Raw genomic sequence first — 57,671 nt, forward strand, 5'->3', positions numbered from 1 at the left:
TTTTTTGGACTGAATCACAGCCATTGGACTATTTAGCAATATGCTTTCAGCTAGTTCTACACAGCTGCTCATGAGTTCATCATGTGGGACGATTTTGTTCACAATTCCTAGTTCTTTTGCTTCTTGGACAGGTATACGTCTTCCTGTAAAGACTAACTCTTTTGCTACACCCTTCCCTACTAATCTAACTAACCTTTGAGTTCCTCCCCATCCTGGGTAAAGTCCGATACAAACCTCAGGGAGACCCAATTGTGCCTTATCTGACGCGACGCGAATATCACACGCTAATGCTAATTCGGTTCCGCCACCTAATGCATAGCCATTAATTGCAGCAATCACTACTTTACTGCTGTTCTCTATTTTTCTTAAAACGTTTTGACCTCTATAAACAAAGCGCTCACCTTCAATGACGGTCATTTGTCTCATGGCATCGATATCTCCGCCAGCTACGAATGCTTTCTCACCGCCGCCTGTAATGATGACAACGCGAATCTTTTGATCTTTTTCGATTGTATTAAAAATAGTTTCTAATTCATCTAGGACCTCATCATTCATCGCATTTAACACTTCTGGACGATCAATCGTGATAGTAGCAATTCCCTCCCCGATTTGGGTACGAACATATTTTACTTTTTCCATGGATATCTCTCCCTTTATACATGAATTCCTTTGCCCATACTTTCTAAAGCAGCATCTAGTAAACCTTCAGATAAGGTAGGGTGCGGATGGATCGTTGCTGCTATTTCCTCTGGTGTCGCTTCAAGGTTGATAGCTAGTACTCCTTCTGAAATTAATTCAGACGCATTGTGTCCCACGATATGAATCCCAAGGATTTGATTATATTTTTTATCGCGAAGGACTTTAATGAATCCCTCTGCTTTTCCATTTGTGATAGCGCGGCCATTTCCGTTAAAATGGTACTTACCAATCTGGTAATCTAGATTTTTTGCGGATGCCTCTTTTTCTGTTAGACCAACAGAAGCGATTTCAGGTGAGGTGTAAATGCAACGTGGAACAGAATCGTATTTGATTTCTTTTGAATATCCCATACAATTCTCAGCTGCAACCATTCCCTGTGCTGAGGCAACATGTGCTAGATTTTCTTTTCCAGTTACATCTCCGATTGCGTAAATAGAAGGGATATTGGTTCGAAGGTGTTCATCGACCTTGATGCCTCTATTTACTACCTCAAGCCCTATTTTTTCTAGTGTTTCAATTCTCGCTTTCCTGCCGGTTGCAACAAGAATCTCTTTCACAACAATTTCTTGATAATGGTCTTTGTGCTCAATGTATAGAGTCTTTTCTCCATTTTCTACTTTAATTTCTTTTACTTTTGAAGAGGTGTGGATTTCGACTTCATCTTTTTGGAGTGACTTCTTTAGGAATTGTGCGACGTCATGATCTGCACCAGGCAGAATTTGGTTTTCGCTCTCAATCAGTACAACTTTCACACCTAATGGAGCATAGATACCAGCAAATTCACAACCGATGGCCCCTGCACCTATAATCGCAATACTCTCAGGTAATTCTGTAATGGAAAGAGCTTCTTTGCTTGTCAATGGATGGGCATTTCGTAAACCTGGAATGTTCGGAATATAGGCCTCGGAACCTGTAGCTAAAATAATATTCTTAGAAGTAATCCTTTCTATTTCACCAGTGCTCTTGGTAACATTCACCTTATTTGGAGAGACGACCTCACCTACCCCATTTATAACGGTGACCTTACTTTTCTTCAGTAAATGACGAACTCCATTTTGAAGCTGCTGAATGACCGCTTCCTTCTTCTGTAATAATTTCGAAAAATCTATTGAGGGCTCTGGATAATAGACTCCATATTCAGAGGATAGGGAGTGAAGTTTTGTCAGTTCTGCTCCTTTGAGCAATGTTTTGGTTGGAATACACCCTTCATTTAAACAAACGCCACCGAGCTCATTTCGCTCAATTAAAACTACTCTTCCTCCTAATTGAGCAATACGAATAGCTGCAACATACCCGCCGGGACCACCGCCAATGATAACAGCATCATAGCTGGGTAAAACGGTTTCATTAGAAGGATTCTTAAACACTTCCTCTGCTGAAGGAAGTACCGTATTTTCGTCTTGCTCCTTCTCTGACTGGGTCGTAAGCAGCGTCGCTAATGGTTCGCCAACGACAACTTCCTCTCCTTCTTGCTTTAAAATACTTCCAATAACGCCACTTTCTGGAGCTTCTACTTCCACTGTCAATTTCTCTGTCATTAATTCGGCAACGGTGTCATTTTTATTCACTTTATCACCTTCTGCCACTAACCACGTGGTGACAGTTGCCTCCGTCATCGTTAGACCTGCTTTAGGTACAATAATATCCATTTTCATTATTTTTCTCCTAATTTTGAAGTAACAGAATTTCATCTGGATTCTCAATGAAATGTTTAATTTTCCCCAAAAACTCTGCTGCCGGTGCCCCATCCATCACACGATGGTCAAAAGATAGGGAAAGGACCATTGTTTTTCCAATACGAATTTGACTGTTTTCTACAATAATGTCTTCTATCATTCTACCAACGCCAAGAATAGCACTTTCTGGTTGGTTGATCACCGGAGTAAAGGCATCCACGGCATACATCCCTAAATTACTAATGGTAAATCTACTGTTTTCCATATCGGACGGTTTTAACTTTCCAGTTCGTGCTTTGGTTACTTTATCCTTCAAGTCAACGGAGATTTGTTCAAGCGATTTTTGATCTGCTTGGTGAATGACTGGAACGATTAACCCTTCCTCCTGGGCCACAGCTACCCCAATATTAATATCGTTATGGTAGGTGAGCACTTCTTCCTCTAACGAAACATTTATCTTTGGATGTTGTTGTAGACTTGCAGCAACCATTTTGATAAGCAAATCGGTAAAACTAATTTTGAAAGAATGTATTTTCATATATTCGTTTCGATAGTTAACAAGGTTTGTTGCTTCAGTTTTAACTGTCAGGGTCACGTGAGGAGCATTTCTTTTACTTTCCGCCATCCTTGTGGCAATTACTTTTCGAACGCCCGCTAGTCGGATTTTCTTTTTGTCAGTATGGTTATGTAGAGGTTCGATTTGTTTTAAGATATCTGTACTGACAATTTTCCCGTCTTGACCGGTCCCTTGTATTTTTTCAATATCAATATTTTCAATTGTGGCTATATTTTTTGCGAGTGGAGTGATTTTTCTAGGTTGTTTCTTAGGTGGGGTTTGATCCGATATCGGATGATTCAAGTGTTGTGTATAGTAAATGACATCTTCTTCAATAATGCGTCCATTGGGACCACTTCCGTTATAGTGTGATAAATCCATTCCTAATTTCTTTGCTAGGGCTCTTGCTCGCGGAGAGGCAAAGGAAGTTTTCTCTATTAACAAGTTCAAGATTCCCTCCTCCTTTATGAATGACCGGCAATTGAGAATTGGCGCCCAACGCAGATTTTATTAACCGCTTGGATGATATCATTTTCATTTGGCAAATAATAGTTTTCGAGTGGTTTACTGTATGGCACAGGTGTAAATGGTGCAGCAACTCGTTGGATCGGTGCGTCTAGATAATCAAAGACTTCTTCTTGAACCATAGCAGCAATTTCCGCACCGACGCCGCCAATTTTAACCGCTTCGTGTACAATGATAAGTCTGCCAGTCTTTTTAACGGATTGTTTAATGGTTTCTGTGTCTAAAGGTGAAATCGTTCGTGGGTCAATAATCTCAGGAGATATTCCGTTATTTTCGAGCATTTGTGCCGCAGCCAAAGCTTTGTTAACCATTTGGCCTAGAGCAACAATGGTAACATCCTTTCCTTCTTTGACAATTTTTGCTTGCCCTAGTGGAATCGTATAATCTTCTTCTGGTACTTCCCCTTTCATCCCGTACAACGCTTTATTTTCAATGAATACTACAGGATTATTATCGCGAATCGAAGCTTTCAATAACCCTTTCGCATCATATGGATTTGACGGCATGACTACTTTTATCCCAGGGATATGAAATAGAAGCGCTTCCAAACTTTGCGAATGTTGAGGACCGGCATTTACTCCAGCTCCACTTTGAGTCCGAATGACTAATGGCAATGTCATTTGTCCCCCGGACATATATCTCATCTTGGCCGCTTGATTAATAATGGGATCGAAACATACCGCGATAAAGTCCATAAACATGATTTCAATGACCGGTCTCAACCCTGTAGAAGAGGCACCCACTGCCATTCCAACGATTGCAGACTCACTTATCGGTGTGTCGATGACACGTCCAGGACCAAATTCATCCAATAATCCACGTGTAATTCCAAATGAGCCACCTGCATTCGCCACATCTTCTCCGGCAATAAACACAGTCGGATCTTTCTGCATTTCTTCTTTTAGCGCATTATTAATCGCTTTGTTATATCGAATCAGCATAATTCCACCTCCAATTTAAGCGTATACATCTTCTAATGTTGACAATTCATCTGGTAAAGGACTTTCACGTGAAAACTTTTCTGCTTCATCTAGTTCGCTTCTGACAGCTTCTTCAATTGAAAGTAGTGAACTTTCCTGGATATGATATTCAGATAGTAGGAGAGAACGGAAATTTTTAATCGGATCGTTTTTCTTCCATTCATCAATCTCACCCTCTGGCCGGTACCGTTGTGGATCTCCTTCAAAATGACCACTCCAGCGATTGGTTACACATTCTACTAGGAAAGGTCCCTCTCCATTTCTAGTCCGATTTATGATGGTTTTCATAGTTTGATAGACTTCTAAAACATCATTTCCATTTATTAAAAAACTCTCAATGCCATAGGCTGCTCCTCTTTCAACGATTGTTTTAACAGGTAAATGCGTTTCCCGCGGGGTAAATTCTGCATACTGATTACTCTCACAAACAAAGATAATTGGTAGTTTAAGGACAGCGGCCATGTTAACTGCTTCGTGGAAATAGCCAATGCCGGTAGCACCTTCACCAAAGAAAGGAATTACGACTTGACCTTTGTTGTTCGTTTTGGCTGTAATCCCAGCCCCAACGGCAATCGGCATACCTGCTCCGACAATTCCATTGGCCCCGAGAATCCCTAAATCCACATCGACAACATGCATCGAACCGCCTTTTCCTTTACAATAGCCCGTTTCTTTCCCAAATAACTCGGCCATCATCTTTTTAACATCTGCACCCTTTGCAATACAATGTCCATGTCCTCGGTGCGTACTCGTAATATAATCTTCTTTTGATAAACTTTCACAAATACCAGACGCCACCGCTTCTTGACCTATGTATAGATGCAGAAAGCCTGGAATCAGTCCATCTGCGAACAAACTAGAAACTCTTTCTTCAAAGCCGCGGATCTTGACCATCGTTTGATAAAGGGACAACAACGTATCATTCGAAATTTGGCTCAACCCTTCTTCCCCCTTTTATAGAGTTAATCATTTAGAATTCCATGCTTGATAATGTTCAAGTAGATTTTTGCTATTTCATCCAGTGGTTTTTCGCCATTTGGATTGTACCAGTGATACATAAAGTTACTTGCACCTAAGATAAAGAAGCTAGCTATTCGGCTGTTTTCTACATTAAAAACGCCATTTATTCTTCCTTCTTCCAAAACGTTAATAAAGATGCCTTCATATTCATCTCGATTATTTAACACGATTTGATAATTCTCGGGTGATAGATTATTGTACTCTTTATAAAAAATGGTGATATCATCTTTAAAATCCTTAATAATTTCTAAGTGGACTTTTAATAATTTCACAAGCTTTTCTTCCGTTGGAAGTGTTTCTTCTGCAATTACTTTCAACTTCGAAAGACCTTCCGTTATAAATCGTTCGTGGAGCAAAAAGAGAATTTCTTCTTTTGATTTTAGATAATGATATAATCCACCTTTCGTGATCCCCGCAGCATCTGCAATATCTTGAATGGAAGTTCTATTAAACCCTTTCTTCACAAAAAGCGTTAATGCTTGATCCAAAATTTCTGCTTTTCGATCTTGGTTTTTGCTCTGTACTACATTCGTCATTTTTAAAACCACCTTAACTAGTATCACTACATATTTCAAAACCGACCGGCTGTCCGGTTTTTTTATCTGTTTTTAGCATACCGGCTGTCCGGTTTTTTGTCAACAACAAATTTTCAATCATTTGAATTTTTAGAAAATGGTTATCATTTTAAGTTTTTAGAGCTTATAGGTTCCATAAATCTTTATTGAATCTAAACATGAAGTTTACATTGCTTTAATAATGAATTGATATGATTGGATTATCAACGAATGAGGGGGCAACGGAAATGAATGTACGTGCAGTATTTATTGATATGGATGGTACACTACTTAAGGCCTCAAACGATATTTCCCACCGTAATAAAGAAGCTATCTATAAGCTCATTAACCAAGGAGTCAAAGTGTTTCTAGCCACGGGGCGACACTATGAAGTAACTGCTCCCTATCATAAAGAAATTGGATTACGAACTCCGATGATTTGTTTGAATGGTGCTTCTATTCACGAAGCTAACACAGGAAGAGCTATTCATATGAAAACAGTCAGCTTGAACGAAGATCGATTCCACCATCTGACATCTGAACAGCCTTGCAATGTTATCATCCATACGGTAAATGGACTATATTGCAAGAAGACGGATGAAGAAATTGATTATTGGACAAAAATTGGGCTTATTCCACCTCGCTATATTGGAGATTTAAGGCTGGCCAATTATCAAGACGTTCTAAAATTTAGTGTTCGAACGGGTGCCCCAAGCCCTGAATTATCTGCTTTTTTTAAACAAGAAGCAGAAGTCATTAATTGGAATGATGGGTTTGAGTTGCTCGCTCCAAATGTTTCTAAATGGTCAGCCATTAAGAGATTGCTTCGCGAATTACGAATGAGTCCAACGGAAGTTGTAACGATTGGAGACGGTCCAAATGATATCGAGATGCTTCGCAATGCCGGTACTGGAGTGGCCATGGGGAACGCGAGCGAAGAGATTAAAGCCGCTGCTGATTTTGTTACAGCACACCACGAACAGGATGGAGTAGCTGAGTTTATTGAGCGTTATCTTCTTAAGTCATATAACTCAATGGTGATTTAGGGTATTTTCATTTTGCTTCATAATGTAAAAATACTGCAGCCTAGGGGACTGCAGTATTTTTTATATCTGGTAAAGGGATTCATTGGCTATTACTTCTACTGCTGCCAAACTCTTAGGCGGAGATTTTCCGGCTATTGATACAGAGGAAGCTTAAGAAGTAGATATAAGCGGAGCTATTCCGATTAACTGCTCTAATAAAGACAATATCCACCGATTTGGATCCAATAACCGGAAAAACTCCTCTTATTTTTAAGGTTTTATACTAATTTTCCAATTTAGCCGGAATTTTTCCGGTTATTTTACAAATCATAGTGAAGTCAACACTCAGTTATAACGAAGGTTCGCAGTACCTTATTCATTTACTCTCATACGATCAATCTGAGACCTTACTCACTAAAAACGCTGAATTCTCCAATACTGAAAATCCATTTTTTTGATAAAAGTGATAAGCTGGGACGGTTTTTTCAGTAGCTAATGTTATATGCTGCACATCTTCAGCTCTCAATCTATCATTTATTAGAGATAGAAAAGTACTACCTGCACCTTGACGTTGATTATTTCTTGAAATAAAGAATTCCTTAATAAAATATTCTCGGCCTTCCCACCAGTTAAAAATATAACCTAATGAACAGCCAATTAGCTCTTCTTTTTCATCAAATAAAGCAATTGAGAGCGAGTTATTATTATCTGTTAAGTCCTTCATATATAAATCTAATTGTTCTTTATTCCACTTATCAAACCAAGGTTCATTTGAGAAAACATCTAAGAATAACTTTTTCATTTCCTCGTGATCGCTTGTTTTTAAAATTCTTACCTTCATTTAATTATCCTCCTATGTCCTTATCATGAATGTGTACTGTTCTTATTCTCTTTACAATAACCCACTTTTAAAGGGAATTATCATAGAGAAACCCTGCTACGCAAAAAATTAGCAGGGCACTTCATTTATTTTACTATCTGGATTATATTATTAATCTGTATACCCCATCAACAGACGCGCATAGGGAGAATCAGATGGAAGGACGATAACTGCCTTGTCATTGATTGTCTTTTTATATGATTCTAACGTACGGTACATGGAATAAAATTCTGGATCTTGAGAGAACGATTCATTATAGATTCTCGCTGCTTCCGCTTCCCCTTCAGCACGAATGGTTTCTGCCTCAGCTTTTGCCTTTGCAAGCAATTCCTGTACTTCTCGATCCGTATCTGCCTCAATTCTATTCTTTTCGGCATCACCCATTGATAAATATTCCTGTGCCTTCGATTCTCGTTCAGAAATCATTCTCGTGAATACGGACTGTTCATTCTCGGAAGGAAGGTCGGTTCGCTTCATCCTTACATCTGTAACGACGATACCATAGTTATCGTTTCCAAGAAGATCATTGACCTTCTCCGTAATCCTGTCATTTAAAGAACCACGTGAGGATTTTTCATCATTAATAATTTCATCATAGTTTAACTGCCCAAGCTCTGAACGAACGACGGAGTATATAAATTCCTCCATACGGGATTCCGCTTTTTCAACCGTTCTTGCATTGGTGATCATTTTTTTCGGATCTTCAATTCTCCAAATGGCATAGTTATCGATGAGCATCCGTTTCTTATCCTTTGTGTTGATCTCAGCTTCAGTAACATCATACGTCATTTGATATTTTGGCAGTGTCGTGACACTTTGAATGAACGGAACTTTATAGGTTAGTCCAGGGGTTTTCACAATCCTTACCACTTCCCCAAACTGCCGAATCACTTTATATTCGCCTTCTTTAACTACAATGAGATTGGAAATGAATACTGCTAAGAGGATGATGACGATGATGAAAAAGCCGCCAACTTTAGTGTAGTTTTTCCAGTTGAATCCTTTTGGTCCACGACCGTCCATATTTACTACATTACTCATTTTTTTCACTTCCTTCCCCAGTTGTCTTTGGCTGTTGGTTTTCCAAAGGTCTGATAGGGAAATACTTTAGCGTATCACCATTATCCTTCATAATATAGATTTCAGCATTAGGGAGAACCTGTTCAAGCGTTTCCAACATTAACCGCTGACGTGTAATGTCAGGATTTGTTCGGTATTCCTCATATAGCTTATTGAATACAGAAACATCCCCTCTAGCTGTTTCAATCCTTGCTGCTTGATCACCTTGGGCTTTTGACTTGAGAGCAGCCACTTCCCCTTTGGCTTCATTCGTCCGTTTGTTTCGATATTTCCCCGCTTCGTTAATCTTTGTGTTCATCGTTTCACGTGCATCTGTTACATTTGTAAAGGCTTTTCTTACCTCGTCATTTGGCAGTTCCACATCCTGAAGCTTAACGGCCAGAATGGAAATACCGATATCATATTTTTTAACCAAAGTGGATAAAAGGTCCCGGACATCGGCTTCGATCTCAGCCTTTCCAGAGGTTAAAGCATCATCAATTTTAGAACTGCCGATAATACTTCTTAAAGATGCAGAGGTAGAATTAAACAATATTTCTTCTGGATGCTCCGCATTAAACAAATATTTGGCAGGATCGGTTATTTTCCATTGGACAACTAAGTCCGCTAACACAATATTTTCATCACCTGTAATCATTTTGGTTTCCTCTGGAAACTCTTTTACTTTTCCATCTTTCTCTTCATAACCAAATTGCAGACTAAAGGTTTCCTTTGATAGCGTTTCAACCGATTGAATTGGCCATGGCATCTTAAAATGTAACCCAGGTTCGGTAACTCCTTCTTCAACCTTTCCAAAGGTAATAATTACGGCTTGCTCACTTTCATCAACCGTATACCATGTGGTAAAACCAACAATAATGAGGATAGCGCCTAAAATAATAAGTCCAACTGTTTTATAGATCCTATTTATATTTCCCATGCTGTCTCCCCCTCTTTCTATTAGGCTATAACTTTATTACGGCTATTTTACAAAAAAGTTTCAATATTTGGTAAATAAAAGGGCCAAAGTGCCGAAGGTTGCCAGAGGGACGGTTCTCATGGTTTCGAGGAGACGAAAAAGCTACTAAAAAATACATATAAAATATAAAAGAAGTCCATTAACTACTCATGTAGGTAACTTGACTTCTTTTTATGAGAGACATATTTCTTACTTACACTACAGTTATCACAACATTTCCTTTTTTGTGCCCCGTTTCAACGTAACGGTGAGCTTCGGCAAGCTGTTCCAGCGGGTATCGTTGATCGATGACACTTTTGATTTTTCCAGCTGTATAAAGTTCGGTTAGAAAATTTAGATTTGCTTGGTTCTGCAATAGACCCGCCGTCACAAAGATGGCTTTCTTTTTACCAAACACCATAGTTTTCATCATGTCAATAAGAATGGATAAAGAAAGTACTGTAGAAAGATAGATTCCTCTTTGCGTGAGCATGCCTTTACATTCTGCAAAGGACCTCTTGCCGACCGCATCGAAAATCACATCATAGATTTGACCATTTTTCGTAAAATCTTCCCGGGTATAGTCAATCACCTTATCTGCTCCGTGCGATTTTACCAACTCCACATTAGCACCGCTGCATACTCCTGTGACTTCGGCTCCCAAAAATTTCGCAATTTGAATGGCATAAATCCCGACCGCTCCAGATGCACCATTAATCAGAACACGTTGTCCGCGTTGAACCTTTGCTTGATCGCGAAGAAACGTCAATGCCGTAGGTGCACCATCACAGATGGCAACACCTTCTTCATGGGACATGGCTGCTGGTTTGATTGCCAGAGGGGTGTTTTCGTGCAAACATTTGTATTCAGCTTGAGCTCCAAACGTCTTAGCACTTAACCCAAATACCTGGTCGCCTACCTTATATCGGGTTACTTTTTTGCCAACGGCATCAATGACGCCTGACAGTTCAGCTCCAAATATCGGATTCTTCGGTCTTCTAAACCCGTATACAAGCTTAACAATGAGCGAACCCTTTCGAAAGGTACAGTCCGATGGTCCGACGGAAGCTGCGTGTATCTTAATCCGGACTTCATGATCTTTGGGGATTGGCGTTTCGACCTCTTGAAGCTGGAAAACATCCGGAGTTCCATAATCTGTGCATATCATGGCTCTCATATAGCTGCTTTCCTTTCACTTTTTGCAGAGAGGGTCGTAATCGCATTTTCATTAAATCCCTTTACGATCAGCCATACGGCTAAAATCATTTCATTCGCTGCTACAGGCACAGCCAAAACAGCACCCCAAAATGATATTTGAGGAAAGACACCAAACATTACGAACAAGGAACAAACGAAAACACAAGTGGCTCCTGTCATGCCTAGGATTGATATAAATCTGGGGACAAGCTTGGTTTTATAAAATATATAACTATACATCACCGTATTGATACCAAGCATGAAAAGCGGACCAAGCATAAATGTCCAGTCATGTATTGCTTTAAGGATTATTCCTGAAGAGTGAAAAGATGAAGGATCTGGGGCTCCTGCTGCTACGAATTCCCGGCTTAGGGTTAGGAGGGACAAGACACTGATGACACCAATTGTAATAATAATCGCTTCTAGAAACCTGAAGCAAACATGCCAAAGGGCGATTGTTTCATTATATTTTCTTAACAATGGGAACATGGTAGTGGCCGTTCCAATTGCTGAAACAACTAGAATTAATTCCATTACAGCTCCAAGTATTATTTGGTTGGCATGTTCGGAACCTTTTAGTAAATAATCGGGACCGTTTAAGATAGGATCGTATAAATTTAGACCTATCACTGCTGTAACAGCAGCAAGTATAAACAGGACTCCCACAATTTTTGCAGTTTTTCTGTTTGAATTCATTTTTCTATCCCCTCACGTAATAAATTCAAAAACGTTTAGCATTGATCGTTCTTACTGCTTTGTGTGATCCCCATAAAAGAATACTTCTTCCAATGGTAAGTTAAAGGCATGAGCGATGCGAAAAGCGAGTTCCAGTGATGGGGAGTAGTTTCCTTTTTCAAGAGCTACGATGGTTTGCCTCGTTACTCCCACCTTGTCAGCCAACTGCTGCTGTGTCATTTCATCATGGTTAAATCGTAATTTACGGATGTGATTGCCGACAAGATTTTTACCCATTCTTACACTCCTCTCCGATAATGATAAAGTTTAGTAACCGAACCAGTGACATCTGAGATGAAACCCGCAGAAATCAGAATAATAAACATCACATGTAACGGCTGATTAAAGACCAGCGATCCCATTGCAAAAAGAAAACCACCAACAAACACAAAAAATGAATTTCTGAACGCTTTCAGGTCGATTAACTTATCTAATTCATCCGCAAATGCTGGTTCTTTTTCATTGGTTGTCAGTCTAAATACAATGTTAAAAATAATGCTGATGATGATATGTGCGACGATAGAAAATAGTGTCAGATACAGGACAAAGGATCCCCAATAATGAAAAACCTCACTCGGCTCCACACCCTCTCCTCCTGGATACCGCGGGTACATGTACAAACAATACGAAACAAAAATGAGAATAGCACTAACTACCGAAACGATACTTTTCTTTTCTTGATACGTCATGATTCACCTCTCCATGTATGATTATTTTTACAAGAAGTTAAACTTGTTATACTAAATGTAAAGTAAACTATACATCAAGTCAAGTGTAATTTACAAAATAGGCAGAATACTCCATTTTGGGTAATCTGTCGCCTTGATGAAGAACAGTAATGTAATTATTTCTACGACAAACCAAAGCAAAACCCCTATGATGGATAAAATCAAAGGGGTTTACTTTTGCTGTTAATCTTTTTGAAACACCATCGAGCAAAAAATTAGGAAGTCTTGGCTGCTTACCTTCCCTCTCCGGTATTGTGTCACCTCGAAAATAAACAGGTGGTAACTGTTACCACCCGTTTTAAGTCAATCTATTTAACTACTTTTTCTTTCTTTTTGCTTTCATCGATTGGGCCTGGAGAAATGCTCTGGTCATTGGCTGTCAGATCGATACCATAGTCCTTTGCAAACACCATATGTGTTTCTACTAGCACATCTGCAGTATTTTCATCCAAATTAAAAACCCTTGCACCGCGTAATCTGTTTCGATCTACCCCCGGAAGACCATATGTACCAAACCCGGTATTTCCGGCATAACCAAGCAGGATGCCATAATAGTTACCCATGTAGGTGTTTACATGATCATGGCCGCAGAAAACCCCTTTTACATCTCCCCTCTCAAGCATAGCTGAGAACATACCGCTATTAACTGGCCCTGGACATTCTTCTTCATTTCTTTCTCCGACAATATTATGCTTGTTGACAGCATTAGCGTGGTTTTCGTCCGTTCTACTATCAACACTCGCAAACCACATATATCGATGTTCCCAAAGTGGAATATGAATAAATACAAGCGAAGGAACCTTGTGACCCCATTGCTGTTCTAATTTTTTAGAGGTTTCGTTATACCAGCTTACTTGGTTAAAACGTAGCCAGTCCCAAGTTGGATATCCCTTAAAGTCTTGACCAGCAATAGTAGTAGGAGCATATCTTCCACTGTCAAGCAACCAAAGATTAAAAGCTGCGTCCGTACCTTTGGAATTTTTGATAAGGAGATTCATATTTCCTGTACCCGTAATATCTTTTACACTCGGCTTGTTCAAATTGTATTTGTAAGACATGTAAATTTGGAGCATGTCCTCTTCATTAAGACCACTTTTTGGAGTAGAGTCCTCATCATGATTTCCATATGTAATCGCCCACTTTATCCCTCTCTGCTCCATCGGTTGTGCCACATTATTTATTGCTTGTTTCATCTCAAGAGGTGTATCACAGCCACCTGTAATGTTGTCGCCGTTTAGGACAACAAAATCTGGTTTTTCAGTATCAAGGACTTTTTCCATTAACTCGATCGTACGACGGTCAATGTTTTCATCATCTTGAGTATCGTTAAACTGAACAATTTTAAATTTTCCGTCTGGTTTGAATTGAAGCTTGAACTCCTCATTTGCTGCGGCATGTACCTTATCTGTGAACATATTAGCCGGAATACCCGCTGTCCCTAGTGTTAATGCCAATGTACTCAACCCGCCAATTTTGATAAAGCGTCGTCTGTCTAATCCCTTTTGCAAATCATAATTACTCATAATTAAATCTCCACATCCCTTTATAGAAATATAATAGCAAAGTAAATCTATAAAAAGAGTAACAGGGAAGTTTTAATTCCGTGTTTATGCAATGTAAATTATTAGTGTAAATTTGGTAAAGATTGCATATGTTGACATTTGATAAAGAAGGCTGAACTTGTATTCATCCCTTTTATAGCTAATTGAGCGCAAATTTATCATCATTCCTAGCATTTTTCCTTTCCGCATCTGTTATTAATATTCATGAGTGAATTTCTTTGTAACGATGACTATTCAAAGGCGGAGAATTTCCGGCTAATGTATAAAGTGGTGGCTTTTGAAGCTGATATAAGCGGAGAGATTCCCGTTAACTGCTCTAAATATGACTGAATCAAAGGATTTCAAGCAGTTAACCGGAAAACCTTCCTTTATTTATGAAGAAATATGGCATTTTTTCAATTTAGTCGGAAATCTTCCGTCTATATTAAAAACACAGTGAATCAAAAATCCGTTATGAAAATATAAAAAAACACCTACCCTCAAATAAAAATTCAAGGACAAGTGTTAACCTGCGGTACCAACTTGTTTGATATGTATCAACATACCCACTCAATTGAGTACTTACACACTCTTAGCCCTTTAACGCTGGCTCTGCATCTAAGCTACTAAATCAATGATCGTTTACTTCGCCCTCTGAGGCCCATTTGCTGTTATGTCATCTGTCCGGCTTCCACCATCCCGGATTCGCTGGGAGATCGTTTAACAGTTTTACTCCCTCGTCTTTGGTTTAGAAAAATGATATCATCCTAGAAATTTGTTCTCTTCACGGAATGTTCAAATCTTTTTGACGTGTTTGTGAACTGTTTCTGGAACGCTCCAAATTCAAAATAAACAAATTATAATAGCCATGTAAACAAGTTGATTATATCGTTAATTTCTTATGATACTTATTCAAAAATTCAAACTAACGAAGATAAAGTGTTTGTTGTAGAAGAATTAGAAATTGAAAATCACCACTGGAGGAAAAATAAATGAGTATGTTTTGTTTTCAATGTCAAGAAACTGCAAAAGGCACAGGTTGTACGGTTGTTGGAGTATGTGGAAAAAAAGATGATTTAGCAAATATGCAAGATTTATTGATTTACACGATTAAGGGAGTAGCGATTGTAAATACAATCGCTCGTGAAATCGGAATTAATCAAAAGAAAACAAATCAGTTTATCGTAAATGGTCTTTTTATGACCATTACAAATGCAAATTGGGATAAACATGAATTTTTGAATACAGTAAGAGAAGGATTAATGCTTCGCGAAGAAATTAAAACGGCAATCATAAATGCAGGGTACACGTTAGACAACCATAGCGATTTTGTCACTTGGAATGGTGAAACTAATTTTCAGCTTGAAATGAAATCTGCTTCTCAAGAAGTTAGTATTTTAGCTACAAGAGATGAAGATATTCGTTCATTAAGAGAGTTAGTGACTTACGGGTTGAAAGGTATGGCTGCCTATTTAAAACATGCGGCAAATCTTAGCTATGAAAATGATGAGCTAGACGCGTTTATGCAAAAAGCACTTGTAATGATCACAGATGATTCAGTGAGTATGGAACAATTGATTGACCTTGCAATGGAATGTGGAAAGTACGGCGTTCATGCTATGGAGCTTTTAGATACAGCCAATACATCAACGTATGGCCATCCTGAAATGACGAAAGTAAACATTGGTGTACGTCAAAATCCAGGGATTTTAATCAGTGGTCATGACCTGAAAGATATGGAAGAGTTATTAAAGCAAACGGAAGGGACCGGAGTAGATGTGTATACACATAGTGAAATGCTTTCGGCAAACTATTATCCAGCCTTCAAAAAATATGATCACTTTGTCGGTAATTACGGAAATGCATGGTGGGAACAAACGCGTGAATTCGAGAGCTTTAACGGTCCGATTTTAATGACGACGAACTGTATCGTGCCACCAAAGGAATCTTATAAAGGAAGAATGTATACAACTGGGGCTACTGCTGTTGAAGGTGTAACCTATATTCCTAAAAATGAAGATGGTATAAAAGATTTCTCCGTTATGATTGAGCATGCAAAGAAGTGCCAACCACCAGTAGAAATTGAAAAAGGTGAAATTGTTGGTGGATTTGCGCATAATCAAGTGGCTCAAGTAGCTGATCAAGTTGTAGAAGCTGTGAAACAGGGTGATATTAAACGATTCTTTGTCATGGCTGGCTGTGATGGCCGCCATAAGAGCAGAACGTATTATAAAGAGTTTGCTGAAGAGCTTCCAAAAGATACGATCATTTTAACAGCCGGTTGTGCAAAATATCGATACAATAAGCTAGATTTAGGTGATATCAACGGAATCCCAAGAGTCCTTGATGCCGGTCAATGTAACGATTCTTACTCTCTAGTCATGACTGCATTAAAATTGAAAGATGCATTCGGATTAGAAAGTGTAAATGAATTACCGTTATCTTACAATATTGCATGGTATGAGCAAAAAGCGGTTATCGTTTTCTTATCTTTACTTTACTTGGGTGTGAAAAATATTCACGTTGGACCAACATTACCAGCTTTCTTATCACCAAACGTCACGAACTTCTTAATTGAGAATTTTGGTGTAGGCGGCATTTCAAATACTAAAGATGACTTGGAACTGTTCATGAACAGCTCAATTGAAATTCAGGAAAGTGCATTAGTTTAATAATTGGCCCCTTCCCGATGGGGGTGAAGGAAAAAAATCCAGGAAAAGTCATTGGCTTTCCCTGGATTTTTTTTGCTTATATATTAAACAAATGCACCAGATAAGATGCTGTGATTCCCCTTTACATTACAGCACTTTGGTTTGTAGGTTCTTGCTTATTGCTAACAGGTTTCCCTTCTGCGCCTTCAAATTGGCGGCCCCACCCCGTTATGATCGAGAACAAAAGAACTAAAAACAGCATCATACAATAAATCATACCGCTGCTGACTTGTGTTAGGGTTAGCGGCTTTATAAAATCATACCCATCTGACAATAATGCACCGAGGAAGACAAAAACACTTAAGAACGGGATGACGAGCACGATAGCATTTGCAAAACCGTCAAGTAGATTGGCACGGCGATAAGGATGGAGACCGACACGTTTGCCAATTTCATTCTGAACTTTTCCGAATGTAGTCATGGATGCACTGGTCACACCACCGAAAATCAACGTAGTAAACGAGATTCCTAACATCATAGCAAACTCAGCACCGCGTACGGTTTGACCCATTTTGCTGTTAAGGATGCCATTTGTGACTTTTTCAAGCACACCCGCACCGTTAAGCACACCCATGATACCGTAAACGGAAATAACCAGCGTGACCGTTGCCATCATCGAGCTGATACCGCCTGTTAGGAAACCTGCAGGTGCACCATCTTTAACGGAAATGACATGGTCAAACGTTAAAAGGTTAAATGCTAGACCCGTGATGGTTCCTAAAAGGATTCCTACCGTAATCGCTTTATAGATATTGCGGGTTTTAATGGCCACTATTAACATGACAGCTACTGGAACCAGCATGACCAATGTCGTTGGATTCATGTTCTTCTCGAGGATTTCCGCTGCACCCGTGCCTGCCGTGCCGCCACCGCCGAAAATCCAGAACAAGACAAACGAGATTACACCTGCAACCAAGGAATACTTTAGTCGGGTGGCAACACAGCCGCCGATGTCAGCAAAGCCTTGTTTTTTTGTATATTCTTGCGTTCCTGCCGAGATGATGGTGGTATCGGATATCGGTGCCAAGTTATCTCCAAAAATAGAAGCACTCACGATAGCTCCCGCTAAAATGGCAGGGTCACATCCCAACAATACTCCTGCTGGATAGAATATAGGGAAGCATGTAAACATGGTTCCGATTGATGATCCCGTAGCAGTAGAAATCACACAAACAGCTAAAAAAGTAAACGCGGTGAATAATCCTCCATCCACGCCTAGCGAATCAGCAAGCCATACGAAACCTGCAGAAATGTTCGTCGCTTTGATCAGCGCCGAGAACATCCCGATCACAAACAGCAGAATGGTAATCGGTACAGCTTCCTTTACGCCTTCATAGACGGAATCCCAGAAACGATCGTAGTTGCCCTTTTTCACCAACACGGAACCTACCATCAATGCGACGAAAGCACCCATGGCAAGTGCATACATTTCAAATGCTTTAAACACGATAAAATACAAGATGCAGAAAAACAAAAATATCATGACTGGAATAAACGCAGTCCCCCAGCCACCTCTAAACTCTAGTCTTTTATTCATACCAGAACTCTCCTCTTCTATACTAAACTTTCTAATCTAAACTCAACATGCACTTTTATCTATTCTTCATTTAAATTCATCTTCATAATATTGCGATATTTCGAATCAACCGTACGCTCTAATTCAAACGGTTCGCCGTCTACGATTGGATAGTTGTCTAAGAATTGTTTGATTTCTTCGATATCGGTTCGTTCCAGTTCGAAAGAAAATATTTGCGTATTGGATTCAACATGTCTGCTATTTCTAACGCCAATAATAGATGCTCCGACACCTTGTTGACTCAATATATATTTTGTAGCAATCTGAGAAACCTTAACAGAATACTTTTTAGCGATTCTTTGCAGCAATACCAACAATTCCTGATAGCCATCCCAGCCCAGAGTATCTTCAATCACCTGTAAATATTTAACGTGAGAGCGCGTTTCGGGTTGAATCGAAGTTTGGCCAATCCATTTTTCCGCTAACAATCCGCCAGATAATGTACCGTAGCACAGCAGGGAAATTCCTTTACTAATACAATAATCAAGTAATTCTTTTTCTGGACGTCTATCAAAAACCGAGTATTGATTTTGACAAGACACAACAGGGATACCTGCATCAACAATTTCGCGCAAATGCTTCGTATCAAAGTTTGTAACCGCAATATTACGGATTTTTCCTTTTTCTTTCAGTCTCAACAGATCCCCAGCTGTCTCTAAATATCCAGGCACACTGTAATCCCACCAATGAAACTGAACAAGATCTAATACATCTCGTTTTTGACGTTTAAGGCTTCTATCAATGATCTTTTCTGTGTAGCTGTAATCGACTTCACTAAGCAAATTGATATCCGGTACATACTTGGTATGAATTTGTATATCATGCGGTGAAAGGGTGCTCCCTTCTTTTAATTCCGTTAAAAATTCACCGAGGAGTTCTTCTGTACCCGTATAGATATCTGCACAATCAAATGTGGTGAATCCTCTTTCGGCCAGCATATGGAAGGCCTTCATGACATCTTGCATATCTAACTTTGCTTGTAAACTATGGCCTTCGGATAACTGCCAACACCCGTTGATCACTCTGCTAATACTATAATCTTTTGCTAATTGTAATCGTTCTGCCATGATGGTTACTCTCCTTTATGTATGGGTTCAATTGTACATTCTGCATGACTAAAGTCTTGTGTTTCGGTACGAGTTATCTTAAATCTTGCCCCACAGTTTGGATCAGGGCAGGCTATCAAACTATCAGACAACATCCAGTCATTTCTATGTAATGGTCGCTGCTTTGCAGGCAGTAATGGCAAAAGAGCGCTTAAGGCATACATGGAAAATGAATTTGTTTCCGGGAAGATCAGGTTTTCCCCCACCACCAAGAAATAGTCACCTTCCTTATGACTGCATACCATTGGTTTATCTGTACCTATCACCTCTACCTTTAAGTTATAGAGTGTAAATTTATCATCCATTGGACCTTTTCCTCTCTGCATTTGCTATTTAAACTTTATGAGTGAGTTTCGCTGTAACGATGAACATTTATAGGCGGAGGATTTCCGGCTAATGTATGTAATGGAAGCTTTGAAACAGATATAAGCGGAGAGATTCCGGTTAACTGCCCTTAATACGACTAAATCAAGCGATTTCAATCATATAACCGGAAAACCTTCCCTTATTATTGAAGAAATAAGGCTTTTTTTCGATTTAGTCGGAAATCTTCCGTCTATTTCCAAACACAGTGAAATCAACCATCAGTTATGAAAATATAAAAAAAACACCTGCCCTCAAATAAAATTCAAGGACAAGTGTTAGCCTGCGGTACCACCTTGTTTGATATGTATCAACATACCCACTCTAGTAGAGTGCTTACACACTCTTAGCCCTATAACGCTGGCTTTTGCGTCTAAGCTACTAAATCAACGATTTTTCACTTCGCCCTCTGAGGCCCATTTGCTGTTACGTCATCTGTCCGGCTTACACCATCCCGGATTCGCTGAGAGACCGTTTAACAGTTTTACTCCCTCGTCTTTGGTTTAGAAAAATGATAACATCCTAGATTTTTACTGTCAAGAATAATTCCAATTTTAAGATAATTTAACAATAAACCTGTATAGGTGAATCCAGAAATATGAATCTAGTCTATTTAGGTTAAGGTACTGAGCAATTTTTGTAGAATTCCCCATTACGAAGCCAATGAATCTCGTTATAAAACATCAGCATTTCCACTCCTGTAAAATCTCGTCACTTCTTATAAATTGATTTAAATATATAGAAGGTCAATTTATTACATGTAATAATAAAGATTTCTTACCCTATTTTTTATTCATTTCTATTAATTCTTTGGCATATTCCTTTTCCATGATTGCAAGCTTCTCAACTCTTCTTCTAAATTCTACAGCGGTGCTGAATTCTGCCGTTAGAAACGACTCTACTAATTCTCTCACTAATGCTGGGCCAATAATTTGAGCACCAATGCACATTACATTTACATCATCATGCTCTACACATTGGTGTGAGGAATAGATATCATGGCACACAGAGGCACGGATCCCAGGAATTTTATTAGCAGCGATGCTTGCGCCTACTCCCGTTCCGCACACAAGAATTCCTCTTTCCACTTCATTCCTTCGAATCTTTTCACAAACAAGCTTTGTAATATCCGGGAAGTCAACCGGATTTGGATCATAACTGCCACAATCCGTTACTTCATGCCCTAACTCTTTTAATACGTCCATAACATACCCTTTCAATGGAAAACCAGCATGATCTCCTCCAACTGCAATCTTCATTTGTTTACCCACCCTTATCATTTTTATAAAAAATATAGTATTTCGTTTAACTAGAATGTATTTCCTTAAAAGATAATTGTCAATAATATTCTGACTATTGACAAAAAATAATATGAGCAATCAAAATATGATTCTAATTCTTAGAGATACCATCGCACTAAAGAAATTAAATTTCTGTGTCGTCATACTTTTACTAAGATAGTAAATGTTAATCGGGGTAAAATAGTACCGTGAGCGTCCGTATAAACATATCTCCTCCCTAACTAAAAAAAACAATGCCAATTCTTAGAATAATGGCATTGCTCTGGTTAACATGAATACTATAAATATGAAGTTATATGAAAAGTTATACAGCTATAGTCGATCAATTATTTAATAGATTATTACCAACCTATTTCAGCTGCTTGCCATCTTCCTTTGTCTGCGGCTTTTTCCTTGTTCCGCGCGATACTTGTCCACTTTCTGCTTTACGAGTGCAGGGTCCTGTTTTTTTGATATCATTTTAATAAACATGTCTTCTACTTTATAACTGATTGTTCGGTAAATGCCCATATTATCCGCCTCCCTTTTAACGAATCATTTTTCTTGCTATATAAAATCTTCTGCCCAACCACACTAATGATAGACCCCCAAGGCCGCCAACAGCCGCTTTTTGGGTATCACTCTTTTTTTCTTCATATTCTTTAAATCCCAGCTGATAATTATGTTTAAAAATAACTTCACTGTTTTTGTATTGCGATGGAAGTTTGTAAGGTTCCCCTTCTTTTCCTAAAGCTAATCCATCCGCTTTGATTTGTTGGATTTCAGTATTGGATTCAAACCCTTCTTTATACCAATCTATAAATTTTTCATTGGTTAAATTAGGTTTAGTGTATTTCAACATCATAAAAGCCGCTTCATAACCTTGCTTTATGTACTCTTCTTTCAATTCTTTTTGAGCCATATTATACCCTGTATGATAAGCTGCAACATATATCTCTTCCATATCTTTTGGTACGTGAAGAACATCTTTCTTCCCATCCGCATAGCCTAAGTCTTTAGTATCTTTTTTCTTAGCCTCTACGCGCTCTGTAACAGCTTTATTAAAAGCAGCTACAAAAGCTTGTTTTAGACCAGCATGGTTCGCATAATCAGTCGGAAGGGAAATAGTATCTTGTTTTTGTCCAAGTGCATATCCATCATCGGTCGCTTTTGTTTTTTCAGCTGTGACCTTGGCTTTTCCTTCTTCGTAACCTTTGTTATAACCAGTTGCATAGCCAACTTTAAAAGCCTCTGAACTACTTGTTGAAACATTATTGCTTGCTGCCTCTTGGTAACCATCACTCAATCCTTGTGAATATCCTTCCCTTTCACCGCTAGCTATGTCTTTTTCATCTTGAATGTGCTGCGCTTGTTCCGCACTATTATTTATCTTCGTTCTATCATACCCACTGGGGACTTCACAGGGTATCCCGTCATCCACTTGACCATTTCCCCATCCGTCTAAATTTTCCGGGTCGTAGGTTGCACTATAACCCTTAGCATTCCAATACGCTACCACTTCATCATAGTTAGCAAAATCTGTACAATCCTTATCTGTATTAACGATTGTAGCACCGCTTGATGCGCCTGCGCTTCCTCCACCGTTATGATAGTGATAACCCGTACAAAGACCTTTTGAAATTGATTTGTCGCTACAATTGTGTCCACCACTGGAATCTGTTCTACCTGAATGTGCCGAGGCTAAGGTACCAAACAGCAACACAAATAATAGAGTAAACAAAAATACCTTCTTATCCATCTTTCTCCCCCTGTATATCTATTTTCCTTATAAAAAAACAATCTCCTAGGAGATTGTTCACAAAAAACACATATTAATATAATTACATATTTACCACCTTAATAACAATAGTTACCTTTCAATTTCCATTATAAAAAGAAATATTATAAAAAAACTAGGAACAATAAGCAGTACTTTCTTCTGGAAAAAACCATTTTCCTATTTTACAAATAATAGTTACAAAATCCACTTTTTTATAGTAGATTTAAACAGGATAAAATACCTATCATGTTCTAAAATATGGTAGATTAAGAAGAGAAACCACAGGGAGTGTTTATATGAAGATTGAAATCGGAGAATCATTAATGCTGTCTTGGCTCAAACATATAAAGAAGTGCCAAACAGCACAATTAAATTGGAAAGCTTCTACCCATTCATGGGAGCTACATAATGAGGAAAAGATAAAAAAAATCATGAATGCCACCATGAAGTATTTTATGGAAAAACATAATCTGAATATCTACAAAAATACCACTTCACATTTGCAGCTGTTGCAGCAAGGTGAAATTGATGTACTTGGACTAGAGGTTAAAGCGGGCAGCATTGCCAATATTTATGGTGTAGATGTCGCTTTTCATGAATCCGGTCTCAACTATGGTAGCAGTATCGGAACAATCGAGAGAATTATTAAAAAAATGATCCACACTGCATTCCTTATCCATGGGTACTTTAATCTATCAAAAGGAACGATCATTTTTGCTTCTCCTAAAATACATAAAGCAATTTATGAGCCACTCAGTGGATCCATTGATTTATTAAATAAAATTTTTAAAGTTTTTGAATTAGACTTCACCTTCGTCCTTTATGGAAACCAAGAATTTAGAAACGAAATATTTGAACCAGTTGTCAATCAATCAAAATCGGTAGCAGACACATCTGAACTGTTCTTAAGAAGCAGTCAAATGTACAATCTATTTTCAGATACAAAACTAGAGAATACATCAACTACTACTATTGAGATAAAACCACAAAAAACTAGTTCTATAACTTCAACAGAACCAGTTAAAAATGATATCAATCACCTAAAAATAGGGGCATTGGTCCGAAATGAATTTGATAGACTTATTAGAAATAATTTGTTATCTGGTGAGATGATTCAGCATTTGTTAGACGAGAAGTACTCCAAATTGACCTTTGATGTTAACTATCCAATCTTAAGAAAAATAAATACTGACCAAACTACCTTTGATCAGAGAATGATCAATGGCTATAGCCGGTATTGGTCTACAATTTATAAGATAAATGGACAACGATACTTTATATGTAATGACTGGTATGAAAAAAATAGAACAAAATTTATAAACTGGGTTGATCGGTTAAAATAAGAAAACAAAAAAGAGTCTATAAAGAATAATTATAGGCTCTTTAAAATGGTTTAGGTTAAATAAGTTTATTATGTAAACTTTGTCCAAACTACAAATTTCCACTTAATATACTAGTTAACACATTTAAGCAAAACATTAGCTACCTTAGAAGTTACAATGTTTCTTTACTTTGTTCAAATACCTCCCTATCACTTACCGTCATTTGTTCTAGCCATTTATTTAATAAACGTAACTTTATTTCCAGGTTTAACCTCTGCCGTTTTCCAACCAGCCATCAACCATGAACGTGCATGACTGTGAGTTCCTTGAGATTCATTCGCCCACCATGCAGAATATTTATATGCAGATGCAGGCAATTTAAACTCTAGTATATCTTCCATTTCATTCATTGATAATGTAAGACTTGATACGTCTTTCTCCTTTTTACTAAGAGATTGATATAACCTTTCATATTTCCCCTTATACATAGTGTCACTCCATTCATAAATATAATAAAATTATTGCTCAGTCATAAGTCCATGCTATATAGTTACCACTCTCAATATTTGACTTGTTAAAAAGCCTAAAAAGCAGTTCTTATAGGCTGGTTTGAACAAATATTTAATTGACTTTTTCTATCCCAGTTTTCTTTTGTTGTCTTATCTCAACGATCGTATCGAGATAACTGGCAAATTCTGATTCCGCCGAGTACGATAAACATAGATATTCCTTTGCCCTCGTCATTCCAATGTATAGCAGTGATACTTCTCTTTCCTTGTTCTCCTCGAGCGGAAATGGCATGGAATCGACATTGACGATAAAAACAGCTCTAAAATCCAATCCTTTACTGCTATCGATGGTACTAATTTTAACTTTCCCATCATCTTTAGCATAAGAGCGTTTTGAGACGTCATTTTCCGTAATCCAAAAGTAAGGTAGTCCTTCATCCTTCAAGGATCGCTTAATAATATCAATAATAGGATATTTATGTGTCCTTTTAACACGGTAAAGAATCAAGACGTCCTCTAGCGGGACTTTTTTCTCCATATGTAATTTTTTTATAGAGCGAGCAACAATCCTCATTTCCTCAAAGAAATTAGCTGCCTTGACGATACCAGGTTCTGGTCCTCTCCTCTTGGTGCTCTGAGGTGAAATAATCTCACCCTCTAGCTCACGATTAACCACTTTATTTTTAAACATCGAATGCTTGCGGTAAAATTCCCAAGCAAATTTTACTATCTGCTGCGTGTTCCGATAGTTGATGGACAGAACCTTTGATCTACCTTGGAAACTTAAGCCTGTATCCTGCAAATAGGAACGCTTCCGTTGATAAATAGTCTGAGCGCGGTCCTCAACCAATAACAGAGATTGTGTATCTGCATTAATTAACAAACTAACTAGTCGGAGCCAGTCAGCCTCAAAGTCTTGCCCTTCATCAATCAAAACTGCGTCATATGTAGGTAGAATTGCTTCATTTCTCTCTAATTTTTCTATGATATCCGGAAGCTGCTGCTCTCTTATCCTTAAATCGTTCTTTAACCAAGAGTGAAAATTCCTCACTATAATATTCTCATTTTTGACAGACTTCGCATTCGGATCAAAATCAAATAAATCCTCTGGCTCATTGAGCATATGGTGAATCATTTGTTGGATCGCATTTGAAAGAGAGATATTGTAGCAGAGAATGAGAATCTTCCAGTTTGGATTCTGTTTTGATAACATCTTTGCTCGACTTGCTAATATAATCGTTTTACCACTTCCAGCAACTCCACGTATTAAGCGATTCTTATCCCCTATCTGTTTAGCTAAATTCTCCTGGTGCAGATCCATAGTCTTAATATCATGTAAGGATAACAAAAGTTGGTCCTGGTATGGTACAGGTGGTTTGAATTCAGCACTAATCCGGACCTCAGGAAATAAGTGATATCTAATTGCATTAATGTCCTCAATGGAGAGCGGTTCCTTTAATCGAAAAGGAACCACAAACATATTGAGGATTTTTTCCATTAGTACTTCTTCTGAAAACCCCTCTTTATCTGGATCAATTTCATCTCTAGTTAAACTTAGATTAGGTTCAATAACGGAGTACAAGCCGTCTTTAATGAATTCACTTGAAAACATTCGTGTAAAAACGACTCCATGACCATACGGAAATTTTAGTCTCAATTTATACTTCCCATCGGCTTCAATAAGATTTTTATCTTTTTGTAGAACATCAACAATTCTAAACATATAATCCCTAGCTTGTTTCATTGGGCTCGGAACAATTGTTTGATCTCCTGTAAATGCTACTAAATGCCATTCATCATGATTAATCTGAAAAAGTGTATTCCTCGTATAATCTTTAACTTCTAAAACAACAATGCCAAGGTCTGGCCCAATAATGACAAAATCAGGTCTTCTCCCTTGAATTTCAGGTTCAAAGTAAACGATATAATCATCTGGCAGGAAAGTTTTAAGCGTTCGAAAAAACAGTCTCTCTCCGGCTGTAGCAGATGATCTAATTGTCTCAGGAATCGTTATAGCCATAACAACCGCTCCAAAAATTGCAATTTTCTCCATTATACTACAATTAGGTCATTTCACCCATAATATTACAATAAACTTCTAATTACTTACGATTTATTCGATATTCTATGACTACTTTCTACCAAAATTAACAAAAATCCCCCAAAAGTATTGTATTTTGCTTTATATTATTTTATTAATAGTAGTATAGGAAAATAAGACCAGATAAAAATGTTAAGACTCACAGAAAGTAGAGTGAATGAATTGTTCAAAGGAATAATAGAAAAGCTATCTAAACTTACCCAAACTACCATCACGTCACAAAATCAATCAATAAGCCAAGCAGAAGTTGAAGCTCTTGTAGAAGCAAAACTAAAGGAACATGCTGCTGCGTTAGAGAACACCATGATGGAACAAGATAATAACAGAAACGGCTCTATTTCTGAAGAAGATTATACTCTAACAGCTAAACAAATCGATTACGCTCTTTCATTAGTTGAAAAGGTTCATGCGGAGTTTGAACTGGCGATTGATCCTTCTAAGCTTACTATCAAGGATTTAAACAGATTAATTGCTTATAATCGCTATAAAAATAAGGGTACTCTTATTAATCTCGTGAAAAAGGGTGTTCTTAAAAAGAAATAACCATAAGAACATCGGTTCAAATTAAGGTTGTCCGTAAACAGTTTTGCACAGTGTCATTCATTTCAGTTAAAATAAAAGTAAGTTCTGAATAAACAAAAAAAAGACCGGACATGCAGCAACATGTCCGGTCCAGCAATAGACGGTTCCCATCAGGGATCGGCTCATTCGGGAAAATAATCCACCTGGTTGCCAAACTCAAGGGTGGATTATTTTTTTGGTTAAATGACAGTATGGCTACAACTAAACTAGCAAACGCAATCGTAATCAAAAAGTTTCAAAAACTGTCATCCAGCATCACGGAGTGTGCCGACCACCCTTGAGAAATCCTATTCTATTGCACTTCTAGTATATCATAAATGCGCCTATACCAGAACGTATATTCGTAAAATTATAATTTAATAAATACTTTTGAAATAATTAACGTAATGGTGATCGTGCCTTCCGTTCAAAGTGATAATGTATCCGATATTCACAAATCTCCTTTGTCCATTCGTATAAAATGTCTTCATCTTCTTTTACTACATCAAGGTTAATTTCAAAGACATCATTTTCATAGGTAATCAATCCCTTAGAACTACCACTCCACTTTGTCATCGGCATGGTAGCAATCAGTTTGCTAACCCCTTTTTCATCATAATCCCATAATTTTTTGGCTCCCTTATCGGAAAAATCAATTCTTTTGCGATGTTCTTTTTCCATAAGGTAGTGATGACAGAAAGGTGCTACATCTTTTGAAGATATAGGCTTGAACCAGTTAGATTTTCCGCGTTCGAGCATGGCTAATAATACAACCATCTTATAACTTTTAGCCATCCCTGTTTTTTCTACTTCGACTAACCAATTTTCGTATTGGTCAAATATTACAATCTCTCGCTCAGTTAATTCCTCTGCCCATTTTAGAAAACCAAAATAAGAACTAAATTCCTGTCGATATTGCGGTGAATCCGCAGCTCCCTTTAAATGTAATTCCAAATAGGTAGGTCTTTTTCCGATATCCCTCTTTAAATCCATATAATCTTGGAACAGCTTCTCTCTTCTCGGTTGTCGCTTTCTATTCATTTCTTTGAGAAGGTCAATGACATTAACATCCAAATCAATCTCACAAAAAGCCGGTAATGTTGGTTGGATGTTTCTAGGTTTACCCTCATTAGGTTGTGTATCAAATAATCCTAATTTAATATCCGCATTACGATAATTTCCAATTAGGTCAATAATTACACACTTTTCCTTATCAGGATGCAGGCGCAGTCCACGACCGATTTGTTGTGTGAATACTGTCAATGATTCCGTCGGCCGGACAAATAAAAGCGTGTCTACGGCTGGTATATCTACACCTTCATTGAAAAGGTCTACAGTGAAAGTAATATCTATTTCACCCTTTGCAAGTTGCGAAATAGCCTGATTTCTACTTATGCCAGTCTGTTGGGAATGCAGACTAACGGTATGATAGCCTTGGTTATTAAAATAGTTTGATAAATAGTCGGCTTGTCTAATAGAAGAACAAAATCCCAGTGTTCTAGTCTGCTTCTTTTCTTCCCACGCATGTAATATCTTTTCAGCTAATTCTTCTCTTAATTGAACTTGCAATAATTCCTCTTCGGCATACCGATTTCCTAGCCACGTTATTTGACTATAGTCTGTGTCGTCATAGACCCCATAATAGGTAAAGGGTGCTAACCATTGACGGTTAATCGCTTCCAAGAAATCTAATCTGAATGCAACGTTCCCATCACAAAGCGCATATACATCCTTATTGTCATTTCGGTCTGGCGTGGCTGTGATCCCGAGTAAAAATTTCGGCTGAAAATAATCTAATGCACGTTTATATGAGTCCGCAGCGGCATGATGAAATTCATCCACAATGATTAAATCAAACTCATCCGCTCTAAATTGCTCAAGGTGTTTTTTAATACTTAGTGTGTAAATCGAGGCAAATATGGCATCTGCTTCACCTTCTTTTATCTTGCCATTGTAAATACCATACTGCTTTTCAGGCATAATTCTCTTAAAAGAATCTCTTGCTTGGTAGAGAATTTCCTCTCGATGAGCAATAAAGAGAATCTTCGTAAAGTTTTGGGCAAAGAATCCAGCCAAATAGGTTTTCCCCAGTCCAGTAGCCATCACAACCAGGGCTTTATTGTATTCTTCTTCTAAAGTTTTATTTAACTCTTCAAGTGCTTCAATTTGTGCAAAACGAGGCAGTATCTCTCCATAAGAAACCCACGGTTCCAATACGACTTCGGGCATTTCAGGACTATCCTTTTTTGCAGGAAGCATTAATTCTTGTTCTTCAAGTTCAGTCCATTTTCGAACTAGATTTGGATGGTTTCGCTGATACTCATAATAATTAACTCTATACGCTTCGAGGGTTTCTTTATTTAAAGGAACCGTTTGCTCAGAGTAGAAAATAGTAAGAAATTCCTTTAGAGCTTCATCAAAAACTTCTTTTTCATCACTCACAGAAATATTCCATTCGATTCCTTGATTCAAAGCAGAATTTGAAAGATTGGAAGAACCAACAAAGAGAACATCATGTTCATTTGATTGAAAAAGATATGCTTTTGGGTGAAAAGAAGAACCATTACTGTTCCATAATCGAATGCTAATAGGCTCATCAATCGAAAGCAGTTCTTCTAAAGCCTCTGGCTGCGTAATGTACAAATAATCACCTGTACAAATCTTAATATCCACTCCATTTTGTACAGCTTTCTTCAAAGCATTTTTAATAACCTTGACCCCTGATTTCATTACAAATGAAGACAAAACACAGACTGTATCTGCCTCTTCCATTTTGCCAATTAAATGTGTACCAAGGTTTCTTGTAATTAGTTGAATATTACTCATCCTCAACCTCAATTAAAAAGATTTTATCTTTAAATCCACCACGCTTTTTTGCCTTTTCCTGCCGTACTTGTTCCAACTTTTCAATGTTCGCTCCATGACATTCAACAAGAGCATGGATAATTTCCAAGAGGTCAGCTAATTCTTCTATTGCGTCTTTATTATTTTCTGCATTTATGTATTCATTAAGTTCCTCAAAGCTTTTTGTTTTTAATTCTTTTATGTATTCTTTATTATCTAAAATTCTTGTAGTAAATTTTTTCCCTGTCTTTTCAATTACCTCTGGAATGCGATCTCTAACTAATTTGTTATAAACAGGCATATGATGTTACCTCCAATTTTTCTTTACTAATTAAGTGTTCAAATATGTGTAAAATAAATATTTATTGAGTTGAATTTACTATAATCCCATATCCATTTGTTCATAACCTTTGTTATATTTTCTTAGGTTATCTAAATCGTATTTTTTAATAAAAAATTGAAAGTCTTCATTATTATTTAATAACTCATCAGAAATATCATAAAAGTCATTTTTTATATCAATTCTTTCTAATAGTTCATCTTTGTTAGGAAACTTTAATTTATTGTCAACAAAGTTTTTTATAAATTTTTCATACACTTCTTCCTTATTTATGTCCCCATTTTCAAATTCCCTTTTTAACAATCGATCCTCACTAAAAATCTTCGATTCAAAAGATTTTTCAGCATATGCTAAGGTTAGTAGATATTCTATAAGGTCCGTTCTGGAGTCTTCAAGTACTTGGCTCAGAGATTTAGCATTTTTATCTTGATTTTTTTTATATGCCATAAACCTATTTTCACCTAAATTTATATCTCCCTTTAAAAAGTTTAAAAATTCAAGTTTCATGGTGTTAACCCTACTATCATAGTCATCTTTCTTAGAGGCTTCTATCAATAATCCAAACCTCCCAATATCTAATAGTAATTCCTTATCGAGGGCTTGAAGTTCTTTTTCAAAGAAAGTCATATCCTGAAAACTTCGTATATCATCATTGGTGAATATATTCCAACTGCTTAATAACCTTTCTTTATTTGTAGTAAGATGACTATAAAATGGTTTTAAATTTATTTTTTTATTTTTTACCTTAATACCAAATAATTGTCTCTTTAATATTTTATAGTTATTTCTGTATATGTTAACTTTACGGAGGTTTGATGGATCAATAGGAGGATTTTCTTCTAATTTTTCTATTGCATATTTCAATTCTTGTGAAACACCGTCCTGATGCAAATTAATTATTTTCTTGACAGCATCAAAGGGATTACTTATTGATTCAATTTTTTTATTATCTATTTCAGGTGAAAATAAAGAATAAGTTGGAAATCTAGTAATTATCATTTCTACAACATTTTTATCTCCAAAAAATCCATTTGGGAAATCTGATGGCTTTTCTCCATTATCCAATTGTGCAATTCTTGGAGAATAAATTAAACAGTTATTATCCACAATTAAGATAGACATTCTAATACTATCAACTAATTGAACTGTTATTGCATTTTGATTATTAATAATTAAATCGAGGGCATCACGATCACCGAATCCAAATCTTATTGCTTCATCTCCTTTTTCACAGTACACTTCGCATAATGAAATGTTTTTCATTTTTTTTGTGTTAATAATGGTTTCAATTTCCCATTTATAAAAAGCTGGTTTAACAAAAAGTATCCTATGATTTGCTTGATTAATGAACTCCAAGACTTTTTCATTTGTAACCTTAACAAACTCAAATTCCAAAGACATAGTCATCCCATCCTTTATTTACATTGATAAAATAAAAGGTAAAATGTTTATTTGTTAAGAGTCAGTAAATTACTGACTCTTAACATTTTCATTATTTAACTAACACCCAACGCTTTAAAAACCGAATCAATCGGATCTGAATAAAATATAGGTTGAACCTTAATTAGCAAATCTGAAGGAACGGTTTGGAAATCAACAACTGAAGAAGCAGGGATTAATACCTTTTTCGCTCCTGCGTCAACACATACCTGTAAGACGTTTGCTAGTTCTTCGACCTTTTCTATTGTTCCACCCACCGTCATGTTCCCTAACACAACGGTACTTTCTTGAACTGGCCTCTCTAAAGCGCCCGAACATAATCCAATCAACTCGGCAACAGCTAATTGACGTGTTAATCCTATTCCTTGTAGGTCTGCAATATGCATAAGGTAATCCTTGGTTTTAATTGAAATCGTACCACTTATACTTCTACTGTTAGCGGTAAAGTAACGGTATGCAGTATCTAAACTTTCCTTGACTCCTCTGTTTGTCCCAACCCCTGATTTTTCAAATTTACCTGAGCCAGAAACTACCTGATTTTCAAGTTTGAAGACACCAATCATACCGGATTCACCGACACCGACTGTATAAACGTGTCCTGGTTTACCCATCCCTTCTGGAATTAATTTGCCACCGCCTTGTTCAGGGACGGATACATGGTCTTCTTGTAAGGATTCTTTGTGTATGTAGGAGAACATAACATCATAAAATTCCATTCCACCGATTTTCTTTAGCTGTTCTTTTACTCGTCTACGACCTTCAAGGGCATATTGAAGAACTTCTTCAACATCCTCTCTGGTATATTCCCCATGAGGATACAATAACTTCATAAGCCCTGAAACTGTTTTTCTAACTCCAATTACATCACGTTGGTTTAAATTGTTACCGAGCTTAAAGTATTGGTCAATCGCATCTCCAAAGGATCGCTTTCTCATTTCTCTAAAAAACTCAGCCAAATAATCTACAATGAACCCGTAACGATCTGTAAAGAAATCAGGTCGCATTTTCGGTATTTCCCATCCTGGCAAATAGTAATGCATTCGATCAAAAAATGCTGAGTCATTTGCCATTTCTTCTGGGAATGGTGCAAATAAATGTGATGTTTTAATTAAAGAATCGACGCTTTGATTGATATTCCCAACGAAAACCATGGAAGCAGAGGCAGCCTTCTCTTCTTTTCCTCTGGCAAATGAACCACTGGCCATGTAATCCTTCATTATTTGAATACCGTCTTTATCTTTAAACCTTATACCCGCTACCTCATCAAACGCTACAACATCCCACATACCAACCAAACCAACTGTTCTTGAAGACATATTGTAGAAAAGATTGGCTACGGTGGTCTGTCCACCTGAGACCAAGATTGAGTTCGGAGATATTTCCTTGTATACATGGCTTTTACCCGTTCCTCTTGGCCCTAATTCACACATATTATAGTTGTTTTCTACAAGTGGTACGAGTCTTAAAAGTAGATGCCATTTAACACGATCATTTAGCTGAGTAGGCTCCATTCCGGTAGAACGAACAAGAATGTCAATCCATTCATCTTTAGTAAATTCTTTTCTTCCCTCAATGATTTCATTTAGATCCATGTTCGGCATCTGGATTGGTTTGAGATTACTTATGCTAAAAGGACTCATATTCTTCTGCTCTTCATCGTAGTAGTAGTCAAGTTTCAACATACACCAGATGCCTCCAGATAGTAACTTGTCAAATTCCTTCACGTAATTTGAGGAGATGGGAACGTCTTTTAATCCTAAATTTGAAAACTCTGCTTCATACATATCTTTCTTCGGGTTTAATCGAACAGTTATTTTATCAATGACAGAATATTGACCGATTTCTCTTACCTTGCTTTTAATCTTTTCCGCTTCATCAGGTCTTACAAAATTTTCAGAAAGTATTTTCTTAACTCTTGCTACTCCTTCTTGAATACTGTCATCATCGTCAGTGGCAGCATACATACCTAACAAATATTCAAGTACATATACAGGTACGTTCGCTCCTTCTTTAATGAGCTTTGTTAAATCTTTTCGAACAACGCGCCCTGCAAATACAGTATTAAGTTTTTTATCTAATTCAAGTGTATTTACTTCATTTACGTTTTCCAAAGGCATTTCCCTCCCTTATCTTAGAAATCGAAGTCACTGATAATACCCAAATTAATGTTAAATGGGATCTTTTCCAGGATGACCCCTGTCTCTACATCTTTTATTGTTAAAAGATAATGTTTGTTTTTGTCATAAGAAATGGTTTTTAAAGCAAATCGGAGTTTAAATGTCCGTTCTTCAGGATTTTCTGATGTTCGATCCCCGATAATCGTTTCTTCATTAGAAATGACACTACCATCTTCAGCTGCCATATAAATCAATACCGATCTCGGAATAACTTTATCTTCTACTCTTTCTGTTTGGAAGAAAGACAGGTGGAATAAACTATTCGTAATTTTTCGTGTTGAACTTGTCATTTTGATATCCACCTTTATAATTTCTTTACTGTTCGCTTGTCCTCTTCGGATGTTTTTATATTTAATTAAAGGCACAACTACTTCTTGAAGGCTTGCTCCCCCATGGACAAAATTCACTCCAGATCCTTGTATTTTAAATCGAATTGTTGCTTTTGGAACATAGACATTTAATTGATTTTCATTTTGAATAACGGAAGCCAAATTTATATTAAGAATTCCATCCATCTGTCTTTTTACTTTTGACAGCATATATCTTCTTTTCACTTCAACTATCTGAATATCCTCTTTTTCAATCTTATCACTTTCAATTAATGCGTCCCTTTGATAGACAAATCCATGGTCAGCCGTAATTAAAATATTGGTTCCGGATAGATCGTCTCGAATAATCTTTGTCAAAGTAGATATTTCATCGATTGCTCTTTCAACCGCATCAAACGTATAAATTTCAGTCGAAGCCTTATCTCCCATTGCATCAATCGTATCGTGATAAATGTATATGAGTTTTTTACCTTTAAAATATTCTCTTCTTCCCGCTTTGTTCATCGTCAACATTTCTTGTGCATGTATCGCTACGCTATCTGCAACAGTAGATTCAATAATATCCTTACGATTTTCAATTCCACTTGATGACTTTCCATCAACTAATACTCTTGCATTTTCATCAATGTCTACCACCTTATGCGGTAACAAGGAAGCCATGCCGAGTTTGGTAACAGATGGAACAACGCTAAGTACTGCTTCTATTTCACAAGCACCTAAGGTTTCTGCATTTAGCTTTTCAGCAATTTCAACCCCAACCTCATAGCGTAAAGCATCCGAAATAATAACAAATATCCGTTCTCCCTTATACACTTTTGGAGCAACATATTGCTTATAAAAATCTTGTTGATTCGATATGCCGGGCAGAACCCAATTGTCTTTCATATCTGATTCTACTGCCATTGACCAATGGGAGCTTAGATCTCCCATATACCAATTTGTATATAGATTTTCCACCATTGCTTTTAACTTTTTCAGGATTTCACTGTTAGGCTCATTATCAAAAGCAACGTAAAATTTACGATAATATGTATCCATAACATAATACTCATTAACATAACTCTTCCACATATCAATAGCAGCTGCATTTGGGATTCGAGAATTGTATTTCTTGTAAAATTCATACATTTTTACTGTATAGAATAACGCCTCATAGATAAACTGGAAATTTTCATAAAAATGCTTCACTCGTCTTAAATTAATAAGTTTCGTATATTCTTCATAATCTTCATGCGATGCTTCGAGACTGTTTGCAATATAGATTATGATTGCTTTATCGAAATATGGGAACGTATCTGCATTCTTAAAGGATTCAATTGGCAATTGTCGGACAATATCATCTAATTGGATCTCTCGTTCTACAATTGCAGCTAATTCATTGTAAATAGTATAATCGACCTTATGATGCATCCAATGATCAATAAAGACTAAGCTATTCGACTTGTTTCTTTCAGCAATAAAACTCTTCACATTTGAAAGTAACGATTCTTCAATTGAATAGCTGAGTGTTGTGACAGTTAAATGCATGAATAAAGTCTTCAACGTATGATTTTCTCTATCGTAGCCATACAAGTTAGAAACGTATTTCCAGAACACGTTAATATCAAAATACTTCTCCATTGAAGCAATGTATTTGTTTTCTTCCTCTGAAAGACTTTCTTTCAAGACCGTTTTAAGCACCTCTTCAAAATCAGGTGTTTTTAAACTACATAGAACACTCATAATCGCAATTTCAATCGTCTCTTCCGAAAATACCTGTGTCCCATAGGACTTAAATTTTTGAGTGTGCTTTTTATTGAAAAACTTCTCGAATTTCTTTACAACGACTCTTAGTGATGGATCAATTCCTAAGTCATCTAAAAGCAAAGAAATTTTGTCAGCATAAAACGTTTTTGAATAGTAAACCGTATCAATAAGCCAGTTTTCTTCCACACTTAAATCGTCATTGGTATAAACGAGGTAATGAGAAGTCGTATCCTCCTCTTCGAGCAGATATTTTGTGTAGAAATTATTCTGCTCTGTTAATTGATGAACCTTAACATTATCAATAGATATTTGATTGATTTCTTCAACAAACTCTCTATCCTTATCTACCCAGAAAACAACCTTTCTTTGTTCACCATCATTCAGTGGTTCGCTAAACGTGGTCGTTAAAGTAGAAATCACCTGATCTAAATTCAAACCACTCACCCCTTTATAACAATCTCCATAAAACAAGGATACACCAGTCATAACTGGCATATCCTCATGACTGTTATACTATTTTTGCTACAAGCCCTTTAAACTTCTCATAATTAACCGCTACACCATCATCTAAATCAATCTCAATTTGCATATCTGCCATATGGTGCAACAATTCATCGTACTCTTTAAGCTCTTCAATTTTCTTGTCTAATGTCTTCAACTCCTTCTTAGCATTGCTGATTTCCTTAGTGGTATAATCGCCCTCAATAATGCTCAATAAATCCTTCTTCTCCGCATCAAGGCGAATTTGATATTCGTGTAAATAGTCAGTACGAATACGAGATAAAGTTGTCTTATCATAACGGTGCATATAAATTAAACAATTAAATGCCTTTTGTTTTCCAGAAGTAAATAACCAATAAATCGGTCTCTTTTTATATGTCTGAACATGATCCTTATAAAAATCGTTTATGAAATAACGTAGTAATGTTTCCTTTGCAGTTTCTCCTTTTTTACATCCAATTGCATCAGCAATAAATTCAAGATTATCTTTAAGTTTTTCTTTTCCAAACATAACCCTTACAAAATCAATAAATTTCGTTACTATATCTTCCTCAAAATAAGCACCAGATAAAATTGGTAGTATATTGTCATCAACCGATTTGAATTTATTATAGTAGAAAGAATCAAATTCACGAGAAGCAAAAATTATCCCTTCATTATCTAACGAATAACGACCTAACATACAACCTATTGCGTAAGAGATAAAACTCTTTATATCTCTTTCTAAATCAGCCTTTTGGATAGTTACTTCCTTGTCCTCTACTCTAAACGACAACTCGTTTTGTAGACCATATAATTCAATAAAAATACGGTTTAACTCTTCTTCATTCGCTTTAAGTTGATTAAATTGTTGTTCTCTGTATAATTTCCATTCCTTGTATGATGATTCTATTGTTTCTGAATCTCTTTTAAGGCTAATAATTGGATGTTGTTTAAAATCCCATGAAGTTTCAAAATCATCCCAATCATTTTTCGAAATTTCAATACACTTTTTTGTTATATTATTAATTTTAGCTTTTATATTTTCATCATCTGTAACTTTAATAGGCAAAACATTAATGCTACCTGCTTGAAAGTTTAAGGTTGGGTTGATGACTTGTAAAATGGTATGAATAACCTTAGAGTTCATTAATGCAATAAAATAGAGTAAATTTGATTTATCAGTAAATGCAGTGGGACATCCTGAATTAAATATGTATCCTTCTGGGGTATATCTTATTGATAATTTTGCAGAGCTTACTCTTGACCAATTAAATCCTTCTCGGAAATAAAAATCTCTTGATGGCAAATGATTGCCCATTTCAAGTAGTTCTTGATAACTCTTTTCGTCATATGCTAAAACGTATTCATAATTTCCATACCATCTTCTAAACGCACCTCCTTTTGTATGTAATGCCCATTTTAGGTTATTATTAAATATATCCTCTTTGCATTTTGCATTAAAGCCAATTCGATTAATTTCCACCTCAAACCAATATCTTAAAAACCTTTCATTGTCTCCAGAATCCAATCCTACTCTTGCATTTGCATAATCTTTAAATGTTTTACTATTTTTAAAAACATCAAAATAAACCTCTGACAACCAATAAGCAATTGGACTACCTGGTATTTTGTTAAAATTCTCTTGGTTTGGATAATATCTGTTCTCCAAATTGAAATATTGGCTTTCCTTCTGATCTCTCCTACTGTAGCAATAATCTGTTAATCTTATTGCTATCATCCCATTTTTCATAATAGAATTTCTATTTACCCATGATACTATAGGATTGTGACCAACTTTCCCATCAAACAACTCCGTTCCAAAATCAACCAGTGAACTAAATTCCATTTTTTCAAGAATCATTTTTCGGAATTCCTCAAATCTCTTTAAGTACATCCATGAAGTTGTTGTAATAAAAGAAATAAATCCATCTTGTTTTGAATAGCTTTCAATTGACTTTTGATACATAACCATAGATAAGTCAGATTTTGTATCAGGGAAATTTTTCTTTACATAATCATTTAATAAAGGACTCATACGTGAATTTCCTAAATAAGGTGGATTAGTAATTACTACATCATACTTTTCTGTCATTATTTGAGCTTGTTTTATTAGTCTTGGCATTAAATCCTTTATTTCACTCAGTAAATAATTTTGAAATAAATCACCAATCTCCTGAGAAGTATACTGCAATGCTCTATATAGTGAATTAAAATCCCTTGATTCTATTTTTAGAATTGAACCATATTCCTTGGAGTTTTTAAAAACGTCTATTAAATAAAGAGCAGTTTCCAAATCCTTTTCTTCTAAGTTAATTACATCCTTTATATTTTCATTGCTGAGCCTATTACTTTCAACAATTGAATATAAATTCAGAGTAATATTTTCATCAAAAATACGTCTATTATATTTTCTTGCTTTCATTACTAATGCAAAACATGCCAATTGATAAGCTCGATCATCTATTTCCAAGCCATACAGATTTTTTTGTAAAATTAACTTTGCGGCCTCTCTTGGTAGATACCCCTTTGATTGATAAATTTGCATTAATACTTCAAAAGCATACACAAGAATATGCCCACTACCCATACATGGATCTAAAACCTTTATATCTTCAGGATTATATTCACTGTATTGAAGTCTAATCGACTCATTTTGTTCAACTATACTGATAAGATAATATTTCCAACATTCTTGCAAACTTTCATTAGGATGTCCAGATAACCATAATCGTCCAATTGAATTTTCAACCATATATTTTACTGCCCAATCTGGTGTAAATAATTGTGTGGCCGCAGGTAGCAGCTCTTTGGGAATCCTGCCTTTAGACATGTTCCCATCATATACAAGTTCATTTAACTCTGTATTATAGTATTGATACAACCAACCAATAATCTCAACTTCGTCCCAATCGGTTTCTGAAATAAAGCCTGTATCAGTCATCTGACGAATAAATGATTCTTTGGTTAATAACCCTTCTGGAAATAGAATTTCAGAGTAATCATCAATTTTTTCAAACATAAATGGTAGGAACCGATTAAAGTCATTACAATGCTTTATAATTAAATACTTGAACAATTCTTCCGTTTCATTGTTTAATTTTAAATTATAGATATGCTCTCTATCTAATTCGACTTCTAAATCCAATTCTAATGCCTCATTTAGCATGTCTGGATCAGCACTATTTGGATTTGAAGATGACAACACTCTTACGCCTGTTGGCAGATAATCGTTTACTTCCATAAAACGTAATGCTGTAAAACGGTTAAACCAATTATAAGCAACTTCTTCCATCACTTGCTTAAAACCTAATTGATTTATACGAGCAATTAACTTATCTCTTTGAGTTTTTTCTTCTTTTGAAAGCTGTCTGCCATCGATAAAGATGGCATCCGAGCTTTCAACGTCTGCTTTTTTAATTGTTTCTTCTGTAATTCCAATCTTCATTGCCTTTGCTGCAACTTTTTTCAAGAGCTCTTTTCTGGCACTTGTCGCAAAGGTTTTCAGAGCTGATTTATTCATTCCGACATCTCCCGACTATTCAATAAACTCGATTTCTTTATTCGATTTAATAATCTGCTTTAACTTATTCGATAACGTGTTGATATACTGGTCTACATCCTCTTCTGAACGTAATTCTTTCACGACAATTAGTTCTGAGGCTCTAATCTTTTGTTTTTGCACCGTAGCAACTTGTCCACCATCATCTACGTCTTCTCCTCTTTCTATCACAACAGGAGGCTTTACCACGTTTCTTCTTTGCCATTCCTGAATTTCTTGGTTAATTTTCCGTTCATACTTTTCCTTAAAACTTGTGCTTTGAGAAATCGTTGCATCTACCTTATAAATATCAACAAATGCCTCAACTTGGCTTAATAATGCAGGATAGTAACGTTCGATTTGTTCTTTTGTTTCAGTAGATACGCCATATTGTTTCGCTTTCAGAGATAGGTAATCATAATCAACTTTAATTTTATACTTAGCATTTTCTTTCTTCTCCGATAGGACATGTTGAACTTGATTCTCAATTTTCTTGATGATTTCAGGAATCTGCTTGATTTTCCCATAAGGAATCGGATCATTTAAAATATCTGTTAATTGTGTTGCATGCTTATCAGCTTCATCACTAATGAGATACGCCTTATTTTCTTCATACTTATTGATAGCTGATAGTCCTTTATCAAAAATATCCTTTTGATCCGTACTAAAGAAGCTCTTGACGTAAGTCATGTCCTCTTCCCAATAACTAAGATCCTTTTGCAGCTCTTTCATTTTGGCGAAAAATGAAGCATTATCTAATCCTTTATGGAACTCACCAAAATACTCTAATCCTTTATTAAGTAAGCTCATACCAGGATACTTTCTACCTTCATAGCGCACCTTGAGAGCATTAATTTCATCCATTTGTTTCTCAATTAGTGTTCGAATTTCCTTCACTAAGCCGTCTTCATCATCTGGTAAGTCCGTTCTATTGAAAACTTCTTTACAAACTTTCTTGGCTATTTTAATGAGTGCTTCATCGACCTTTTTACGTTTTAGAATAATACCTTTATCTGCTTCATTTGTTTTTGTTAGTATCGTTACGATTTTACTTGCATCCACTTCTGGCTCCAAATACTCAGAATTATATCGGATACGAATTTTTTGATCCTTTAACAGTTCAGTAATCATCCGCTGAATATCCAGATCTCTCCACCCATAAGGCTTATCATGGAAACGATCTAAAATCATTTTGACTCGAATCTGCTTTTGAATCGAATCTTGAAGTGTAATAAAGTCTGAAATTTCCTTTATGGCTAATTCATTTGGTACTTGTTTTATTTCTGTACTTAAGGACATTTGCTCTTCTTTGGAGTTTAATACCGATAGAAGTTCTCTTTCACTATCTAAGAATTCCTTTACGTATCCTAATTTCGTATATACATTGTCAACTAAGGAGTTTAGAGCAGTATTGATTTTCTCCCTTACTGTTGAACCTTTAATCGTAACGTTGTCTCCGTTTATGAAGAATTGTCCACTCTTAATCGCATCTTCTAATAATTCACGAACTCTTCGTCTTCTTTCACGAACCTCTGCTTGCTTATTATTTAGGATGTTTTGAATGCTTTCTGGAAGCTGTGTAATATTCTTTTTCTTGCGATACTCCTCAATTCTTAGAACTTCTTCCATTTCTTCGATATAAGATTCATTCCCACCAAGTTTAATGATACATTCACCATTTCCCGACGACATCATCATTAATTCTTGTTCTGATTTTCCATAGTGATCTGATAATGGTGAGAGAATGGAAATGCCTATACTTGCTGTTTGATTACCATGATTCTTTTCATCCATTTTTTGATTGTAAGAAAACGAATATTCCGGTGAATAACGGTATTTTTTCTCATCATAAAGGTCTTGGAAAATATAGTTGGCAAGTTCTCTTTTGATAACATCTTCATCTACATTAATCGTTTTAATTTCTCGGTTGATATCTTGTTCATCGTCTGTTAGGAAGATAAAGAATTCACCGTTTTTCTGAACAAGCGTTTGAGAAATAAGTTTTCTTAATGCAGCTTTAATTTTTTCTTTTAGTTCTAATTTATCTTCTTCAATGTTTGTGACCATAAGCGTAGCAATATTGTCAAGATTCGCAGGAAGCTCTTTGATGTACTTAATCATAAACAACACTTTCAAGAGGTTCATATTAAATTCATCATCTTTAAGAGCAGGGTTTTCGTATGCTCCCTCAATTACCCTCGAAATGGTCGGATTAAGAAATTCTTTAATCGTATCATAGAAGGAATAGAATGGAATTAACACACCTTCTTCTGCATCCCTGAAACGTAACCCCGCTTCTTTAAATGCCGATAACATAGAACGTTCACCTTCTGAAAGGTGTTTACCAGATGAACCATGTCTTCTAACTTGTTCAAAAACATTTTGCAGAAGTTTAAACTGATAAGGAATAAATGGATAAACATCTGCAAACTCTTGTTCATTATCATATCCTCTTAAATCTGCTGTACTTTCTTTGAAGCTAATCAAGTTCTTCAAAATCGCACTTTTTTCTGGATATATCAATTTGAGCTTATCATTAGCAAAATCTTTCTTTAGTAGGATACGCTTCTTGATTACTTCATCAACAGAGATAGATGAAAGTGATAACCTGGTATCAAAGCGGCCCTGAATTCGTGAGAAGTCATCCCCCTTTACCTTGACGATACTATCAATACTCTCTTGGGAAGTAACCATGATCCACACTTTACCTTTTGCATAAGTACCTAAGTCCTCTGCAAGAGTTTGAAGATTTAGCATAAGGTTACGGCTGTCACCAATAAACTGCCCAATTTCATCGACTAAAAAGACAAGATGAAAGTTTTTACCCTTTTGGTCTATGTACTGTTTTACGTCTTTCGCAAACTTTTCGATACTGATTTCAAAATTATTGACACCATTTTCAAACCAATTTCGAGCAGACTCTTCCGACATGTCCGTAACCTTGGTTAATGCTCCTATCACATAGTCAGCATCAAAATAGAAAGTATTACGGCGGTCTACCCAATCTTCACCTGAAAGTGTCTTAAACTCGTCTCTAAAGGCTTTATAAACACCTTTTTGATCTAAGTATTTTTCCATTTCTGCCACGCCAGGGATGTCTCCGAAATAACCCCTGTGTTCATAGAATACCTTCATAAACACACGTAGGATTGCATCTTCCTTTGACTTACTATCTAAAGATGCCTTGGAGTCAATATTGAAAAGGATAACCTCTGTCTCTACATCAGCCGTACGATTCATATTTGCTAAGATTAAAGGATCTTGCAATTTATCTTGAAAAAAGTCGATTGCATTTTTATCTTTTACTTTTTTATTTTCAAGTAAATAGGCAAGGATTTTCAGGAAGTGTGATTTACCTGATCCGAAGAACCCGCTAATCCATACACCCATTTTATCTGTAGTACCGTCTACACCTTTTTGGTAGTTCTCATAAAACTTTGATAAATGCTTGTTTAACTCTCTTGTGACAACATATTCATCAAGCTCTTGATAAATATTGTCCTCGTCAGTCTGCGCTACTTTAATAACGCCTCTAATATCTCTTTCAATATCTTTCTGGAACATTTCCTTAATGATCATCTATATCCCCCTTTTCTCTAATCGACTAACCGAAAGGCCCTGTAGTAATTGTCATCTTTAAATTTCCCAAATAATTGAAGTGATTGGGTGTCATATTTTCCAGGGAAAAACATGATAACGGGTATTTTATCAATCACTTCTTGTAGGTTATTTAAAATAGTGTGTGATCTTACAAATGGATAGACTTTGCCTACACCTGTAATAAGTACAACATTGTGATCGCCCAATTGCTCTTTAATCTTTCGCAAAAATATATCAGGTTTAGCAAATGTAGTCATTGCTTTATATAGAGCTTCTTTACCCTGTTTAACTTCTACCTCAAAAGCTCGGTCAAAAATCCTCTTTTCCTTAGCGATTTCAAGTAACATCTTATATAAATCAAATTCAACAATCCTTCGGCCAGAGCCTTCGTAATTAAACTCCCTTTTTATATGATTAACATAATCCCTGACGATTAACTCTTCAATAGGTTCATAGTCAAAAACATAAAAACTAATTTCATTACCAAGCCCTCGACCTTGTATGAACTTGTCCTCTCTAATTTTTGGAATAATTTTATCAAGTCTTCTATTAATGTTAGCCATCTTTACATTCCTTTCACTCACCCATTGCTTTCAAATATGCTGTATCACCTAGAAAAGTTATTTGTCGTTTAATTTCATCATCAAATAATATCCTATTTAAATCGCATGATTTTTTATCTCTTATAAACCCAGCTTCATAAAGTATTTTCATATAAACTTGTTTCAATTTATTTAGAGTAAGTTCTGACCATTTCCCCAACTTTTCGTCTTGCTCTGCTTTTTCTATAAAGAATACATTTAAATCTTTCTTCTCAAGTAGATAATTATTAGCATTTAACTTTTCTCGAATGACTTCATTCATAAATTCAAAGAATAGTCTATCAGTCTTCATGATGGCATAGAGGTTAATAATTTTACCTATTTCTAAAGGACTACTCAATATCAAATCTTGCAGCGACTCGTCAAGCACATTTGCTCTCTTGATAATAGTCGGAACAATCCTTTTTAAACTGGAAGTTACTTTGTATTCAAATATATTATCCTCTATAATTTTTTTCTTAATATCATCATCAGATAAGCCTTTCTTTTTAAGCTTTAATACTTGTTTTAATTCATGTAGCAAAAAAGAAACCCCTGTAAGGTTTGCACTATATACTAATTCTTTTGTCATGCGTCAAAATCCTTCCTCAGAGACGGTTTATCACTACCATTCCGTAAAATCTTATCTACTACCTCTAGTCTTCGTTTCCCACATTGTTGTTGAACAACTTTTGTGAATTGGTTATTTTTCAATATCTTGTTTTGGTTATTATCAAAAATATTATTAACACCAGAAATAAGTCCTTGTTCTTTAATTTCTTCTTGCCAGTATGCATCGACGAGTTTATTTATCGCAGCTGCTACCTCTCGTTGTGTACGATAGAACATTTTCAACTCCACTAATGTCACCTCTAACTCCAATTATACTTAATTATTATTTTACTCTTACTTTTTTTGTAAGACAATACCAAATAATTTATATAAAAATAATAATCACATGTATAAAGGCTTCGCACAAATAAATTAACCATTTTCTCAATTATTCACTTAACATGATTTATATAAATTGGTATAACAGGCTGTATTTCCAGCTGCATGGTTTTATTCGTTTCCTAATTCTGCTAAAATTCACTTAGAGAAGGAGGTTATATTATTGAAGCAAATTAAAGGTCAGCCCAAAAATTTAAGACATCTACTTTCTGGAATTAAATATACTGTTCATTACTATCAGAGGGAATACATGTGGGGAAGGAAACAAATTGAGGAATTAATTGAAGACCTAACTTCAGAGTTCCTGGATCAGTATGAGTCCGGTCACGATCGGAGTGAAATCATAAATTATGGTCATTATTTCATGGGATCAATTGTATTAACTGAAAGTAATAACGAAATTGCCATTATCGATGGTCAACAAAGACTCACATCTTTAACACTACTTTTAATTTACTTATACCATGAGCTTTCAGATGTTGATGATAAGGGAATTCTCCAAAACCTCATTTATTCTAAACAGTTCGGAAAAAAGTCTTTCAATATTAATGTCATAGAAAGAAATGCTTGTTTAAATGCATTATATACAAAACAGAACTTTAACCCTGATGGGCAACCAGAATCAGTCAGAAATTTATTTGAGCGATTTCATGACATTAAAGAAGTTTTCCCTGATTCAATTAATCAGGACAGTCTACCTTTTTTTGTAGATTGGTTAATTGAAAAAGTAGATTTTATTGAAATCACCGCAACCACAGAGCAAGATGCACATAAAATATTTGTGACTATGAATGATAGAGGTCTAAGTTTAACTCCAACTGAAATGTTAAAAGGATTCTTGCTTTCAGAAATTAAAGATGACTCAAATAGAAATACAGCAAATACTGTATGGAAAAATAACGTTTTGGAATTAAAGGATCTCGGTAAAGACGAAGATTCTGACTTCATCAAAACCTGGTTACGTGCCCAATATGCTGAATCAATACGTGAAACAAAGAAAGGAGCAGTTAATCAAGATTTTGATATTATCGGTACAACCTTTCACAAGTGGTTCAGAGAAAATCTTAGTAAAATAAACCTTGAGCGAAGCTCAGACTTTGAGGATTTTATTTTAAATAAATTTTTAAAGTACGCACGTTTGTATATTCGGTTAAAACACTACTCCTCACACTTCGATAAGGATTATGAATACGTATTTTATAATGCAAATAATAATTTCACTCTACAAAACATGGTAATCCTTGCTGCTATTAATCCTGAAGATACACCTGAAGAAGAGAATAAGAAGATTAAAATGGTTTCTTGTTTCTTAGACCAATACATAATAAATAGAGTAGTGAATTTTAAAACAGTTGATTATTCCGCTATTAAAAATGCAATGTTTAATTTATCAAAGAAAATAAGAAATCTTAATATTGATCAATTGACATTAACTTTATTAAAAGAAATAAGAGAATTAAAACTCCAACATAATTTGAGTGGTATTTTAGACTTCTATTTAAATGGTTTTACAAAGCGATATATGCTACATATTATGTCTAGACTTACCTATTTTGTTGAGCAGAAAAGCAAAATAAATAGTAGCTTTGTTAATTACATTGACCGGTCTCAAAAAAATTCATATGATATTGAGCACATCTTAGCAAACGATTATAGTCTTTATTCTACAGAGTTTAATAACGAAAATGAATTTGATATATACAGGAATAAATTTGGTGCATTATTAATTTTGCCAAAGGATAAGAATAGAAGTTTTCAGGATAAACCATATAATGAAAAGCTTCAATTGTATTATAGTGAAAACTTGTTAGCCCGGTCGCTAAATGACAAGTGTTACATAAATAACCCCTCATTCTTAAAGTTTATTACTGATCATAACCTAAGCTTCAAACCCTATTCACAATTTGGGAAATCTGAGATTGAAAATAGGCAGAAACTTTATAAAGAAATATCAGAATTAATTTGGAATGAAGAGAACATAAGTTTATTAGCTTTATGAGAATTTATAGATCTGTAACTTTTAGAAAGATGATAAAGCTCAAATAAAAAAGTATATAACGATAATGGCATCATCCAACTGGATGATGTCATTTAATCCGATCTTTTATGTTAGAAAAATATTTATTAAATGATTAATGACGAGAGTTGAGGTTTACCATCTTCCTAAGATCATCCACGGTTAAAACATTATCACGATTTCTATGTAACATCCTATGACAATTTGAACATACAGGTACTAAGTCAGTACTTGGGTCAATTTCTGTTGCAACACCAAGTGTGCTCAGTGGTTTAATATGGTGAATTTCTATGAAGTCTTTGCCATGATCTCCATAAATATCTTCGAAATTGAAGTTACAAACAGTACATGTGGTACCATGAATTTCTATTGCTTTTAATCGATTTTTCGCTTTCCTTTCATATCGGTTTCCGTAATAGTGTTTGAGTTCACCGTCTTTATAAAAAGAGTCAAATTGAGCTTTATCCGCCTCTAAATCTTTTCTTACTGTTTCTTTAAGCTGAGATTTTTTTATTAGCTTAGTTTGTTGATTCACGTATTTATCCCAAATCTTATGTAGTATTTTAGCTTGGCTTTCCTTTACTAAATAGTTTGTATTGTTTGCCATACGAAGTATTAGTAAGTCATTTAGATTTGGGTTTTCACGCAGATCTGCTCTTCGTATATGATTCTCTTTAAGAAGTCGATTTTCAATAGTGATTGGAATATTATATTTTTCAGTATTTTCCTGAGTTTTTATCCAATATTTACTAGGTGGAATATTAAGGATAGAACTACCACTAACAACACCCCTTGCTATAATTCCACCTGTTCCTCTATTCTTACCATCAGATCGCCAGATATAAACAATATCTCCTGTTGAAATGTCATGAAGAAAGTGCTGTTGATTTAATGACCACCATATTTTATTGTTTTCGTTAATATATGTATCCACCTTAAAATCATCAGGGTTTCCTTGAAATATCCATGTTTTTTGATTACCACTCGATGTAGATGAATAGGTAGTTTTTGTATTCCAATTGAATTTCTTTGATTCTTCTATTTGTTTACTCCACCAAAGAAAATCATCATTACTCCTATTAAATGCTTCATAGTACCCTTTACCTGGAATATAGGTTTCTGAATTAACAATAATACCTGTAATTGCTGGCAATTTATTTTTAAAAAGCCAATCAGCTAATTCTCCTAATCCTTGAACTCTCAGACTTTGTCCATAAGTTTGCCCGATTAATTCAAGACCAATGTCTTGATGTACTTTTTTATACGAGAGGTAGGTATACGGATCTCCGGCTTTAATATCATTTAAATTATTTACCAAATATTGAAGAAGTAGTTTTGCGCTTTCTGATAACAATCTTATTCACTCCTAAACTTGATCCCCATTTTATTACCATTATTAATTCATATTAACGAATTATTTAATTAGTTTTCAGTGTTCCATAACCCAATTCCTTCTTTATATCCTTTGTGATATTCTTTAGACTCAGGAATTCTCTTTTTTAATCTAACTATAATATTTGATAAAAGGTTAATATTAAAGAATTCAGGTTTTTCTCTTTTAAATAGGATTCCTTTATTAATAGAATAATCAATCACTTCATCAGGATTTATATTTTTATTGATTATTTTCAATAACACTAGAAGTGCTTCGTCAAGTGTTATCGGGTTCTTTAGTTCTTTCTTTGGAACTTCCTTTTCTAACAATCCGGATTTCATTAACCAATACATCTTTGTAGAATACGGTATACCGAATTCGACCTCTATATATTTCAGTTCCTCAGATAATTCCTTCATTGTTTGAAACTTGTTCCTATATATATTTACCAATCCCTCAACCAACCAACTTTTTGTTACGATAGCTTCTACTAAAGATACATGATGTGTTTCCTTTTTAAACAAAGATTCCCACCTGGCAGGATATACACCTTTTACATTAAAATATTGAAAATCTTGATTATATGTAATTGGATCTTTTACTAAATCTGTAAATAATTTAAGATTGGCCATTTCTGCAGGAATAAATCTCTTTATGTCTTCAGTAATATTGATATGATGAAACTGTAAATCATTACCTTCGGATTCAATTGGAAATTTAAAATTAAATCCAGGAGTTTCTGATGGTAAAAGACTTTCAATATTATGTGTTAACCCATGTAATAAAACACTTTGGTATTCATTATAACTTGCATTGAAATCTATTGACGTATAATCATCAATACAAAAGATTTCTCCCCATAAATTAAAACATATGTCATTTAATTTATGAGAATATACTGATTCAACAGTATAGCTCTTAGTATTTAGGCAGCTCAGACCTCTATAGATTGTAATACACTCAGTGTCAGAATTTAAGCAAACTAGTGATGGTACTCCTAAAAAGTCTGTAATAAGTGCTTTGCCAACATTTAATATTCCACAGAGAAGCATCCCGTCATCTTTAATAACATTTTCTCCTACTATCCAAATATCCCGAATTCCTGCTTTTTTATATAACTCTCTTCTATCCTTAATTTCTGACGGTGAAATGTTTGAACGCTGATATTCAATGGCCCACTGTACGCCATTGTTAAATTTTATAAACACATCTGCAATTTGACCTGTCTCAGGGATATATCGTTCCAAATCTATTTCTTGTGTTTTATGATTAATTACATTTAAGAAATATTCATAGAGTATCTTCTTACCTTTTAGATGTTCAAGGCTCTCACTAACACTATTAATGCATTTTGAACTAGGGTTATGTTTAAAGTGAGGTGCTCTAACATCTCCCCATGCAATCTTAACTGATTCGTTACAAACTTGACATTTATATTCAGACCTATACTGTTCCGATGTTAACAATTCCTTCTTCTCTAAATTGACAGACAATAAGAGATTAATTGGATTATTTTTGTGTAGAGCTTTATACATTATTTCCTCCATATTCCTAATAATTTTTTTGTCATTCTATCAACTTTATCATTGTGAGTTATATCTTTTCTCGGCTCTCAATCAAATAAAGAGATTTGTATAGGCACATTTTCCTTTTCCGTTGTGGAGGTTACTATTGAGATTTTTTTGTAATATCGATCCTGTATCCCCTTATCTCCGGCGAATTCAAGACTTCCTGAATCTATTAATAATTCTAATTCACGAATGACAGTGGGATAAATTTTATATTTTCCACTTTGATATTTGTCCAATGGAGCTTGATAGTTTTTTATAAGATATTGGCAAAGCTCACTTACTAGAAATACAGGATTATTTCTGTTTTGAATGAACTCAACTATACCTTTTTCATATGAGATTGTTTCCACTGCTTTACTTATGGTATTCTTGGGCTTTATAATAGCATTAGCCTCTAAAGCCAATTGTTCATTTTGTTTTTGTAAAAGTTCCTCAAGCTCTTGGGTTAACCTACTAGGACTTTTCCCCCAGCTTCTGTCTTGCTGCGTATTAATACGTCCAGGCGAACTTGGATAATGTTGATTTTTGCCAAGATTCGTTGACCTTTTCTTTATTGGAACTTCTTTCGCTTTTTGGACAGGTGGTGAGAGGATATCCTTTACTGTCGTTACAAATTGTGAAGTTATTACTTCTTTTCCATACTGTTTTCTGTAGGAAAGCAGTTCTAATTGTTGCTCTGCCCGCGTCATTCCAACATAAAATAACCGCACAGCTTCCTCTAAAGGAAGTGTGTTACCAGACTCAGATTGTTTACAATCATCTTTTGAAGGAATAATCCCCTGAATCAAATCCACCATAAAGACACTCTTAAACTCTAAACCCTTTGAACTGTGTAAAGAGGAAAGTGTAACAACGTTTTTATTCTTATTTTCTTTTGCACCAATCATTATGGATTCGAGATGTTTGAGCCTGTTTGCAAACTCTTCAATCGTATTTAATGACTCGGCAATTTCTTCTAAAGTGTAAAGAATTCCAATTAAAAAATCTTGGTTGAAACCCAATTCCTCGGACATGCTCATTAGCTTATCCTCATAGCCAAATTCATACCGAATCAAATGGATTACTTGGAGAGGAGTTTTCCCTTTCATCAATTGAAAGTTATTTTTACAGTTTTTTATTAACATTACCTGGTAATCACTCAACTTCGTGAAATTTAGTAAATTATCAAATATTGAATGATTGTTATTGGCTTGCTTTATTTGAGCGAGGTGCTCCTTTGATAGATATAAGCTTAGCTTTGTATAAATCCTCTCAAAAATCTCAGGTTTTCTGTCATTGAAGCTCAAGCGCATAAAGTTTAATACGTCCTTGACTACCCAATGTGAAAAGAAACGAATCTCATGATCCTTGATATAAAAAGGAATACCTGCTTGATCAAATTCATTTATGATCGAGATAGCGGATGAATTATTTCTAAATAAAACGGCAAAATCTTTTAGATTCTCTATACCTGCTATTTTTTCAACCAAATACTTTGATTGGTATTTATAATCGGCAAAATTCTTAATTCCAATGGGTTTATGTGCCGGGTTTTTTGTAAACATGTTCTTATCATAACGATTTTTGTTTTGTTTAATAAATTGGTTTGCAGCGTCAACTATATTCTTTGATGACCGGTAATTTTGCCCCATCATCAGAATTTCAGTATGTGGATATATTTGCTTAAAGTTCAGCAAATATTGCGGTTCTGCCCCACGCCAAGCATAAATTGACTGGTCGTCATCGGCTACCATATACAGATTTCCATGATTTCTAACCAACTTCTCAATAATGGAATGTTGAACCATGGACGTATCTTGGCTTTCATCAGTAAGAAAATAATCATACTTTTGCTGGTATTCGTTAAGTAATCCACTATCTTTCTCTAATGCCTCATTCGCTAACGTCAACATATCATCAAAATCCACTAATAACCTACTCGTACCCGTTTTCTTATAATTTTCATATTCTTTATAAATTTGCTGGACATTTGGAATCTCGCATTTTATGGTCGCCCAATCTTTTTCCTGAAGTAATTTGTTTTTTATTAGAGTTATGTAGGTTATTAATTCATCCATTTGATCCTCGGTGATTTTTTCTCCAACAATTCTTCTAAATATATCCTTCAAGATTTGTTTCTTATTCTTTTCTTCTAGAAAATTATAGGTAGTATTCATTTTGTTTAGGTAATCTTTTACTACCTGATATGCAAGACTGTGAATAGTTGAAAAATCAACTGCGTCTTTTGAATGATTCGAAAAGAAGTGAGTAAACCTATTCTTCATATCGGAAGCGGCTGCTTTGCTGTAGGTCACTGCTTTTATTCGGGTCGGATTTACTCCCTTTTCTTCAATTAAATACCCTATTCTCATAATTGTCGTAGTCGTTTTACCTGAGCCTGGTGAGGCTAATAATAGTAATGGTCCCTCAGTATGAAGAACAGCCTTTTTTTGGACTTCATTCAAGGAAACCCCTAATTCCTTATTCTTACGATCAAAAAAATCTTGGTTATTGCTCAAAACATATTCACCTCGGTGCCCACAAGTTAACTGATTCGATATTACTATTATACTGAAGTTATGTTTTATTATGGATAAAATTACATAATGTAAGCGTCATTAATATTCTACTTTTTTGGCAGGTCACTGGTATTTTCTCTATAAAATCCCTGTCACTAGTCGAAATCTGTAGTATTTAACAAGTGAAAGGCACTTATTTATCTGGAAGTTTCAATATCTGGTTTCTAAGTAGCATTTTTTTTTTATAAATCAAAAGTTAGAATAGCCGTCAACAGATATTATTTTGGTAACTGAACCAGTACTAAGTGTATGTATTTCTTTTATACTTTTAAATAATTTATAACCAGGTGTATTAACAAAATACCCAATTCCTTTAGTTATTCTTAATATTCTTATTTTACCAAAATATAACACAGTAATATATCTAGAGTTAATCTAATAACAAAAAAGGCAGCGGTCTCGTCGCTGCCTATCGTCTCGTTTATTCCATTAAAAAAGATATCTGTTCATGTTCTGAAAGCAGATTTATTAACCTATCGTATATTTTAAAAATATCCATCATCATATCCATATCACCAAAAATCAGGAGCAACCTCAAATGATTCCATATCCTGTAGTCCAATAAACAAGTATAATACCCAAATTCTACTAAACCATATGTAAAATTTCTTTTAAAATGGCTTGTATTTCATTATTTTGGTCTCTTGATTCCAGTTCTTCCTTGCTATTAACATATTGGAATGCCTGCCAAATACTTTCTCCAAACCCATTTAAAATTAAATTTTCTTCGGAAGAGCTTGCAGCAACTTCATCTGAATCCAACCCAGCATTATCTTGCCAAATACTTAAATCCAGATCGTTCTTTTTTAATCCATTTTTCATATCAAAATAATCCTTCTGAGTGTCATTGAAAATAAAAAACGGATGATTTTCATTAACTCCTTGAGCAATTAGGGCTTGATCTGGGAGATAATTTTCTATTTCTCTTTTTGACAAAATCTTTAATGGGACTCCTAATGAATTACATAAACGAATTAGTTTTTCTTTCTTTCTTCTCTCTTTATCATTAAGGTAAAGACCAGGTGCAACATGATCACTATCTATAATGCAAATAACCCTATGCTTACACTGATAATGTTCGATTTGGTTTTTTATATTACTACCCCCTCCATTAATAAATTCCAGTCTTAGTTTGCTTAAATCTTCTTCTTGGATTTGTTCTAGTAACTCTAAACTTTTCATAATAAATAACTTATCAGATCTAATATCTTCTAATACAACTTTAAGCTTATCTCCAACAAAACTTTCAAGTATATCGATACTAATAATCTCACAAACTCTTCCATTTTCCTCAATTCTTAATCTATGACCATCGACTAACAATAAAAGTTGTGCATTTGGGTATTGTCTTTCAATTTCCGATTTTGTTTGTTCAATACTATTTTTATTCGGTAATATTTTTACATAATAATTCGGTGGCTCTAAGCCACCTCCCTTAAGTGATTCCTTTTTAATTTGTTTAATGATGAATTCTCTGAAACTACTTAGCTCATTAATATTATATAGTTCTTCATCATCGTTTAATGTTAACCACCAACTATGATAACCACTTTCAAAAAAATAAAAAAGATACTTTAATGCAGTAAGGATTTGAGGATTAGTCTTTCCTTCTTTAAGAACATCATCTGCAATATTTATTACCACAAAATATCTCCCTTTCGATTCTTTTCCTTTATTGCCTTTCTTAATGCAATCGTTTCTTGATAATCCTCTTCAAAAAAGCCTTCCGGCCATTCCGGAATATTACCGTTTTCATCTATATCCAATTTTTTAATTTTATTCGTATTATCATTTTTATCTTTGTAAGTAAAATATAATGCAACATCATCCTTGTTTAATTTTCCTTCTACAATATATCGTCTTAGTCTAATTAACATGTGTTCACTATGTGTCTCAATTAAAAAATGTTTATTCTTATTCTTTTTTATAGCAAGTAAAAATAAGTCTATTAAAGCAGATTGCGCTGCTGGATGTAAATGTAATTCTGGCTGTTCAATTATATGTAGACCATAATTGTATAATCTTTTATTTGGTCTATTTCTATTATTACTATTGGAATTATCCATTAAAGCTTGTACAATTATTGGAATAAGTTGAGACAATCCGTGCCCTACATCGATTAAATTATTTGTGACGTTTGTAATATGGTCCTTTATCATAATCCTAAAAATGTCAGTGTGAGTATTTAAATCACTACCTAATAAATTCTCAATTGAAAGACTAAAGCCCAAATGTTCTTTTAGATATTTTGATACTTCACGAATAAGTTTTCCATCTTTTTTACTATCTTGTGCTAATATTACTGGAGCAAACTCTCCATCAGCACCTACATAATTTACTGCATTCTCCTTATAACGATATGTTCTTTCAGGTGTAACCCTAAACGGACCTATATAAAAAATTTCATTAGCAATTGAATTAAAGTATCTATTTAAACTAATAAAAAAATAGTAAAACCTATCAAAAATTTCATCGTTAACTTTTCCTTCATTTAAATTAGCAACTCTAAAATCTGGTAAGAATTTATCAAAATATACACTATCTTTGTTAAGTTTAAATTCGTTCCCATCATAATGCATACGGGCTGTTTTCATTTCATCTGTAACGTCCATTGAGAAAATTTCTCTATTTGTTTGACCATCGGTTATACTAAACTTATCAACTTGTAAAAACCTATTGCTATTAAGTGAGATTTGCACCATTAAAATTAATTCATTTAGTTCCGCAAAAAACTCCTTAAAAACCCTCATAGGAATTGGTACTTGTCTAATAATATCTCTCTTACTAATTTTTATTTTAAAGGACATAAACTGGCTAGTATCGTGTTGATAAATTACATCATCATAGTTGCCATAGTCGATTGTTTTCCCATAAAATAATAAAGGAGCAATCGAGTCATCTAAAAAAGATTGCCTTAAAACCAGTGGAAATCTAAGAACACTGCTTTTCCCAGAACTATTTTGCCCTATTACAATTGAAATAGGTTTTAACTCAATTTCTCCACTATCCTTAAAACCTTTTATATTTTCCAAATGAAAGCTTTTCATGTTATTTCCTCCTCTTTTATTAATAATATATATTACTTTATCATAATTCCCACTAATTTCTAGTTACCTAGACATTTTATTTACTTTTATTCTTTACTAAAACTTCCATTCTAAGTTGGGAGTTTGATGTCCAATTTGGATCATTTATGTTGTTTGAATCTATAAATTGTTTAAAATGAAAAATTTATTGTGTACCTCCGCTTTGGTACTGTTTTATTTGCGTGTTTAATAAAAATTAATCAAATGTTGATAACACAATAAACATGTAATACCTATTAATAGGGTGGATCATGATAAATGCTACTCTTGCGTACCCCTCTTTTAGCAGTGTCCCTTGAATCATTCACCATAAACAAATACATAGGACAACAGGCGCCCGTAGGAAACTCCTATGTTTCGCTTTTCAAACTCTAATGTTAACTTTCCGATGTTTACTAGCTCGCTATTCCTTATGGAAGTGTCCTTTACTTAAAGTTGGACCCAGGTTTTTGGACTTTTTGACTCCGGTGCATCAATTGCAAGTTGAAAATCTAGTAAATATTCATTAGAGTTCAATGGGGTTTGATGAAATATTCTTGTATAAAAATGGATTGCATCTTCCTCGCTTGCTGCAAAGATAAAAACAATATCCATCTGATTCATTTTCAGTGAGTAAATGCAATTTTTCTGAATAACCAATACATTATTTTGGATCAATTCTTTTACTTTCTGAAGGTCTGCTTTTACTAATTCTATTTAGGCTGCGTCGTCATCTAATGATAGTTTCTTCTATAATAAGTGGTAGATGTAATTGGCCAAAAAGGATATTTCATAAAGGATACAATCAAGGTAAAGATCTTTCACTAACATGGGATAACACCTCAGTAGTAGATTTTATATCGTTCATCCGTTTCGTCCTTGAGTGGTTAGATAACAGTATACTTCGCTTCCTTTGGGTCCTCTATCTTTCCTGTATGCTCACTGTAATTGACTTCAATTGATCCAACTGGACCATTTCGATTTTTCGAGATATTGATTTCAAGGGAATGATTATCCGTTTCCTTGTCATAATAATTTTAAAGAAATAAGAACAAAATGACATCAGCCCCCCGTTCAACACTGCCAGATTCCCGAATATCAGAAATCATCGACCGTTTATTGACACTTGATTCCACCGATCGATTGAGCTGCGCCAAACAAATGACCAGACAATCGAATTCCTTTGCCTTTGTTCTGAGGGATTTGGAAATCTCCTTCGTAAGATTGACTTGATAGAATGAGTGTTAAATAGAAAAATGATGAATCAATTTCCACACAAGAAACCGATACTTTTTATAGATTTGTTTTCGCTCTCATTTCAGCAATCGTTTGTCCAGCGCCATCAATATTTGCATATTAGTTTCTCCGAGATCACTAATTACATCAAATACATCAAACCATTTATTCTTTTGTTTTTGAGAAAACATTCCTTTTGGATCACCCATTAAACGGGAGGTTATGAGCTTTTCAGGTATTACTAAGGAAAATACGTGAGGCAGAAATCCTGCCCAAACCGACATATTAACAAAATGAAGCATCACATCGGTTTTTCCCATCAATGGTCTTGCTGCACAGAATGGTCACTTCCCCAACTTGGAAACCTTATGTCATTTC

General features: G+C 35.3%; 45 protein-coding genes (1 of these 45 cut by a window edge). 5 read left to right on the forward strand and 40 right to left on the reverse strand.

Annotated features, from left to right (window positions below):
• The 6 genes from ACN6MT_RS19235 to ACN6MT_RS19260 all read right to left on the reverse strand — a co-directional run.
• Positions 1 to 639 carry the 5' portion of an enoyl-CoA hydratase/isomerase family protein gene (locus ACN6MT_RS19235; RefSeq protein ID WP_419887567.1) on the reverse strand. 147 nt of this gene lie to the left of the window's left edge, so the window shows 639 of its 786 coding nt (coding positions 1-639); the start codon lies at positions 637 to 639; its stop codon lies beyond the left edge, outside the window.
• A 14-nt stretch (positions 640 to 653) separates the two neighbouring features.
• A complete protein-coding gene (gene lpdA, locus ACN6MT_RS19240) occupies positions 654 to 2,354 on the reverse strand; it encodes a dihydrolipoyl dehydrogenase (RefSeq protein ID WP_419887568.1) in 1,701 nt (566 codons plus the stop codon).
• Between the two features lie 10 nt (positions 2,355 to 2,364).
• Positions 2,365 to 3,381 (reverse strand): dihydrolipoamide acetyltransferase family protein, encoded by a 1,017-nt coding sequence (locus ACN6MT_RS19245; RefSeq protein ID WP_419887569.1) that lies wholly within the window; start codon positions 3,379 to 3,381, stop codon positions 2,365 to 2,367.
• Positions 3,382 to 3,395: 14 nt separating this feature from the next.
• On the reverse strand, positions 3,396 to 4,400 hold the full coding sequence (locus ACN6MT_RS19250; protein ID WP_419956485.1) for an alpha-ketoacid dehydrogenase subunit beta: 1,005 nt from the start codon (positions 4,398 to 4,400) through the stop codon (positions 3,396 to 3,398).
• A 12-nt stretch (positions 4,401 to 4,412) separates the two neighbouring features.
• Positions 4,413 to 5,330: a thiamine pyrophosphate-dependent dehydrogenase E1 component subunit alpha gene (locus tag ACN6MT_RS19255; RefSeq protein ID WP_419956486.1), complete on the reverse strand. Its 918-nt coding sequence runs from the start codon at positions 5,328 to 5,330 to the stop codon at positions 4,413 to 4,415.
• 68 nt (positions 5,331 to 5,398) lie between these two features.
• A complete protein-coding gene (locus tag ACN6MT_RS19260; RefSeq protein ID WP_063253316.1) occupies positions 5,399 to 5,992 on the reverse strand; it encodes a TetR/AcrR family transcriptional regulator in 594 nt (197 codons plus the stop codon).
• A 266-nt stretch (positions 5,993 to 6,258) separates the two neighbouring features.
• Here ACN6MT_RS19260 and ACN6MT_RS19265 point away from each other — a divergent pair, with 266 nt between their 5' ends.
• Positions 6,259 to 7,056, forward strand: a complete 798-nt coding sequence (locus ACN6MT_RS19265; protein WP_419887570.1) for an HAD family hydrolase — start codon at positions 6,259 to 6,261, stop codon at positions 7,054 to 7,056.
• 373 nt (positions 7,057 to 7,429) lie between these two features.
• Here the strand turns inward: ACN6MT_RS19265 and ACN6MT_RS19270 are convergent, their stop codons facing one another.
• The 8 genes from ACN6MT_RS19270 to ACN6MT_RS19305 form a co-directional block, all read right to left on the reverse strand.
• A complete protein-coding gene (locus tag ACN6MT_RS19270) occupies positions 7,430 to 7,876 on the reverse strand; it encodes a GNAT family N-acetyltransferase (RefSeq protein ID WP_419887571.1) in 447 nt (148 codons plus the stop codon).
• Positions 7,877 to 8,026: 150 nt separating this feature from the next.
• On the reverse strand, positions 8,027 to 8,956 hold the full coding sequence (hflC, locus tag ACN6MT_RS19275; RefSeq protein ID WP_419887572.1) for a protease modulator HflC: 930 nt from the start codon (positions 8,954 to 8,956) through the stop codon (positions 8,027 to 8,029).
• The gene (hflK, locus tag ACN6MT_RS19280; protein ID WP_419887573.1) at positions 8,949 to 9,914 is read right to left on the reverse strand and encodes an FtsH protease activity modulator HflK; all 966 of its coding nucleotides are present in this window, start codon (positions 9,912 to 9,914) and stop codon (positions 8,949 to 8,951) included. Before hflK ends, hflC begins: the two co-directional genes overlap by 8 nt.
• 232 nt (positions 9,915 to 10,146) lie before the next feature.
• A complete protein-coding gene (locus tag ACN6MT_RS19285; protein WP_419887574.1) occupies positions 10,147 to 11,109 on the reverse strand; it encodes an NAD(P)-dependent alcohol dehydrogenase in 963 nt (320 codons plus the stop codon).
• On the reverse strand, positions 11,106 to 11,825 hold the full coding sequence (locus ACN6MT_RS19290) for a DUF4386 domain-containing protein (RefSeq protein WP_419887575.1): 720 nt from the start codon (positions 11,823 to 11,825) through the stop codon (positions 11,106 to 11,108). The genes ACN6MT_RS19285 and ACN6MT_RS19290 overlap by 4 nt, the downstream gene beginning before the upstream one ends.
• Before the next feature lie 51 nt (positions 11,826 to 11,876).
• Positions 11,877 to 12,101, reverse strand: a complete 225-nt coding sequence (locus ACN6MT_RS19295; protein WP_179603222.1) for a helix-turn-helix transcriptional regulator — start codon at positions 12,099 to 12,101, stop codon at positions 11,877 to 11,879.
• Positions 12,102 to 12,103: 2 nt separating this feature from the next.
• Positions 12,104 to 12,553, reverse strand: coding sequence for a hypothetical protein (locus ACN6MT_RS19300; protein WP_419887576.1), 450 nt, complete (start codon positions 12,551 to 12,553; stop codon positions 12,104 to 12,106).
• Positions 12,554 to 12,900: 347 nt separating this feature from the next.
• The gene (locus ACN6MT_RS19305; RefSeq protein WP_419887577.1) at positions 12,901 to 14,115 is read right to left on the reverse strand and encodes a metallophosphoesterase family protein; all 1,215 of its coding nucleotides are present in this window, start codon (positions 14,113 to 14,115) and stop codon (positions 12,901 to 12,903) included.
• Positions 14,116 to 15,125: 1,010 nt separating this feature from the next.
• Between ACN6MT_RS19305 and hcp the strand changes: the two genes are divergently transcribed.
• A complete protein-coding gene (hcp, locus tag ACN6MT_RS19310; protein ID WP_419887578.1) occupies positions 15,126 to 16,805 on the forward strand; it encodes a hydroxylamine reductase in 1,680 nt (559 codons plus the stop codon).
• A 121-nt stretch (positions 16,806 to 16,926) separates the two neighbouring features.
• On the opposite strand, the gene ACN6MT_RS19315 is transcribed toward hcp, so the two are convergent.
• From ACN6MT_RS19315 to ACN6MT_RS19340, 6 genes are all read right to left on the reverse strand, one after another.
• Positions 16,927 to 18,381: a Na+/H+ antiporter NhaC family protein gene (locus ACN6MT_RS19315; protein ID WP_419887579.1), complete on the reverse strand. Its 1,455-nt coding sequence runs from the start codon at positions 18,379 to 18,381 to the stop codon at positions 16,927 to 16,929.
• Positions 18,382 to 18,440: 59 nt separating this feature from the next.
• A complete protein-coding gene (locus ACN6MT_RS19320) occupies positions 18,441 to 19,487 on the reverse strand; it encodes an aldo/keto reductase (RefSeq protein WP_419887580.1) in 1,047 nt (348 codons plus the stop codon).
• A 5-nt stretch (positions 19,488 to 19,492) separates the two neighbouring features.
• The gene (locus tag ACN6MT_RS19325; protein ID WP_419887581.1) at positions 19,493 to 19,831 is read right to left on the reverse strand and encodes a TIGR04076 family protein; all 339 of its coding nucleotides are present in this window, start codon (positions 19,829 to 19,831) and stop codon (positions 19,493 to 19,495) included.
• 840 nt (positions 19,832 to 20,671) lie between these two features.
• Positions 20,672 to 21,148 carry a ribose 5-phosphate isomerase B gene (gene rpiB / locus ACN6MT_RS19330; protein ID WP_419887582.1) on the reverse strand — a complete coding sequence of 159 codons (477 nt, stop codon included), beginning with the start codon at positions 21,146 to 21,148 and terminating at the stop codon, positions 20,672 to 20,674.
• Between the two features lie 396 nt (positions 21,149 to 21,544).
• Positions 21,545 to 21,700, reverse strand: a complete 156-nt coding sequence (locus ACN6MT_RS19335; RefSeq protein WP_419887583.1) for a hypothetical protein — start codon at positions 21,698 to 21,700, stop codon at positions 21,545 to 21,547.
• Positions 21,701 to 21,716: 16 nt separating this feature from the next.
• The gene (locus tag ACN6MT_RS19340) at positions 21,717 to 22,928 is read right to left on the reverse strand and encodes a YHYH domain-containing protein (RefSeq protein ID WP_419887584.1); all 1,212 of its coding nucleotides are present in this window, start codon (positions 22,926 to 22,928) and stop codon (positions 21,717 to 21,719) included.
• A 317-nt stretch (positions 22,929 to 23,245) separates the two neighbouring features.
• Here ACN6MT_RS19340 and ACN6MT_RS19345 point away from each other — a divergent pair, with 317 nt between their 5' ends.
• Positions 23,246 to 24,292, forward strand: coding sequence for a hypothetical protein (locus ACN6MT_RS19345; protein WP_419887585.1), 1,047 nt, complete (start codon positions 23,246 to 23,248; stop codon positions 24,290 to 24,292).
• Between the two features lie 215 nt (positions 24,293 to 24,507).
• On the opposite strand, the gene ACN6MT_RS19350 is transcribed toward ACN6MT_RS19345, so the two are convergent.
• Together ACN6MT_RS19350 and ACN6MT_RS19355 are read right to left on the reverse strand one after the other, a co-directional pair.
• Positions 24,508 to 24,759, reverse strand: coding sequence for a DUF7662 domain-containing protein (locus tag ACN6MT_RS19350; protein ID WP_419887586.1), 252 nt, complete (start codon positions 24,757 to 24,759; stop codon positions 24,508 to 24,510).
• Between the two features lie 133 nt (positions 24,760 to 24,892).
• The gene (locus tag ACN6MT_RS19355; protein ID WP_419887587.1) at positions 24,893 to 26,800 is read right to left on the reverse strand and encodes a 3'-5' exonuclease; all 1,908 of its coding nucleotides are present in this window, start codon (positions 26,798 to 26,800) and stop codon (positions 24,893 to 24,895) included.
• A gap of 234 nt (positions 26,801 to 27,034) precedes the next feature.
• On the opposite strand from ACN6MT_RS19355, the gene ACN6MT_RS19360 reads away from it, so the two are divergent.
• A complete protein-coding gene (locus ACN6MT_RS19360; RefSeq protein ID WP_419956487.1) occupies positions 27,035 to 27,424 on the forward strand; it encodes an ABC transporter ATP-binding protein in 390 nt (129 codons plus the stop codon).
• A gap of 417 nt (positions 27,425 to 27,841) precedes the next feature.
• Here the strand turns inward: ACN6MT_RS19360 and ACN6MT_RS19365 are convergent, their stop codons facing one another.
• From ACN6MT_RS19365 to ACN6MT_RS19410, 10 genes are all read right to left on the reverse strand, one after another.
• Positions 27,842 to 30,268, reverse strand: coding sequence for a DEAD/DEAH box helicase family protein (locus tag ACN6MT_RS19365; protein ID WP_419887588.1), 2,427 nt, complete (start codon positions 30,266 to 30,268; stop codon positions 27,842 to 27,844).
• On the reverse strand, positions 30,261 to 30,587 hold the full coding sequence (locus ACN6MT_RS19370) for a phosphoribosyl-ATP pyrophosphohydrolase (RefSeq protein WP_419887589.1): 327 nt from the start codon (positions 30,585 to 30,587) through the stop codon (positions 30,261 to 30,263). The genes ACN6MT_RS19365 and ACN6MT_RS19370 overlap by 8 nt, the downstream gene beginning before the upstream one ends.
• A 78-nt stretch (positions 30,588 to 30,665) precedes the next feature.
• Positions 30,666 to 32,027, reverse strand: coding sequence for a hypothetical protein (locus tag ACN6MT_RS19375; RefSeq protein ID WP_419887590.1), 1,362 nt, complete (start codon positions 32,025 to 32,027; stop codon positions 30,666 to 30,668).
• Between the two features lie 95 nt (positions 32,028 to 32,122).
• A complete protein-coding gene (gene brxL, locus ACN6MT_RS19380) occupies positions 32,123 to 34,177 on the reverse strand; it encodes a protease Lon-related BREX system protein BrxL (RefSeq protein ID WP_419887591.1) in 2,055 nt (684 codons plus the stop codon).
• Positions 34,178 to 34,197: 20 nt separating this feature from the next.
• On the reverse strand, positions 34,198 to 36,753 hold the full coding sequence (gene pglZ / locus ACN6MT_RS19385; RefSeq protein ID WP_419887592.1) for a BREX-1 system phosphatase PglZ type A: 2,556 nt from the start codon (positions 36,751 to 36,753) through the stop codon (positions 34,198 to 34,200).
• Between the two features lie 73 nt (positions 36,754 to 36,826).
• Positions 36,827 to 40,321, reverse strand: a complete 3,495-nt coding sequence (pglX, locus tag ACN6MT_RS19390) for a BREX-1 system adenine-specific DNA-methyltransferase PglX (protein ID WP_419887593.1) — start codon at positions 40,319 to 40,321, stop codon at positions 36,827 to 36,829.
• Between the two features lie 15 nt (positions 40,322 to 40,336).
• Positions 40,337 to 43,918 (reverse strand): BREX system P-loop protein BrxC, encoded by a 3,582-nt coding sequence (gene brxC / locus ACN6MT_RS19395; RefSeq protein WP_419887594.1) that lies wholly within the window; start codon positions 43,916 to 43,918, stop codon positions 40,337 to 40,339.
• A 17-nt stretch (positions 43,919 to 43,935) separates the two neighbouring features.
• Positions 43,936 to 44,502, reverse strand: a complete 567-nt coding sequence (locus tag ACN6MT_RS19400; RefSeq protein ID WP_419887595.1) for a DUF1788 domain-containing protein — start codon at positions 44,500 to 44,502, stop codon at positions 43,936 to 43,938.
• A 13-nt stretch (positions 44,503 to 44,515) separates the two neighbouring features.
• Positions 44,516 to 45,112 carry a DUF1819 family protein gene (locus ACN6MT_RS19405; RefSeq protein WP_419887596.1) on the reverse strand — a complete coding sequence of 199 codons (597 nt, stop codon included), beginning with the start codon at positions 45,110 to 45,112 and terminating at the stop codon, positions 44,516 to 44,518.
• On the reverse strand, positions 45,109 to 45,369 hold the full coding sequence (locus ACN6MT_RS19410) for a TIGR04540 family protein (RefSeq protein WP_419887597.1): 261 nt from the start codon (positions 45,367 to 45,369) through the stop codon (positions 45,109 to 45,111). Before ACN6MT_RS19410 ends, ACN6MT_RS19405 begins: the two co-directional genes overlap by 4 nt.
• Positions 45,370 to 45,634: 265 nt before the next feature.
• On the opposite strand from ACN6MT_RS19410, the gene ACN6MT_RS19415 reads away from it, so the two are divergent.
• Positions 45,635 to 47,470: a DUF262 domain-containing protein gene (locus ACN6MT_RS19415; RefSeq protein ID WP_419887598.1), complete on the forward strand. Its 1,836-nt coding sequence runs from the start codon at positions 45,635 to 45,637 to the stop codon at positions 47,468 to 47,470.
• Between the two features lie 133 nt (positions 47,471 to 47,603).
• On the opposite strand, the gene ACN6MT_RS19420 is transcribed toward ACN6MT_RS19415, so the two are convergent.
• The 8 genes from ACN6MT_RS19420 to ACN6MT_RS19455 form a co-directional block, all read right to left on the reverse strand.
• Complete coding sequence (locus ACN6MT_RS19420) at positions 47,604 to 48,842, reverse strand: EVE domain-containing protein (RefSeq protein ID WP_419887599.1); 1,239 nt, start codon at positions 48,840 to 48,842, stop codon at positions 47,604 to 47,606.
• Positions 48,843 to 48,910: 68 nt separating this feature from the next.
• Entirely contained in the window at positions 48,911 to 50,398 is a 1,488-nt protein-coding gene (locus ACN6MT_RS19425) for a competence protein CoiA (protein ID WP_419887600.1), read from the reverse strand.
• 77 nt (positions 50,399 to 50,475) lie between these two features.
• The gene (locus tag ACN6MT_RS19430) at positions 50,476 to 52,932 is read right to left on the reverse strand and encodes a UvrD-helicase domain-containing protein (RefSeq protein ID WP_419887601.1); all 2,457 of its coding nucleotides are present in this window, start codon (positions 52,930 to 52,932) and stop codon (positions 50,476 to 50,478) included.
• 648 nt (positions 52,933 to 53,580) lie between these two features.
• Positions 53,581 to 54,636 (reverse strand): hypothetical protein, encoded by a 1,056-nt coding sequence (locus tag ACN6MT_RS19435; protein ID WP_419887602.1) that lies wholly within the window; start codon positions 54,634 to 54,636, stop codon positions 53,581 to 53,583.
• On the reverse strand, positions 54,630 to 56,039 hold the full coding sequence (locus tag ACN6MT_RS19440) for a DUF3696 domain-containing protein (RefSeq protein ID WP_419887603.1): 1,410 nt from the start codon (positions 56,037 to 56,039) through the stop codon (positions 54,630 to 54,632). Before ACN6MT_RS19440 ends, ACN6MT_RS19435 begins: the two co-directional genes overlap by 7 nt.
• Before the next feature lie 468 nt (positions 56,040 to 56,507).
• Positions 56,508 to 56,735 carry a hypothetical protein gene (locus ACN6MT_RS19445; protein WP_419887604.1) on the reverse strand — a complete coding sequence of 76 codons (228 nt, stop codon included), beginning with the start codon at positions 56,733 to 56,735 and terminating at the stop codon, positions 56,508 to 56,510.
• A 359-nt stretch (positions 56,736 to 57,094) separates the two neighbouring features.
• Positions 57,095 to 57,214: a DnaB-like helicase C-terminal domain-containing protein gene (locus tag ACN6MT_RS19450; RefSeq protein ID WP_419887605.1), complete on the reverse strand. Its 120-nt coding sequence runs from the start codon at positions 57,212 to 57,214 to the stop codon at positions 57,095 to 57,097.
• 156 nt (positions 57,215 to 57,370) lie between these two features.
• Complete coding sequence (locus ACN6MT_RS19455) at positions 57,371 to 57,613, reverse strand: hypothetical protein (protein ID WP_419887606.1); 243 nt, start codon at positions 57,611 to 57,613, stop codon at positions 57,371 to 57,373.
• Between the last annotated feature and the right edge of the window lie 58 nt (positions 57,614 to 57,671).

This window comes from Neobacillus niacini, from assembly GCF_048572935.1.
In the GTDB taxonomy this organism is placed as follows: domain Bacteria; phylum Bacillota; class Bacilli; order Bacillales; family Cytobacillaceae; genus Neobacillus; species Neobacillus niacini.

What these genes read in the sequence shown, in the direction of transcription:
- ACN6MT_RS19270 (WP_419887571.1), bottom strand. Translation starts at nt 7,876, where the DNA reads ATGAAGGTAAGAATTTTAAAAACAAGCGATCACGAGGAAATGAAAAAG.
- ACN6MT_RS19345 (WP_419887585.1), top strand. Translation starts at nt 23,246, where the DNA reads ATGAAGATTGAAATCGGAGAATCATTAATGCTGTCTTGGCTCAAACAT.
- hcp (WP_419887578.1), top strand. Translation starts at nt 15,126, where the DNA reads ATGAGTATGTTTTGTTTTCAATGTCAAGAAACTGCAAAAGGCACAGGT.
- ACN6MT_RS19320 (WP_419887580.1), bottom strand. Translation starts at nt 19,487, where the DNA reads ATGGCAGAACGATTACAATTAGCAAAAGATTATAGTATTAGCAGAGTG.
- ACN6MT_RS19255 (WP_419956486.1), bottom strand. Translation starts at nt 5,330, where the DNA reads ATGGTCAAGATCCGCGGCTTTGAAGAAAGAGTTTCTAGTTTGTTCGCA.
- ACN6MT_RS19440 (WP_419887603.1), bottom strand. Translation starts at nt 56,039, where the DNA reads ATGAAAAGCTTTCATTTGGAAAATATAAAAGGTTTTAAGGATAGTGGA.
- lpdA (WP_419887568.1), bottom strand. Translation starts at nt 2,354, where the DNA reads ATGAAAATGGATATTATTGTACCTAAAGCAGGTCTAACGATGACGGAG.
- ACN6MT_RS19375 (WP_419887590.1), bottom strand. Translation starts at nt 32,027, where the DNA reads ATGTCTTTGGAATTTGAGTTTGTTAAGGTTACAAATGAAAAAGTCTTG.
- ACN6MT_RS19305 (WP_419887577.1), bottom strand. Translation starts at nt 14,115, where the DNA reads ATGAGTAATTATGATTTGCAAAAGGGATTAGACAGACGACGCTTTATC.
- ACN6MT_RS19300 (WP_419887576.1), bottom strand. Translation starts at nt 12,553, where the DNA reads ATGACGTATCAAGAAAAGAAAAGTATCGTTTCGGTAGTTAGTGCTATT.
- ACN6MT_RS19405 (WP_419887596.1), bottom strand. Translation starts at nt 45,112, where the DNA reads ATGACAAAAGAATTAGTATATAGTGCAAACCTTACAGGGGTTTCTTTT.
- ACN6MT_RS19350 (WP_419887586.1), bottom strand. Translation starts at nt 24,759, where the DNA reads ATGTATAAGGGGAAATATGAAAGGTTATATCAATCTCTTAGTAAAAAG.
- ACN6MT_RS19410 (WP_419887597.1), bottom strand. Translation starts at nt 45,369, where the DNA reads ATGTTCTATCGTACACAACGAGAGGTAGCAGCTGCGATAAATAAACTC.
- hflK (WP_419887573.1), bottom strand. Translation starts at nt 9,914, where the DNA reads ATGGGAAATATAAATAGGATCTATAAAACAGTTGGACTTATTATTTTA.
- pglX (WP_419887593.1), bottom strand. Translation starts at nt 40,321, where the DNA reads ATGAATAAATCAGCTCTGAAAACCTTTGCGACAAGTGCCAGAAAAGAG.
- ACN6MT_RS19315 (WP_419887579.1), bottom strand. Translation starts at nt 18,381, where the DNA reads ATGAATAAAAGACTAGAGTTTAGAGGTGGCTGGGGGACTGCGTTTATT.
- hflC (WP_419887572.1), bottom strand. Translation starts at nt 8,956, where the DNA reads ATGAGTAATGTAGTAAATATGGACGGTCGTGGACCAAAAGGATTCAAC.
- ACN6MT_RS19355 (WP_419887587.1), bottom strand. Translation starts at nt 26,800, where the DNA reads ATGGCTATAACGATTCCTGAGACAATTAGATCATCTGCTACAGCCGGA.
- ACN6MT_RS19370 (WP_419887589.1), bottom strand. Translation starts at nt 30,587, where the DNA reads ATGCCTGTTTATAACAAATTAGTTAGAGATCGCATTCCAGAGGTAATT.
- rpiB (WP_419887582.1), bottom strand. Translation starts at nt 21,148, where the DNA reads ATGAAGATTGCAGTTGGAGGAGATCATGCTGGTTTTCCATTGAAAGGG.
- ACN6MT_RS19425 (WP_419887600.1), bottom strand. Translation starts at nt 50,398, where the DNA reads ATGTATAAAGCTCTACACAAAAATAATCCAATTAATCTCTTATTGTCT.
- ACN6MT_RS19290 (WP_419887575.1), bottom strand. Translation starts at nt 11,825, where the DNA reads ATGAATTCAAACAGAAAAACTGCAAAAATTGTGGGAGTCCTGTTTATA.
- ACN6MT_RS19265 (WP_419887570.1), top strand. Translation starts at nt 6,259, where the DNA reads ATGAATGTACGTGCAGTATTTATTGATATGGATGGTACACTACTTAAG.
- ACN6MT_RS19295 (WP_179603222.1), bottom strand. Translation starts at nt 12,101, where the DNA reads ATGGGTAAAAATCTTGTCGGCAATCACATCCGTAAATTACGATTTAAC.
- ACN6MT_RS19325 (WP_419887581.1), bottom strand. Translation starts at nt 19,831, where the DNA reads ATGGATGATAAATTTACACTCTATAACTTAAAGGTAGAGGTGATAGGT.
- ACN6MT_RS19260 (WP_063253316.1), bottom strand. Translation starts at nt 5,992, where the DNA reads ATGACGAATGTAGTACAGAGCAAAAACCAAGATCGAAAAGCAGAAATT.
- brxC (WP_419887594.1), bottom strand. Translation starts at nt 43,918, where the DNA reads ATGATCATTAAGGAAATGTTCCAGAAAGATATTGAAAGAGATATTAGA.
- ACN6MT_RS19340 (WP_419887584.1), bottom strand. Translation starts at nt 22,928, where the DNA reads ATGGATAAGAAGGTATTTTTGTTTACTCTATTATTTGTGTTGCTGTTT.
- ACN6MT_RS19400 (WP_419887595.1), bottom strand. Translation starts at nt 44,502, where the DNA reads ATGGCTAACATTAATAGAAGACTTGATAAAATTATTCCAAAAATTAGA.
- ACN6MT_RS19335 (WP_419887583.1), bottom strand. Translation starts at nt 21,700, where the DNA reads ATGGGCATTTACCGAACAATCAGTTATAAAGTAGAAGACATGTTTATT.
- ACN6MT_RS19285 (WP_419887574.1), bottom strand. Translation starts at nt 11,109, where the DNA reads ATGAGAGCCATGATATGCACAGATTATGGAACTCCGGATGTTTTCCAG.
- ACN6MT_RS19455 (WP_419887606.1), bottom strand. Translation starts at nt 57,613, where the DNA reads ATGGGAAAAACCGATGTGATGCTTCATTTTGTTAATATGTCGGTTTGG.
- ACN6MT_RS19365 (WP_419887588.1), bottom strand. Translation starts at nt 30,268, where the DNA reads ATGAGTAATATTCAACTAATTACAAGAAACCTTGGTACACATTTAATT.